Origin of the sequence: Burkholderia sp. 4M9327F10 (assembly GCF_005503145.1) — a bacterium.
Lineage (GTDB): Bacteria > Pseudomonadota > Gammaproteobacteria > Burkholderiales > Burkholderiaceae > Paraburkholderia.
Map to the genome: position 1 here is coordinate 57672 of NZ_SCNV01000018.1, position 55534 is coordinate 113205.

A 55534-nucleotide genomic window follows, 5' to 3' on the forward strand; every position below is an offset into this window, starting at 1 on the left:
AAACGCAGGTAGAGATGGGCCGCGTATGCGGTCCTGACATGGCGTAATGGGCCAATTGCCGGGCCAGGGAAGCCGAGCTTGTCCAGACGACTATCGAGCCGGTTGCGGCCGTGGAGCAAGCCGAGATAGAGCCCCTGTGGAGCATCGCTCATCGAGCCATAGAGTGGAAGTGCCCGGTCGTCGCGGCAGAGGAAATACGTTTGCTTCTCCGAAGGAGCACCGCCTTGTACGATCGACGTGCGCGGTGGCGTGGCAATCCCGCATTGTCGCGGCGCGGCATGTGCGTTGTCCGCTGCGTCTTGCTGGCTCGCACCGGCCTGCAATAAGTCGATAGTGCTCAAGAAGCCGAACAGGACTTCTTGGTGCCGGCGTTGCCTTGGAATGGCGGCAGCCATGGGGATTCTCGCGTAAGAGCCTCGTGCCGCGGTTAGTGCGGGTGGTCGCAACACCTGCAAGCACCTGCCTCAACCTGCTTCATATTCGGAATCCGGCGAAGGTAGCGCATGACGCCTCCCAATGCACCTGTCAGATCTGGCAGGGAGAGTAACCGCGGCTCGCGAAGTTTGCCCGGTGCTATTGCGCCGTTCCGGCGGACCCGGTAAGTTGGCTTTGGTTAGCGCCTACGATGCCGTTGGGCGGCGGCTTCGCAATGCTCCGCTCCAGACGGCTATCGGCGACTCAATCTTTCGACATTGCAGCTTAGGTATCCTCGAGTCATGTCCCACCATTCCATGCTTTTCTCGGTCCGCTCCGTTCCGGCTGAACGGGTGTATCCGCTGCGAACTGCAATTCTGTTGGACGGAAATCCGCAATCGTGCCGCTTCCACGGCGACGATGAAGCCTCGACCCTGCATCTCGCGGTCTACCTGAACGAACGGATCGTCGCCGTTTCGACCGTATGCCGTGAGGCACGACGCGGCGTCACCAGTGACACCCAGTGGCGCCTGCGCGGCGTTGCCGTCGAGTCGGAGCTCCGTGGACAAGGACTTGGCCGGCTTCTGGTGAAGATGTGCATCGACCACGCCCAAAAGCAAGGCGGGCAACTCATCTGGTGCATGGCTAGAGAATCTGCACGAGCCTTTTATGAATCGCTGGAGTTCGTCGCCTCCGCTCCGCCGTTCACGCTTGCCTCGCACGGTGACATCCGCTTTTACGAAATGCACCATGAATTGCGCCATGCATTGCCGGGCGGACACGGGACGCGAGCCATTTCATAAGCGCTACGCCAGTCCCGCATCCGTGCCGTGCCAGTTGTGCCCTTAACGCAGCGGGTCGATGCCGAACTTCTTCAGCAAGAGATTGGCTGTCTGCAGTGCGCCTTCAACCCAGCCTTGCGCATCCGAATAAGCCTCGCCGCAGATGAATAGCGGCCGGTTGGTGAGCGGCTGCACGATCTGCTCTTTGACCTCCCAGCTTTTGACGCCGATATTCCAGCTGTTCCATCCGCCGCCGTACGGATCGTCGCCCCAGTCCCGGAAGGCCGCATTGCGCACCTCCGGCGTATAGGACAAGCCGTGCACGGTGGCCAACTGCCGTGTGGCTTCGGCCACCATCCGGCGCGGCGCGCGATAGCGCGACCACTCCAGCTCGGCGTCGCTATCGACGCCAATGAACGGATCCGCCAGTAGCGGAACCTCGTGATTGCCCTGGCGCGGCTGGCGGCGCTGCGGCCGCAGTCCGTCCCAGAACCCGATGTTATTGCCGTCGTCATAACTGGCCAGCAACATCGAAGGCCCTGTGGTCGCCGGATTGCCGTCGGATTTCGGCCAGTAGTAAACTTGGCGCACGGGCAGGTCCGTAACCGAGCGTCCTGCTTCCACCGGGACGAACGCCGAGCTTCCGTCCGGATGGGTCTGGGTGTACCCCGAGGCGCGCCACCACGGGCTGTTGTAGGTTGTGAACAGCTTGAAGAGCGGTCGCGGTGTCACGCTGGACGTCAGTCCCTGGATCTCCTGCAGGAGCGGGCTGGTCTGCCCCAGCAGGTCGATTGAGCGCCGCGGCATCGCAAGGACGACCTGGCGCGCCCGGATCCGCTTGCCATGCGCCTCGAACTCGAATGCACCGTCGACCCATTCGAGGCCGGACACCGATGCCCCCAGCCGCACCTCGCCGCCCGCCTGCATAAACAGGTTGGCCACCGACTTCGGCACTTCCTGGAAGCCCTTCGAGAAACCCTTGTATCTCGCGTTGACGCCGAAGTCGGACAGGTACCAGGGGATCGCGTCGGCCGCGTTCCAGTTGGTCAGCGTCGAGTTGTAGCCGCCTGCGTCGACGCCGAGCTGGTAAGCCTCGCTGTTGATCACGCGCAGCAGCACGTTCCAGAAGCCCTGCTTGTACAGCGGCTCGCCCGCGAAGCTTGCCTGCTGCGCCATCTGCCGCCGTTCGTCTTCGCTCAGGTGCGGGGCGGTGATGCCGGGTACGATCTGTTCAATTGCGTTGATGATGATGCTGCCGGCGGTTTCGCCACGGTCGAGGAACGACAGCTGGTACGGCACCTTGTGCGGTTCTTTGGTGAAATCCGCCAGCCGTAAGTAGACACCGCGCAGGTAAGCCAGATTGATCGGCTCGTCGACCGGGAAATCGTATAGTTCGATCTGCTCGGCCGGCGGCAGCGTGTGATTGAGCGTCTCGATCAGTTGGGCGATCAACGGCTGCACGGCCGGCAAGATGCGCATCCCGCCGAGTTCCGCGACCATGTTCGGAATATCCGGCGGACGCACGGACAAGAGCCGTCCGCCGATCCGGTCGCTGGCTTCGAACACCACGACCTTGCTGCTGGTGTCGGCCTGCTTGAGGCGCCACGCACTATAGACGCCCGACACTCCGGCGCCGATGATGGCGATATCGATGTTTTCGTCAGCCATGATCTAAAGTCCTCCTACGGATTGTTTCCGGTGGTCTTGCGGGGATGCCCGTTATTCATCGCGCGCGGCACCAGGCTGCGCGCGTTGGCGTGCGATATCAGAAGATCACGCGCACGTTCGGCGTCGGACCGTCTTCGCGGTCCGCCGTCAATCTCACCAGCGCGTCGCGGTGGAACACATCGAGCGGCGGCTGTTCGAGGTAGCGGCGCAGCGATTCGGCGCGGGTTTCCTCGGTCGGCGGCGCGGGCGGCGGGTCGCCGGCCGTTCGCATGTCGAGGATGTACGGTTGACGCTGCTGCAGCACGTGATCGATGCCCCGTCGCACAGCCGCGCGAACGTTCTCCGGATGCCGCACGGTCTCGCCCTCGAGGCCGCCGAAGGCCTCGGCAATCGATATGAAATCAGGCGCGGGCCGCTGGATGCGCAGATAGTCGGGGTTGTCGGTTTTGGGCTTCCAGCCGTACCCGGGCGCCGAGCCATACGCGCCGATCACCTGCTGCAAGCCGAGCTGCAGGGTGTGGTACTCGTGATTGTTGGTGATGATGTAGAGGACACCGAGCTTATGGTGCCCGGCGGTCCACCACGTCTGCGGGTAGAACAGCGAGGAACCGTCGCCAACCGCGTTGACGACAAGGCTGATGTCGATGCCTTGCCAGCCGTTCTGCTCGAGCTTGATGCCGAGCGAGGCCGGCATCGACCAGCCGAGCGAGCCACCGCCGACGCAGTAGTAGCTGATCGGCGCAGCGCCCTCGGTACCCAAAGGCAGCAGGTACTGGAACGGCGCGGGATCGGACACAGCCTCGTGGACATACACGAACTTCCTGTCGAGGCCGCGAGCCTGGATCTCGTGGCGCAGTGCGTCGGCGATTACCACGGCCCAGATCTCTTCCTGCTTCATGGCCTGCGCGAGGTACTGATCCCACTGGACCCGGCGTTCGGCATCAAGCTCGCGCAGCCGCGCATTGCGCTCACTCGCACCGGCCGGCCGGTGCTGACGCACGAGGTCGTTGATGAGCGGCAGCGTGGCTTTGATGTCGCCGAACAGCGCGGCTTCGCCGTAGTAGTTCTTGCCGAGATCCCAGGTGTTGTTGCTCAGGTAGACCTGCTGGACCTGTGGCGGGATCAGCGGACCGTCCGAATACTTGAAAATGGTGACCTGCGCCTGGTTGCTGAAACCCACCAGAAATGCGACGTCATGCCTGGCGAAGGTTTGCTGCACGCCCGCCTGGGTGCCAGGCAGCTCGCCTTGCCAGTGATAGTCGTCGTTCGGAAAATTGGCGACGCTGCTGAAGGTCTGCAGCAGTACGGGCGCGCCGATCAGCTCGGCGAGCTGTTGCAGCTCCGGCCACGCGCTTGCATAGCCAACCGCGTCGCCGCAGACGATCAGCGGGTTTTTTGCCTGCGCGAGCAGCGTCGCGGCTTGACCGATCGCAGCGGCATCGGCCGTGAAGCGTGGCGCGATCCTTGTGATGCCCGGCAAGCGATCCGCAGCGCCGATCCTGCGCATCGTGAATTCCCACGGAATCGAAACGAACACGGGGCCGTTCGGCGGGGCGATCGCTTCCTTGAACGCGCGTTGCAGAACCAGTGGCAGTTCCTCGGCAGCACGGACTTCGTGCGCCCACTTCGTGTATTGCCTTGCGATCTCGACAAGATTCGAGGCAAGAATCGGCTCCTGGGTCACCAGTTCGTTCTGCTGCTGGCAGCAGAGGATGACGAGCGGCACCTGCGAGCGCCACGCATTGAACAGGTTGCCGATCGCATGCGCGATGCCGGGTGTGACGTGCACGACCACGACACCGGGTTTGTTGGTCATGCGTGCCGAGCCCATCGCGGCGCCCATCGCGATGTTCTCGTGCAGGCACTCGATGTACTCCACCTGGTTCTCGGGGTAGGACGTACCGTCGATGATCGGAATCTCATTGGTACCGGGCACCCCGAAGATGAAATGGATGCCGAGCTCGCGCAATGCGTCGAATACGTAGTCGCGTGCCCAGCGTTGTGGCTCGTCCTTGGTCTCGCTTGCCATGGCTTCTCCTTGAGAGGAAGCGCTGGCAGGCGTAGGGGACAGCCTCAGCGCCTCGTCATTACAGCTTGGCGGGGAGCACGCCGTAACTGGAAGACTTGACAGGTGGGGGCCGGTAAAGAGTGGCGCGAGCTGCGGGAGATTCGATGGTGCGACGTCTGCTAAAACAGGTCATGTGTCGGATATCACTGTCATCTCTGACAGTTATCTGCTCGATCGATGACCAGGATAATCGGGTTAGCTGACTAGGGGTTCCGACGGCGCGATGCTGTTGGGGGTATGTCTGCGACTCGTCAGCCGGAGTGATGTTCAGCGTGTAAAAAATAAGTATAACGAATTAATATATATGGAGGAGGCGACCATGAAAGCGGACTTGTCACCTACCGGACGTGCTTTCCGGTGCTGCGCTGAATCGCAGTCCTCCGCTTCGGCCAGAGCACTATCCCGGCTTGTCGTGCTCATTGCCGTGGCGCTTGCAGCATGCGCGCAAACGCCGTTTCAGAGCAATCCTGGCGCGACGTCGCAAACAGGTGAGGTGGCGTGTACGGGAAGCGTCGTCGTCCCGTATGGCCTTGTCGAAGTCAGCGATCCGGACATGTTGAAGACGGTACTGCAGCCCGCCGGCAAGGGCGGACTGTGCGAGGCGAAAGTCCTGCAGGTGCAGCAACCTTTGACGGTCTATCGGGTCTGGGATAGCCGTAATCTCAATTCGCAATATGGACGCTGGTGGTCCTTCACGCCGCCGGCCGGCCCCGTGAACACCTACCGCACCGACAACGCGATCTGCCCGGAATGGAGCGCGCTCAACCAGGTCACGCAATGTCATCTGAAAGTGGGCGCGAAAATCGCGGTCGGGCCTGGACAGAGCGCGCAATGTCCGAGCGGGAACGTTTATCCTCAGTCGCCCGCCAATCAGGTCTTCGTCCCGAACGACACGCGCGATCCCGGCAACATCAAGCTGGAAGTCGACGATTGCGTAGCCGGCGCGGTCTGGCCATAAGCGGCGCCGCTCAACCAAACCCTTCTACGCCGAGTCCGGCGTAGAAGCGGGCCATCTGGGCGGCGTCGTTGTCGAACCAGCCGCTTAACCAGTCGCGATAGACTTCGGTTGCCTCCCTCGGCGGAGCCGCTCCACTCAGGATTGCGCCAACCAGTTGTGCGGCCGTGCGGCCCGAAAGCAGTGCCTTGAGCACCCCATGCGATGAGGTCGGATCCAGCACGGCGGCGGCGTCGCCCACCATGAACCAGCCCGGACCCGCCACTTCGCCGGCCACGCGCCATGTGACATCCGCGCCTCGCGAGGGACCGTTGGGCGTGAGATGGCGCATTTCCGCCGGCATCCAGTCGGCGGGAATCGTCGTGCCGTCGAGTGCAACGCGTGTCCATTGATAGGTGCCGGGCCATACCTTGGCAGTCCATAGCCAGCCTGTCGCGTCACCGGTCATATGTGGGGCGTCGTCGCGCTCCGGCCATGCGCCGGCTGCATAGCCGTAGCGGGCGATCAATCGCGGCGAGGCAGTGGTCTTGCTGATTTGCTGGTGTCTGCAAAGCCATTGTGCACGGCCACTGGCGTCTATCACGGTACGTGCGGTGACCGGGCCTGCGGCGCTGAGAACACCGCGGACAGTATCGCCCTGTGTCAGCAATCCGGAAACCGCGCAAGGCTGGCTGACTGCCACGCCGAGTTCGCTTGCGCGCTCGAGCAGCAGCGCGTCGAATGCGGTTCGGCGCACCTGGAAGCCGCGCCAGGCGCCGTGCGTATCGCTGCCAAACGCATCGAACCGGCGAATCCCGTTCCACGCAACCCAGATGCCGGTGTGGCGCGCGCCGACTACCGTGGCGAGCCGCTCGCTGTCGATGCCGAGCTGTGTCAGCAGCGGCTCGATGCCGGGATGCAGCGTTTCGCCGGGGCGCTCGGCGGCGAAGCGCTCGCGCTCGAAGACGCGCACGCGCAGGCCTTGCGAAGCGCACCCGATCGCGGCTGCACTGCCCGCCGGGCCACCGCCGATGATCGCTACGTCGGTATCGTAGTGTCCAGTTTCCATGTGCCGCCACGCTTGAGGATGACCTGCCTGCCATCGGAATAAGCGGTGGCCTCTTCGATGATTTCCACCAGTACCGAGCGCAGCCTTGCGGGATCGGCAAGCTGCTTGCCCCAGCGATACAGCTCGAAACGGAAGTAGCGTCTGCCGGGATCGATCGTGGCGCCGGTCTGTGCCGCAATTCTGGCGAACTCGGCATCCCCCGTCGCCACCGGCCGGAACGACAGCACCGCCCAGGCAGCTTTCGCTCTAAGCGCTACGTTGATCGGGTTGTCCTTGCCGGTTGTCCCGGCGCCGAGTGCGATGCCCTGGATACCGAGACTCCAGTACACCGCTGCCATCGACAGCGTGCGGTCCTGGTATTCGTGCAGGTCGATGCGCGCGGTCAAGGCCGCGGTCATCGTGCCCTGGATGTCGATGTAGTCGACTCTTTTCTCGTCCTCGTATTCAATGACCTGCTTGCCGTCGAACGTCTTGCGGTGCGGTCCCGGCACGCCGTCCCATGGCAGCATGCGGCCTTTCAGTGGTCCGTCGGCCACCGGCACCATGCCGATCTCCTCGTCGGTGAACGGAACCGCCGTGGGCCACGGATAGGAAATCCCGCTGAGAATCTTGTCGGGCTGGTACTGGCGCGTGGCATCCGGTGCGACGCCGGGCCAATAGCTGCCGAGCGCGGCGCACAGCTTGGCATCTTCGATGAAGGGCGAACCGAGTCCATGGCTCACCAGAAAGCGCCGCACGGCGTCACCTTTGGCAGGATGGCCGACTACGCCCTGGCTGCTGTCCCAGCCTGGATCGAACAGGCCCGGCGAGCCATCCGGCATGCCGGTCTTGTCGAACCGGAGCGCGCCGTTGGGGGTTTGCGGCGCAGCGCTGGGCGCACCGCCGTCCATCTCCTGGGGCTGCGAGACAATCGCGCTGACGGTGTCGTCGCTGATGCTGAAGCCGATCGGCAATTCGATGTTCGGCGCGATCCGCGTCTGCGACAACGCGAAAGGCGGCGTGGCCCAGAGGGCAGGACGCAAGGCGGCGGGAACCTGCGTGTTCCACCATAGCATCAGATCACGCTGCGCGACCTTGGGAAGAAAGTCGGGCAGGCCAACCATGCAGAATGCCGGCACGGAAACGTTGATGCCTGCCTTGAGGAGTTCGGCACAGGATGCCGCGACCCAGCCGTCGCCGCTGAAATCGATGTAGTGCTGCGCAAAGTAGTTTCCTCTCGCGAGGATCGACATCAGGTCAGGCTTGTCGTTGAGGTTTTCAATCTTTCCTTCCACCACGCGATGGCGGATGTTGATGTACTCGGGCGCAGGCCGGCCGACGGACTGCTCGGCGTCGTCCAGATACCCTGGCTTGCTGGGAGCCTGACCATCCGGCAGCACGAACAGCGAGGACATTTGCAGGTTGGCGGGATCGCCGGAAAAGCGGGGGTCCACCGGGAAGGTGAGCCGCGCACCCTTGTAATGCGCTTCTTCGACCAGCGTATTGGGTCGCGGTACCAGCACGCCGGGACCAAACTCGGTTTCGCCGGAAAGCGACCCGATCCGCTCGTCGCGGATCGCAAACGGAAATTGTTCGAGATGCTCGCCGGACCAGTTGTTCTCCAGATGCTCGGCGTCGAGGAAGCGATGGAAGGCCGCGAGTTCGTCATTCAGCATGCCCCGGCCGAAGGAAATCTGCAGATTCATGCCGCTCAGGCATTCCGGTCCGCTGAACAGTTTGTGCACCGGCACCCAGAACTGCCTGGCGTCGTCGCCCGGTTGCGGGTCTTGCGGACCGAAGGCGCCGGTGGGCGCCGCGCCGGTCTTCGTACGGATCGCGAGATAGGGCGCAAAGCGGCGCGGCACGACGTGAAAGTCGAAGATCCGGGTCTCGTCGGTGCCGACAAAGGCGCGCAGGCGCTCGTCGTAGCGCGGCCCCAGATTGCCGATGCGGCCAATGCCGGCGCGCGAGAAGCATAGTTGCGCATGTTGTCCGCTCACCGCCATCGGCGCGTTGCGATATTGCGTGGCGAACATCACGATCCCCAGTTGCGCCGCGCCGGGTTGTGCGCGCAATGCGTCCAGCGATACCTGTCTGGTTGCGTAGATGTAGCTCTCAACCGCATCGAGTTCGGCGAGCGTTGCAAAGGCGCCGAGCGGTGCACCGTTGCGCCCGGTCAGCACCGAGGGCGCGGCGAGTGCGTGGTAGAGCAGACTGTAGTCAGGTTGTCCTGGTTCGATCGCTCTATGCCCCAGCATTGCGAAGTCGCCGAAACCCGGATAGCTGCGGTCGATCGAGCCTAGCGGTTTCGCCAGTTCGGATTGCAGGTCGGTGGCGAGAATATCGAGTTGACCGCCGGTCACGTCGAGCAGCATGGCGCGCCACCCGGCCGGCGCAAGACGCCGGCAAATCGTGCGAAGCGTATCGATCAGGGGTTCAGTAGGGGCTGCCAGCGCAAGGCTTGCATAGCCGCCGGCCAGGGTCATACCGAGGCCGGCTACACCGGCTTTGAGAAACGCTCGACGGGTACTCATAAGTGGTGACGCCCCCTTGGAATTGTTTTTCGTGAAGCATCCGAAAGAGATTCGGTACGTTGCTACCCCGCTGAAATTTCAAACACCAGTTTCCAACGGAAGCATCCCAGGATATTGGCATCGCGATCCGTGATGGTGGCGTCGATCAGCGCCTCGACCGAATCGTGTGCAACGACGTCTGCGTGCCAGAAGTGGTCCAGCGAATGGAGCCGCTCGGGCTGCATCAGATCCTGGCTGCGCGGCACGAAGATCTCGGCCTTGTCGTACACCACGAGTTGCGGCTCCGTCAGTGTTTTAAAATCGCTTAGCTGAACTGAGGTCAATAGAACAGACTGTTCGGCCCGCAGCGCCAGGGTCGCGGGCCGCAGTCGCAATTGCGCTCCAAGCGGGGCGCTGATGCGAAACAGTCCGTTGTTGCTGGCCACCAGCTCGCCGGCTTCGGGCGCGAGACAATAGCAGCATTCGGCATCGGCCAGAGACGGCGCATCGGGCGCGCGGCTCGCGCCGGGATAGCGCGACAGCAGCGTCGCCGCATCGAAGACGAGCAGTGCGTCGACGCCATGAAGCGTTGTGTCGTGGTGGTGCTGCGATTGCGGCTGGGACATCGTCGCTCCTGCAAGGATGGTGATGGGAAGCGCCCAGCCGCCGGCCGGCCGCCTTGCGCGCGTCGCGGCAGCGGGCATCCCTCGAAGATGCCGCGCTGCCGTAGCGCCTGCTTAGCTGTTGCGGATCGTGATGAACGGGTCCCATTGATAGCAGCCGCACAGATTGCCGCTGCGATCGAGGATCATGAACTGGAAGTGATACGTGACGCGCCCGGACTTGAGCGTCTCGCAGGACCAGAAATAGTTCGATACGGTCTGCTTGTTGGGCTTGGTCGGGTCTGAAGGATTCGGCACCGGGATGGTCACCTCGGCTGCGCGCGGCGACGGCGGCGAAATCAGGTCGTTGCCCTGATTGCCGATGAACTTGTAGAAAATGCAGGTCTGTTCGAAACCGAGCGACAACGAAGTTTCGCGCCAGCGGATCACGTCGCCGACAGTAGCCGCGACGTCGAGCTCTCCACCTGCCTGGCCGCTGACCACGTTATTTTGCGTCACGATCATGAAGATGTGCTTGAAGTCGATAAGCGGCGGATTGCTCAGGTTGTTGTTTTTGCCGTACCGGTTGAGAATCGTTGTGGTATCGATGCTGACTAACACGTCGGTGACTTGGGACATATGCGCTCCATGAGGGAAGAGTGAGACAACGTCAATGAACCAGACTGCGATACGTTTATAGTTCGCGCCGAATTGCGCCGATAGCTGTTAGAAATCGCAGGGTATGGATCGCAATTGCATGAGTGGTTGCGGCATCTTTGCGGCACTTTTGCGGCACCGTCCAGACCTGCTCGCGATTTGGCTAGCGGAGTAAAATTCCCGGATTGGCAACCCGCAACAAAACCCACTGGTGCAGCAATGAACACACCCCCCACCGGGCATCGTCCGCACAAGCGCCCGTCAAACCGGACGTTGACCATCCTGACGTGGCTGGTGGCGCTGCTCACCCTCGGCGCTGGCCTCGGCTGGCTCGTCTACAGCTACTTCGTCGACAGGGAAGTACCGTACTTCGCCATTCCGCTTGTCCTGTGCGTGCCGGTGATCGTGGCCGTCGCGTTCCGCAACATGTGGGACTAGCACTCCCAGGCCGCTCAACTGGCTTCGCGAGGCTTCAGCCGCCATCCTCTGTACAATTCCCTCATCGACGACCGTAGCAGGGGGCGCGTGCGAGCGCCCAGCGCTGTCTTGCCACCCTGCCGGTTTGCCTTTCCGCACACGAACGCGGGCGCTGCTGTAGCGCCTTGCATTCACGAACGAGTTCCGATTCCATGGCCATTACCTACAAGACTCCCGAGGACCTCGCCAGGCTGCGCATCGCCGGACGTCTCGCGGCCGACGTGCTCGCCATGATCGGTGAACACGTGCAGGCGGGCGTCTCGACGGACGACCTCGACGCGCTGTGCAACGACTACATCGTCAATACGCAGAAAGCGATTCCGGCCAATGTCGGCTACCTGGGTTTTCCGAAGACGGTCTGCACTTCGGTCAACCAGGTGGTGTGCCACGGCATTCCGAACCGCTCCGAAATCCTTAAAGACGGCGACATCGTGAATATCGACGTGGCCGTCATCAGGGACGGCTACTTCGGCGACACGAGCCGCATGTACTGCGTCGGCCAGCCGAGCACGGTGGCGCGCCAGCTGATCGATACCACCTATGAGGCGATGCTCGCCGGCATCCGCCAGGTGAAGCCCGGGGCGACACTTGGCGATGTCGGGTACGCGATCCAGAAGATCGCGCAGCGCGACGGCTTTTCGATCGTGCGCGATTACTGCGGGCATGGCATAGGCAAGGTTTATCACGAGGATCCGCAGGTGCTGCACTACGGCCAGCCGGGGCAGGGGGTGCGCCTGAGGCCGGGCATGGTGTTCACGATCGAGCCGATGATCAACGCCGGCCGGGCCGGGACCACGGTCCTGCGCGACGGCTGGACCGTGGTCACCAAAGACCGCTCGCTGTCCGCGCAATGGGAGCATATGGTGGCCGTAACGGACGACGGCTTCGAGCTGCTCACGCCGTGGCCGGACGGTACGGGCCGCTACGAGGCGCCGTAACGGACCCGTGATGGGTGGCGAGGTGGCTGCGGGGCGGCCGCCGAACCGCCACTGTCAAGCCTGCCCGCGCACAAATCGAAAAATAAGGATTTGACTCCCGCGCCGGTTCGGTTAAAGCTACGCCTTAGTGTTACAAGGGGTTTTCGTCTGCATGAGTCCGTCATTGACCGTTCGCCGCATCGCCGCCGATCAAGGCGCAGTTTTCCGCGAACTCCGTACTGCGTCGCTGCGCGAGGCACCTTATGCCTTCGGCGAGACGCTTGAGGACGCCCTGTCGGCCGATGCCGCAAGCTTCGATGTGACCGCTGCAGACCACGCAGCTTCCCTCGTGGCTACCTCGTTCATCCTCTATACCGAAGGCCATCCCGCCGGCCTGATCGAAGCGCATTTCGAAGATACCGTGGCGCGCCGCGCGTTTGTCGGCGAGCTTTGGGTGGCGCCGGCGGTGCGTCATCTGCGCGGCGGCGAGCTGCTCGTCAACACCGCCAGCGAGTGGCTGGCTGCCGAGGGCGCCGAGGAAATCTACGCGTGGGTGGCCGACGCCAACCGTACCGCCATTCGCTTTTACGAGCGCCTGGGCTTCGGTCCGACCGGCGAGCACGCCCGCACCGCCCGTTGGCCCGACCAGTCTGAAAGCCTGCTGGTGCGCCACGTGCAACGCGCTTCGCAAGCGTCCTCCCAGTGATCCTGCGAGCGGTCCCGCCCGGCACCGCTGCGTTCCTCCCTGTGCTGCTACAGCGTCCGTCGGCCCTGCCTCGTGCGCGGCCTTCTTTATTCTCTATCGCTGAAAATGCTGGCTCCCCGCGTGGACGCCTGTAAAATACGCAAAATTTTTTGCCGAACGCTATGTCGCCCAAGAAATCGCCATTTTTTGAACTCCGCAGTGGCACTGTCGACACGCTCCTGTTCGTGGTCAAGACGACCGACCTCGACGCCATGCGTGCCGAACTGACCCGGCGCTTCGAGGCGACCCCCGAATTCTTCGCTAACGATGTCGTCGCCATTGACGTGCGGCGCCTCGCCGACGACGAGCGCGTGCCGCTCGCCGAAATCGCCGCCTTGCTCGATAGCGTGCGCATGCGCCCGGTGGGCGTGGTGGCGAACCCGCAGCAAAGCTGGGCCACCGAGTCCGCCTTGCCCTTGCTCGAAGCGCGTGACCGGCGCGGCGCGAGTGCGAAGCCGGCGGCCGAAGAGGAGGCTGCGGTCGCTGAGAGCAGTGCAAGCGCTGAAGGCAACGCACCGGTGCAGGGCGAATTGCCGATGGACGCGCCGGCCGCGGCCGTCGAGGTGGTGGCGGCAGGGCCCGCCGCGGGAGCTCAGGCGGGAGCGGCGGGTGACGCCGCAAAGCTCGTTACCTCGCCGCAGACCACGGTGATCGACAAGCCGTTGCGCTCCGGCCAGCGCATCTACGCGAAGGGCGATCTGGTGGTGCTGGGCCTCGTCAGTTATGGCGCGGAAGTGATCGCCGAAGGCAATATCCACATTTATGCGCCGTTGCGCGGCCGGGCGCTGGCCGGCGTGCAAGGCAACCACGACGCGCGCATTTTCTGCACCTGTCTGGAGCCGGAACTGATCTCGATCGCCGGTATCTACCGGACCACCGAGACGCCGCTGCCGGCCGACGTGCTCGGCAAGCCGGTGCAGATCTGGCTCGATGAAGAAAAGTTGATGATTGAACCGCTGCGGCTTACCTGATTGCCGGTTGCGCGCGCCATGCGAGGCGCGTGCCCGGGACAGGTGGCTGCCGGACTTATTTGAACGAATTTGACGAACACAGGGTAAGGGTAATGGCAAAAATCATTGTGGTGACTTCGGGCAAGGGTGGCGTGGGCAAGACGACCACGAGCGCGAGTTTCTCATCGGCCCTCGCGCTGCGCGGCAGCAAGACGGCCGTGATCGACTTCGACGTCGGCCTGCGTAACCTCGACCTCATCATGGGCTGTGAGCGCCGTGTCGTGTACGACCTGATCAACGTGATCCAGGGCGAAGCGAACCTGAACCAGGCGCTGATCAAGGACAAGAAGTGCGAGAACCTGTTCATCCTGCCGGCCTCGCAGACGCGCGACAAAGACGCGCTGACGATGGAAGGCGTCGAAAAGGTCATCAACGACCTGATCGCGATGGACTTCGAATATATCGTCTGTGATTCGCCGGCCGGTATCGAATCGGGCGCGCTGCTGGCGATGCACTTCGCGGACGAGGCGCTGATCGTGACGAATCCGGAAGTCTCGTCCGTGCGCGACTCGGATCGCATTCTCGGCATCCTGTCGTCGAAGACCAAGCGCGCGATTGAAGGCAAGGAGCCGATCAAGGAGCACCTGTTGATCACGCGCTACAACCCGAAGCGTGTCAGCGAAGGCGAAATGCTCTCGCTCACCGACATCCAGGAAATCCTGCGTATCGACCTGATCGGCGTCATTCCGGAGTCGGAAGCGGTGCTGCACGCGTCGAACCAGGGCCTGCCGGCCGTGCATCTCGACGGCACCGATGTCGCGGAAGCCTACAAGGACGTCGTGTCGCGTTTCCTCGGCGAGCAGAAGTCGCTTCGCTTTACCGATTACCAGAAGCCAGGCCTCCTGCAGCGCCTCTTCGGCACCAAGTAAGGGGAGCGCACGTAATGTCGATTCTTTCGTTTTTGCTGGGCGAGAAGAAGAAGTCCGCGTCAATAGCGAAGGAACGCCTGCAGTTGATCATCGCGCATGAGCGCGCCGGCGGCCATGCGCCTGCCGATTACCTGCCTGCGTTGCAACGCGAACTCGTCGCTGTGATTTCCAAGTACGTGAAGATTTCCGATGAGGATATTCGCGTCAGTCTCGAGCGCCAGGACGACCTCGAAGTGCTCGAGGTCAAGATTGAAATTCCGCAGGCTTGATTGCCGACGGTCTGTTTGCATGGCGTGTGATGCTTGCCCCTTGCCGTTGCATTGACGGGGAGGGGCGGATCATCGTGTTGCGGCGCATCTGAGTTGGATGCCGCAATGCCGTCGTCGCCACGACCCTGCTGCACCTCCTCCTGCCTTCTTCCTGCGCTGCATGGCGAAATCTTTCGCCTGGCTGTCAGTTAGCGTATTTCTGCGGTTCCACCCCTGTCTTCTATTGATCGAAGTAAGCGCTTCAGCGCTTGCTCCGATCCCGTGCAGCATGGCTGTGGCCCGAGCACTTCGCGTCGCCTCGGCGCTTCGCGTGGCGTGCCTTGACACGGTCTTGCCTTTGTTCTTTAACAGACTAGGCGGATCGGAAATATTCGGTTGCACTTGAGGGCAGTGCGTAACGTCTACCGCGTCAGCGGAAATGCCCTCTCGCGCATTAAACGGATAACGCCTCCACCGGCGCTTTTACAACGAGGGGAATATGAACAAAACTTTTCGCTTGCTGCTGGCTCAGGCTGTGATGATCGCCGCGGGCGCCGCGGCTGTGGGTTCGGCGTCCGCTGCCGAAGTCGTCGTGATTGCTCCGTCTGCTCCACCGCCAGCGCGCTACGAAGTGGTGCCGGCGCCACGCCACGGCTATGTGTGGGATCAAGGCCACTGGCGTTGGGATCATGGCCGCTACGTGTGGGTGCCGGGCCACTGGCAGCCTGAGCGCGTCGGCTATCACTGGGTGCCGGGCCACTGGGTCGCACACGGTCCGAATTACCACTGGGTCGAAGGACACTGGGCTTGACACCTTCCGGCCGCGCGTTGCCTCGGTAATGCGTGAAAGCCGTCTGAGCCGCGCGACGGGTGGGCCTGAGCCCTCCGGCGCGTAGCGCGGCGGACCCGTCAGGGTCCGCACCCCATCCAATCATGAGCATGCCACCAGGGCCGCGCGGCCTCCGCGCGCCGGCTCGGTGCGCGCTCGCGGAGAGAAGCAAATGAAACGGAATCTTTTGGCGATTGCCTTGCTGGCGATCACGCTGGCAGGCTGCGTGGTGGTGCCGGCGCGACCGGTGTATGTGCGGCCGGCGCCGGTTGTCATTTATTGATCGGGTATTGACCGGGCGGGCCCCGGCCGGAGACTGCTGACCGGCAGTCCGGCAGTCCGGCAGTCCGGCAGTCCGGCAGTCCGGCAGTCCGGCAGACCGGCAGTCCGGCAGACCGGCAGACCGGCAGTCCAGCAGTCCGGCAGACCGGCCTTGACTGGCCCTGAGCCGGCCCCGAGCCGTGGCGAGCGGCCTGACGATCTAGCGGGGTGGCGTGTCGGCGCTGCCCGCTTCGTTTGCTTCGGGCTCGTCGCCGATCAGCGGCTCGGGTACTTCCGGAACCGGGGCCGGGGCCGGCTGCGGCAGGGGCGCCATATAGCGTTCCGACAGCGCCTCATAGAGCGGCGGTGCAAAGAAGCGCGACACGCGGCTGGCGATCAGCGCGGTCGCCATCAGTGAGATCACGAGGGCGTGACCGTTGATCATCTCCATCACGATCACGAACGACGTAATCGGCGCCTGCGTGACCGCGGCCAGATAGCCGACCATGGCGAGCGCGATCAGCATCTGCAGTTGCATGCTGCCGAATACCATGTGCAGCAGGTTGCCGAAGCCCGCGCCGATCGACAGCGACGGCGCGAAGATGCCGCCTGGAATGCCCGGCAGATATGAGCCGACCATCGAGATCATCTTCAGGAACGGATAGAACACCGACAACTGCTCGCGGCCGTCGAGCAGCCCGCGCGCTTCCGCATAGCCGCTGCCGAAGGTCACGCCGCCGGAGATCAGGCCGACGAACGCGATCACCAGCCCGCACAGCGCGGCAAACACAACCGGGCGCTCGCTATGCAGTTTGCGCAGCGGTTCGGGAATCCAGCGCGCCGTGTTGAGCAGCAGCCAGCAGAAAAAGCCACCGGCGATGCCGGTCACAATCGCCGTGAGCAATACGGCCACGGCGAGCAGATCCGGGAAACGGGTGCCGATCTGAATCGTGCCGAAATACGTGTAGTTGCCGTTCAACCCGAGCGCTATCACGCCCGCGATGATGATCGCGGTAATCAGCACGCCGCTGGCGCGCGCCTCGAAGCTGCGGGTGAGCTCCTCGATGGCAAAGACAATCCCGGCCAGCGGCGTGTTGAACGCCGCGGACAGACCCGCCGATGCGCCCGCCAGCACCAGTTGCCGCTCGATCAGCGCGTTCGAGCGCGGATAGAAGCGCCGCAGGTTGAACATCAGGGCCGCGCCGACCTGCACCGTCGGCCCTTCGCGGCCAATCGTGAAGCCGCCGAGGATGGCGAGGAACGAGACGGCGATCTTACCGAACAGGATGCGAAACGACAGCAGTCGTGAGCCGTATTCGCCCGGCTTGGCGTGCAGGGTGGCGATCACCTGCGGGATGCCGCTACCCTCCGCGCCGCGAAAGAATTTACGCGTGAGCCACACGGACAACGCGGCGACCGCCGGCGTGACGAACAGCGGCAGCCAGACATGCTGGTGCTGCATGGCGCGGAACTGCGCATAACCGAAATCGATAAGCCGCGCGTAGAGCACCGCGACAAGGCCGACGGCGATCGCGCCGAGCCAGAAAACACCATATTGGCGCCACAGACGGCGGGTGCGCCGGGCGACGTTGGAGGGAAGAGGTGGGAATGCCCGCATGAGATGAGCGCTCAGGCAAAGCGCAAATTATAACGGCCGATCTGCCGGTGCGGCCGAGTGAAAGCTAATTGGAATAAATATGACAGGTGGCGCTTTCGGCCCCTTCAGGGTCACCTGTCAGTCCTGTAGCGTGTCGGGTCGTGCCTGTGTCTGTATGCCGCCCGGCGTATAGGATAAAGGGAGGCTCGGCTATAATAACCGCCGCGATCGATACTGTGATGGGCTACTAATGAAGCGAATTCTTATCGTCAAGGTGACTTCCCTGGGCGATATTGTCGAAGCCCTTCCGGTTATTGCCGACATCAAACGTGCATTTCCGGGGGTGCAGGTCGACTGGGCAGCAGACGAGGCATTTGCTGAAGTGGTCCAATGGAGCCAGCGTGTGGACCGCATCCTGTTCGCGCCGCTGCGTCGCTTCAAGAAGACGCGCCGCTGGTCGGATCTCAAGGCTATCGCCGCGTCTATCGGTGAGTTGCGGGCCTACCGCTACGATTGCATCATCGACATCCAGGGTGTCTACAAAACCGCGATCATCGCCTTCCTGGCCCGGTCGTCGCGCCGTGTCGGCTACCGGAACCAGGATCTTGGCGAGCTGGGCGCCGCATTCGCCTATACGGAGCGGTTTGGCCCTCGCCCGGATGCCAGTGCTTGGGAAGGGATGCGCATCAGCGCCGGCGAGGCGCTGGGTTACCAGCCCGAAGGGCTGCCTGTCTTCGATCTGAAGCTGCCCGAGACGGGCGCCCAGCCCTTCGAGGCGGGGGACGCGCCCGTCGCAGCGTTGTTCCATGCCACCTCCAAGGACGACAAGAAATGGCCGGTGACGCATTGGGGCGAAGTGGGGCGTGAATTGACGCAGCGCGGGTTTCGCATCGTCTTGCCGTGGGGTTCGCCCGGCGAGCGTGAGGAAGCCGTTGCCATTGCGGCGGAGGTGCCGGGCGCGACCGTGTTGCCGCAGATGAGTGTTACCGATATCGCCCGGATGATCGACGCATGCTCACTCGTCGTTGGGACAGACACCGGCTTTGTGCATGTCGCGCATGCACTGCAAAAGCGCACGGTGATGATCTTTGTCTCCACCTCGCCTTCCCATTTCGGTATCGCCGCGCCGCACCGCTCCATTTCCATCGGCGACGGTGCGTCCATGCCGTCCGTCAGCGAAGCCCTGCGGGCGATCGACTATGTGCATAGCGACCCGCTTACCGCCGGCGAGCTCGGGCATCCCGCTAACGCGGCCTGATCTGCTGGCCAGCTAATGCTCACGCGTGCCGGTCGCAGCCGCCACCCTATCTATCACGCCGCCAAAAGAAAAAAGGCGCGACGCACAGTCCGCCCAAGTCGTTGAGCGCTGCCACGGCACGCCTCTGAAAGCGCCCGCGTCGGGGAACGGCGGGCGGAGAGGATCCAACAATGAACACAACAGGACTGCACCAGACAGACTGCGTGCCGCGCCTCAAGTTCAATCATTGGCGTGAATCGTGTCCGCTGGCGCATACCATCGGCGGTTTGCGGGCAATGCCCGGCGACGGTAGTGGCGCCTGAACCGGCGCCGAACCGGCGCATTACACGGCTGTTAAAAGTGTCGCTTTTCGTAGGTTGCCTACACGCAGCTTACGCGCCCGACGTGTTGCCGAAAGTTGCATGGCGCGCCCGAATACAGGGTGTACTTCAATGTGCGCTGCTGTACCCGCGGATGCCAATCCCCCGCCAGAGCGCCTTGCGCGGTGCGAGGCTGCTCCGCAGCGCCGTATCCCTGTTCGGCGGGCTGCGTTTGCGGAGCAAGTGCGATGGCTCGTGCCTTGTCCCGGACCTTCTTCGAGCGGCAAAACCTGTAACGCGGCGCACATCATCGCTTACAAAATGCAACGCTCGCGGGAGGCCGCTTCGTGTCCAATCGATAGCATTCGAGGCGCTTAACTCGGATACCACCGAAACGACGGGAGAAGAACGTGAAACGCTTGACGCTGACTTTGATTGCAGGCGCGCTGCTGGCTGCTGCGCTGGGAGGTTGTGTGATCGCACCGGCGCCGGGGTACTACGGCGGCGGCTATTACCACCACGGGTACTACTACTGATAAGCGGGGGAGTCACGCATGCGCTGCATGCAGTGGCATGGGAGGGAAGGGCTGAAAAGCCGACTGCAGGTCAAGCCGTCGCATGACCGGTACTTGCCGGCCATGCGGCGGTCGCCTGCAGAGCGAACTGGCGTTCAGTCGAGCCTTGGGTTGGGCTAACTCAGCATCATCTCGAAGGCGACCACCGCAACGATGGCGGCCGCATTCGCAGCGAGGGCTTCCAGCACGATGGCTTTCCAGCTCGCGGGGCGAAAGCGGATGGCCAGCAGCAGCGAGCACAGCAGTGCCAGCGCGATGATCATCACGACGTCTGAGTTCTGCAGATAAAGCCGCATGGTCGCCTCCAGGCTCATCGGGCAGCGGGCCGGGTATCCGGGTATCGGGTCTGACAGCGGACGGGTCTGACGAGTATCTGGTCTGAGTATATGCGCGCCAAAAAGGCGTGCAAGAGAGGATACGCACCAGGTGGGTGTGGGCTCGGAGACGGGGCAAGCAGGGGCAAGCAGAGGGCAAGCAGGAGGTGCGCGAGAAAATTTACCGCGCTCGCTGCCCACACGCGGCGGGAAGCGAGCGCTGGAACTGTCCTTACATCAGGTGCGTGTCACGCGTCTCGCGCATGCACAGCACACCGAACAGACTGACTGCCGCGGCAATCGACACATACGCGCCGACCCACGTCAGCCCGCCGTGCGCGGCCAGCACCTGAGCGATATACGGCGCCACCGACGCACCGAGAATGCCGCCCAGGTTGTACGACACGCCTGCCCCGGTATAGCGCACATGAGTCGGGAACAGTTCGGGCAACAGCGCGCCCATCGGCGCAAAGGTCACGCCCATCAGGAACAGTTCGATCACAAGGAACAGCAGCACGAGCGGCATTGAACCGCTGCCGAGCAGCGGCGCCATGGTGAAGCCCGAGAGGATCGCCGCGATGATGCCCACGATCAGCACCGGCTTGCGGCCGAAGCGGTCGCTGGCCCAGGCGGACAGCGGCGTGGCGAGCGCCATGAACAGCACCGCGATGCACAGCAGACCGAGGAAGCTTTGCCGCGGAATGTGCAGCACCGAGACGCCATACGAGAGCGAAAACGTCGTCGCGTTATAGAACAGCGTGTAGCACACCACCATCGCGAGCGCGCCGAGCAGCGTCGGCCAGCCATGTTGTGCGAGCAGCGTAGCGATCGGCACGGCCACACGCTCCTTGCGTTCGATGGCCGCGCGGAATGCCGGCGTCTCAGCGATCTTCAAACGGACGTATAAACCGAGTGCCACCAGCACGGCGCTGACGATGAACGGCACGCGCCAGCCCCAGCTGCGGAACTGTTCGTCGGAGAGCGACACTGCAAGGCCGAAGAAGAGGCCGTTGGAGGCGAGAAAACCGATCGACGGTCCGAGTTGCGGGAACATGCCGAACCAGCCGCGCTTACCTGCCGGGGCGTTTTCGGTGGCGAGCAGCGCGGCGCCGCCCCACTCGCCGCCAAGGCCGATCCCCTGGCCGAAGCGCAGAACGCACAGCAGGATGGGAGCCAGGCTGCCAATCGCGTTGTAGCCTGGTACGAAACCGATCAGCGTGGTCGAGAGCCCCATCACCAGCAACGAGGCTACGAGAGTCGATTTGCGCCCGATACGGTCGCCGAAATGTCCGAACAGGAACGAGCCGATTGGCCGCGCGACGAACGCGATGCCGAAAGTGACGAACGCGGATAGCGCCTGCGCGGTCGCCGAGCCGTGCGGGAAGAACACCGGGCCGATCACGAGCGCCGCGGCGGTCGCATAGACATAGAAATCGTAGAACTCGATTGCGGTGCCGATGAAGCTGGCAAAGATGATCCGTCTGCTGCTGTTCTGACCGGCCGCGTCAGGCTGGGTCGCGGAAATCGGCGAAGTGGACATGCAAGGTCTCCAGTTTCATGATGCCGCGTGGCGCGCCTCGCGGGCGGCGCGTGAACACGGCGTCATCTGTTTAAGTTCGCATGCACCGCGGCTGGACGGCCTGCGCCGGCAGGACGTTGCGCGGGCAACGATGCGACAGCTTACAACGACGGACGATTGCCGGCGTGCTGGACTACGGCTGTACCTGGAAGAGACCGGGGTGGAGCGCAGCGGCAGCGCCGGCGCGAACGGCCGGACAGCGCGGTGCACGGCGCGTGGATGGCGCGGCGACGCGAGAGACAGGCGGTGCGCCGCCAGCGGATGGGCAGGCGGCGACAGCCTTGCCGGACGCAACCGGCGAGGGATCGCAAAATTATAGCGTGCGCTGCTTCAATCGATGTTCTGCGCCTGCGGCGAGGCGAACTCGCGGAGCTGGAACTTGCCGTTGTCGTTGAACAGCCAGTCTTCGAACAGTTCGACCTGGCCGCGCGTGTTGAGCAGCCTGGCAGGCGGCAGCGGCAGCGGCGCGGCACGACGCAGCGTGGCGAGCGCAGTGCTCTCGGCTTCGTCGTCGCCATTGGTGCGATATACCGCGGACTGGATCACCTGGCCATCCCGGTCGACGGTGAACGACACCACCACCAGCGAGCGCAGCATCGGTTGCAGCGTGCCTTGCAGCACATAGGACGGGTTGCGATCCAGGATGCGCCGCGCGACTGCCACACGGTATTGATCCAGCGTGGCGCTGTTCACTGCGGCGGCCGGTGTGACGAGCAACGGTCGCTCAGGAGGCGCGATGGTACAAGCGGCAGCCGCTATGGCCATGGCGAGCGCAACACCTGCGCCGCGTGCGAGCGACGGCCACGAACCGTCGCGTGAGGTGATGCTGCGAACGTGGCGTGTAGGGCTGGACATCGCAGGCTCCGCTCGGTAGCAGGATGTGATTTCATGGTAGTCAAATCCCGCCAGGTTTCAATGCGCGTTGGCCCTGATTTGACTTGTTCCAATGTGCGCGACTTCACACTCGACGCTTCCGCCTGGCTGCATGTGTCATGCGGATGAACCGCGTTGATCGAGGTGCGGTGTGCAGCATGGATACGATGGCGGGTCTCTGTCAGAATCGTGAGGAGCATAGCTGTGTGCGACCCACTCTGCGAGCGACGCCATGACTGCCCCCATCTCACTCGTCCTGTTCGATCTTGACGACGTGCTATGCCGCTATGATCGTTCGGCGCGTATTGCCCATCTGGCGGCCGCGGTTGGCCGCGATGCGCAGACGGTTCGCCAGGCGATCTGGGACTCGGGTCTCGAAGGGCGTGCCGACGCAGGTCAGGTGAGCGACGCCGACTATCTCGACGAACTCGGCGCGCTGCTCGGCTATCCGCTCACGCTCAACGACTGGCTCGACGCACGGCGCGCGGCAATGACCCCGGACCACGAGGTGATTGCACTGGCGCAGGCGGTGGCCGCGCGCCATCGGGTCGCGGTGCTCACCAACAACTGCCGCCTGCTTGCCGATCACATTCGTTACCTGTGTCCGCCGGTTGCCGAGGTGTTTGGCGCGCAGGTGTATGCCTCGGCGTCCTTCGGTGTTGCGAAGCCGTCGCCCGAGTTGTACCGGCGTTGTGTCGCGCATCTGGGCACCGCGCCCGGCAAGACCTTCTTTATCGACGACGTCGAGGCGAATGTCGCGGGTGCGCTCGAAGCGGGGTTGCATGGGCACCGCTTCGTCGGGACGGAAACGCTCGCGAGCGAACTCGCTTACTATCGGCTGCTTTGACCTTTCCCGGATTCCTGATGCCCGGTCCGCGTGGACCGTTGGCGAGAAAGCTGGCCCCCTTTCGCACGCTTTCGTATCGCGCCGTTTTTCCGCACTGCGGCCCCGTCAAAATGCGGCGCACGGCGCAGCAAACAGATGCCTCGCGGGCATGGCGCGACATGCGGCCATCTAGGTTCGTGTGCTTGCATCGCACGCACATGTAACCGCGTAACCTTGCGAAACAAGGCAGTAGCCAAAATAGCATCGTGGCTCACTAGGATGTCGACATCGCCCATGCATTGACCAATGGAGGTGTCAGATGTTGAGCCATCACGAACTCGCGACGCTCATGGTGCTCCGGAATCCCGGGCGGCATCTCGAGGAATTCGATCCCGACGTGCTTGCCTTGCGCCACTATGAACTCGTCGAAGTGCGCTCGCATGACCGGCAGGGCTCGACGTTGCAATTGACCCGGCGCGGCCGCGAATTGTTACAGCGCCTCCATCTGGATGGCGGCCCCTTGCAATAGAAACGCTCGGGGCGTTTTGCAGCAGGCTCATCCGAGCCCGTCCTTGCTGCTATTCATGACAGAAATCTTTCAGTGTAACGAGCGGAAAAAATCCCGCGCTCTTAAGTAATTGTATTGCGGCCTGGAGTAGCATAGCGTTCAGTAGTACTGTGGGACACCATGTAGGTGCCACTTTTGGGTGCCAGTTAACGTCGTGGAGAATAGTTGTGAAAAGGGTGACGATTTTGCTCGGCTTGTCCGCTGCAGCGATGGTTTGCGCGAGCGGCGTGGCGCATGCAGCACGCGTTGGGGTGTACATCGGGGGCGGGGGCTATTACTACCCGTGGGGTCCGGTGCCGTATTACTACCCGTATCCGCCGGCGGTTGCCGTGCCGGTGCCGGTTCCGGTGCAGCCGCAGGAGTACGTGGAGCAGGGCCAGCCTGATGCGGCCCCGGTAGCGCAGGCGTCCGGGCAACAGGGCGGCACCTGGTACTACTGCGACGACTCGAAAACCTACTACCCGTATGTGAAGTCGTGCTCGTCAGGTTGGCGCCCGGTCCCGGCGCAGCAGGCGCAGTCGCCGTCAAACTAAAAACGCTTTACCGCAAAGAGAAGGAAATGAAATATTCAAGGTTTGCTCTTATCGCTTCATTGAGCTTTCTCGGTGCCTGCTCGGTCATGCCAAGCGGTCCTAGCGTGATGGCGCTACCCGGCACCGGCAAAAGCTTCGATCAGTTTCGTGCTGACGACAATTCGTGCCGGCAGTTCGCGTTCCAGCAGGTGGGCGGGGTGTCGACCAACCAGGCGGCGACTGCCAGCGCGCTGGGTAGCGCGGCTGTCGGTACGGCGCTCGGTGCGGCGGCTGGCGCGGCGTTTAACGGCGGCCGTGGCGCTGCGGTCGGCGCGGGTGCGGGCTTGCTGGCCGGCAGCGTGTTTGGTGCAGGAGCCGCGCAAAATTCGGCGTATGACGTCCAGCGCCACTACGATCAAGCCTACATGCAATGCATGTATGCATCGGGCGAGCGGATTCCGGTGCAGGGCCGCATGCGGACCATACAACCCTCCGACGGTGGCGGCTATGTGACCGCTCCCCCGCCGCCGCCCCCGGGTTTCCCGCCGCCTCCGCCGCCGGGCGCGTATTGATCCTCACGAAGCTGCTTCCTTGAAGCTGCTTCCACGAAGTTGCTTCTCCTGGCGAGGCTGCCGTTTGCAACGGCAGCCTCGTTGCTTTTGGGCAGCCGGTTCTAGATAGCCGCGTGGCGTTGGCCCCTCGCGCGCAGCCACGACTGCAGACGGTCGATGTACAGATACACAACGGGCGTCGTATAGAGCGTCAGCATCTGGCTGACGATCAGTCCACCGACAATCGAGATGCCCAGCGGGCGGCGCAGATCCGCACCCTCGCCGTGACCGAAGGCGAGCGGCAGCGCACCGAGCAGCGCGGCGCAGGTCGTCATCATGATCGGGCGGAAGCGCATCAGGCTGGCGCGATAGATCGCCTCGCGCGGCGACACGCCCTCACGCGCGGCATCGATCGCGAAGTCCACCATCATGATCGCGTTCTTCTTGACGATGCCGATCAGCAGGATCACGCCGATCAGCGACATGACCGTAAACTCGACGTGAAACGCCATTAGCGCGAGTAGCGCTCCGACGCCCGCCGACGGCAGCGTCGAGAGTATCGTCAAAGGGTGGGCGTAGCTCTCGTAGAGGATGCCGAGCACGATATATACCGCCGCGAGCGCCGCCAGAATCAGCAGCGGTTCGTCCGAAAGCGATTGCTGGAAAGTGCGCGCCGTGCCCTGAAAACCGCCGTGTATCGTACCCGGCATGCGGATCTCGGCCATGGTCCGGTCGATCGCGGCGATGGCGGTGGAGAGCGGTTCGCCAGGCGGCAGGTTGAACGAGATCGTGGTGGCGACGAAATTGCCCTGGTGATTGACGCCAAGCGGCGTGTGACCTGGATCCCAGCGCGCAAAGGCGCTGAACGGAATCATGGTCTCCTGGGCGGTGCTGACCGAGGTGCCTGCCGACGCGCTGGAATGTCCGCTTGCCGCCAGTGAGTTGATCGCGAGGTTGCGCGCGGAGTCGGCGGCGATGGCCGCTGCGCTGGTTGCGCTGCCCGAAGTGCTCGAAGCGCTGGAGCCGCCCGAACTGCCCGAACCGCTCGAACTCGTGCCCGCTGCGCCGGCGGCTCCCGCGAGCGCGAATGGCGTAGCGGCGGGGGTGGCAGGCGAACCGCTGATCGCGTTCGACGGGCTAGCGCTGCTGGTCGCCGCCGCAGCAACGGCCGCTGTCGACTGAATGCCGACTGTGGGCGTGCTGGACGGCGCGGGAGGCTGGGTCGGCGTGGCGGTGCCGCCGGCGGTCGCTATCGCGCCCACACCGGGGGCTGGCATAGCTGTATTGGAGCTGCCGCCTCCTGAAGTGGAACCGGCCGCATTCGCGGCCGTCGTCACGGTGCCCGCCACCGCATTGGTCGATTGCGTGCCGCTCGGTGAGCCGCCCGAAGTGCTCACATACAGTTCGTCGAGAGTTTCCGGGTATTGCCAGTAGCGCGGCGCGACTTCCATCACGACATAGTATTGATTCAACGGGTTATAGATCGTCGAGACGAGCCGCTGGCCGTATGCATCGTAGAGTGTGTTGTCGATCTGCGAGGGCGTGATGCCCAGGCGCGCCGCGGTGCCGCGGTCGATATCCACGTTCGCTTCGAGGCCGCCTTGTTGCTGGTCCGAGTTGACGTCTTCCAGTTCGGGTACGTTTTGTAGCGCCTGCGTGAGGCGCGGCGCCCATGTGTAGAGCTCGGCAGTCGAATCGCCAAGCAGCGTGAACTGATATTGCGCGTTGCTTTGCCGTCCGCCGACACGGATGTCCTGCACCGATTGCAGATAGAGCCTGCCACCCGGCACGGCGTTGAGTCTCGGCCGCAGCCGCGCGATGACTTCGTCGGCCGTTTCGGCGCGTTGCGAGAGCGGCTTGAGCGCCACATAGACCGAACCGGTGTTGGTTTGCCTGCCACCCGTAAAGCCGACCACGCTTTCCACTGCCGGATCGTCGCCGATAATCTTCATGAGCTGCTTGAGCTTCGGCCCCATCGCCTGGAACGAGGTGCTCTGGTCGGCCTGGATGCCGCCGGTCAGACGTCCGGTGTCTTCCTGCGGAAAGAAACCCTTGGGAATTGCCGCGTAGAGATAGATGTTCAGCGCGATCGTCGCCACCAGCGTCATGAGCAGCAGAAACGGATGACGCAGCGACCATTCGAGCGAACGCGCGTAGCCGTCGTGCAGGCGCTGCAGCGGCGCCGCAAACAGGCGCGCGATGCGGCCCGGCTGGCTGGTCCCGTTCGTCGCATTTGCTCTATTTGCCCCGGCAGTGCGCAGCAGCCGCGAGCACATCATCGGTGTGGTGGTGAGCGATACCAGCAGCGAAACGCCGATGGCGAGCGACAGCGTCACCGCGAACTCGCGGAACAGGCGCCCGATAATGCCGCTCATCAGCAGGATCGGGATGAACACCGCGACGAGCGAGATTGAAATCGACAGCACGGTAAAACCCACTTCGCGAGCACCGACCAGCGCAGCCTGCATGCGCGGCATGCCGTCTTCCATGTGACGCGCGATGTTTTCGAGCACGACGATCGCGTCGTCGACGACGAAGCCGGTTGCAATCGTCAACGCCATCAGCGAGAGGTTGTCGATCGAATAGCCGAGCAGATACATGAAGCCGAACGTCCCGATGATCGACACCGGCACTGCCGCGCTCGGAATCAGCGCAGCGCGCCCGCTGCCGAGAAAGATGAACACGACGAGGATCACGAGGCCCACCGCGATGATCAGGGTCGCTTCGGTGTCGTGCAGCGACGCGCGGATCGTGGTGGAACGGTCGGAAGCTTCAATGACGTCGACGTCGGCGGGCAGTGCCGGCTTCAACTCCTCGATCTGCTTGCGCACGCTGTCGACGGTACTGATGATGTTGGCGCCGGGCTGGCGGTACAGCATCACCAGCACCGCGGGCTGATTGTCGCGGGCGAGGCCCAGATTGCGCAGGTCCTCGACCGAATCGACGATCTCGCCGACATCGGACAGCTTGACTCCCGCGCCATTGCGATACGCGATCACCAGATCCTTGTACTGGTCCGCGACGCGCGCCTGGTCATTGGCGTAGAGCTGATAGCGTTCGCCGTAACTTTCGATGATGCCTTTGGGGCTGTTGGCGTTGGCCGAGGCGAGCGCGGCCCGCACGTCTTCCAGGCCGATGCCGTAGTGATACAGCGCAGTCGGATTCAGTTCGACGCGTACCGCTGGATTGGCCGAGCCGTTGACGTCGACTTCACCGATGCCGGGCAGTTGCGAGAGCGATTGCGCGAGGATCGTCGAGGCCAGGTCGTAGAGCTTTGCGCGCGGCAGCGTGTGCGAGGTGAGTGCGAGGATCAGGATAGGCGCGTCGGCCGGGTTGACCTTGTGATAGGTCGGGTTGCTGCGCAGGCTGGCCGGCAGATCGGCGCGCGCCGCATTGATGGCCGCCTGCACATCGCGCGCCGCGCCGTTGATGTCGCGGTCGAGCCCGAACTGCAGGGTCACGCGCGACGAACCGACGGTGCTCTGCGAGGTCATCTCGGTGACGTCGGCAATCTGCCCGAGATGACGCTCGAGCGGACTGGCGACGCTATTGGCGACCGTGTCGGGACTCGCACCGGGCAGGCTCGCCTGCACGGAAATGGTCGGAAAGTCGACTTGCGGCAGAGGTGCGACCGGCAGCCTGATAAACGCAAAGATGCCGGCGAGCGCCACGCCTACCGAAAGCAGCGTGGTTGCGACGGGGCGTTCGATAAAGGGACGTGAGAGGTTCATCGGCAGGGCGCGGGCGGCTCGAAAGGCAGCGTCTGACGATGCTAGAAGATGGACAGCGGGCGGGCGTTACCTATGTTTTTCCGCGAGTTACGCGGTAATCGACGGGAAACAATTGTCAGGTTGGGAGCCGTTGTGTGCTGGCGGCGCGCCCCGTGAATCGCGCGCATGTAATTGAACGAAACATTGCGGCAACCCCACGGCGCTCAAATCGCTCTACACTGCAATTGCCTCTCCCAAAGGAGGCATCGGTGGAAGGTCTTAATTTGCCCGCTTCGTGCGGGCATTCTTTTGTGCGCATCAAGCGTTTCCACTGGCCGGCAGCAGCCACATCGCACGTGCCCGGGTGCTGCACGATGCCCGCCGCGCTTAACGGTGCCAGCCGCCGCCCCAGCCGCCGCCAACCCCAACTCCCACGCTCACCGCTGGGGCTGCATAGTACCCATAGGCCGGATACGGTGCGTAGCCGTACGGCGTCGGGGCGACGACGCAGCCACCCAGCGTGGCCGCAAGCGCGATCAAGGCGAGAAGTCTGAGCATGATGGATTGTCCTCCTGTTCTAGAGCTTGGAGGCGTGCGGGACCGTGTGCGTTCGACCCGTCGTGTGACGATGCATTACTTGCCGAATCAGGCATATTCGCTGCGCGCCAGGCTGCGCTGCGTGCGCCGCGACAATGGGGGCGAGCCCCATTTACAGATGCTTACGTTCGTCGTATGTCTGATGAATGCTGCCACGCGCGCGCACTCGCCGAACTGGCGAAGGCATAGCGGAAAATCCCAGGTGTTGCGCGCACGCTACCTTGCAACGCAGACAGCGTTGCTATGATGGTCACACTGTTCCTTGGGAGCGGCAATCATGGCGATCAGAGATTTGACCAAAAGCGAGCGGCTGCACGCCGCCATCGCCGAAGCACGCAAGCTGGCAGACAGCGGCGCGTATCACGATTACACCGACATCGAATACGTATTGCGTTTCGACCAGGGACTGTCCGATGCGTCGGCCCTGCTCGACAGTCAGGCCATGCATCGCGATCTGAATCGACGCTGTGCAGATGCGCGAGAAAAGCAGGGGGTTTTCGCTGTGTGACCTGGCCGGTGCAGTTGTGGCGTGGCGCAGTAAAAGGGCCCGCCGGGTCGGGGCGGGCCAAGCTGAGGAGATTCACACAAAACACCTCACGGGAATGAGGCAGTTCCAGTGTAGGCGCGACTGCGGCATGTTGGGTTTCAGTCGCTCTTACAGCTATTACAGGCTGTGACGAGAATCTCGCGTGGGCTCGCCGTGCTGAATCCGCGTGCTGCCATCCACCAGACCAGCGCCGCGATGAGCGCAACCGTTGCAGCGGTTCCGAGTGCCACGTGCATGGCCATTTCGAAGGGATGTACGGCGCTCATGAAGCCGCCGAAGATCGCCACACCCAACGCGGCGCCTGTCTGGCGCGCTGAATTGAGGACCGCCGCGGCGACTGCTCCGCGCTGCTTCTCGACGGTACCCATGGCCGGAGCGGTAGCCGCCGGCGAGATAAAGCCCGATGCCAACCCAATCGCCAGCATCGGCGCCACCGCCAGCCAGTACGGTGCATGTGGCGTCGCCGCCAGCATGCCGAGCGAGCCGGCCGCGTAAAACGCGAACGCCGCGCACATCGAGAAGCGGGTGCCGTAGCGCTTTGCGAGACGATGCGACGCGAGCCCGCCGATGGCGACCATCGCTGTCATCGGCAAAAACGCGAGCCCGGTTTCGAGCGCCGAGAATCCCCGGATGGTCTGATAGCTGATGCTGAACGTAAACAGCAACCCGTAGAATACAAACGCGGACGCCATCGAAACGGCCGTCGACGCCGAAAATAGCGGACTCCTGAAGAATGAAAGCGGTAGCATCGGCTCGGCGCGGTGTTGTTCGATAACCAGAAAAAGCATCCACGCGGCGCCGCACAGGGCGATTCCAAGGAGGATCGGCGCCGACCGCCAGCCAAGCCTCGAGCCTTCGATCAGCACGGCGATCAGCGTGCCGAGCGCGGCAATCGCGGCGGCCTGGCCGGCGAGATCGAAATGACGGTGTGGCGCGCAGCCGTCACGCTCGATCGAACGCGTCAGCCAGATGCCAAGCAGCGCAATGGGAACGTTGACGGCGAAGATGCTGCGCCAGCCGAACGCGTGGATCAGGATGCCGCCCACCAGCGGCCCGGACGCCATCGCGATGCCGCCGCAGCCCATCCACACGCCCACCGCGGAAGCCCGCCGGGCTGGATCGGGAAAGGCGCGATTGATCAGAGCCAGCGAACACGGCACGAGCATCGCGCTACCCATGCCCTGGAGGGCGCGTGCGCCGGCGAGCGTCGCGAGGCTGGGCGCCATGCCGCACAGCGCGGAGGCCAGCGCAAACAGCGCGAGGCCCGCAAGGTAGACGTTTTTCGCGCCGAGCCGGTCGCCTAGCGTGCCGCCGCTCAGCAGCAGACTCGCGAAGCTCAACGTGTAGGCATTGACGACCCACTGCAGGCCCGTGACGCCGCTGCGCAGCGTGGTGCCGATCTGTTCGAGTGCGACGTTGACGATCGAAGCGTCGAGCAGAACGATCGTGTAGCTGATGCTGGTCGCGGCCAGCACCCGGCGCGCGGTGGCCGAGTTGTTTGCGAGCGGTGTCATCTCAGGACTGCTTCGTCGCGAGCGTAGCGGCGAGCGATCTGAAGCCGACCCAGCCCCAGTAGACCCGGTGATGCACGATCAGGCCGCCGGCAATATCCATCATCTCGATCAGATCCACCTGGTCGCCATCCGGCGTGTGCCGCGGATACTCCCAGGTGAGCTGCTTGCCGTTGGCGAAGAAGGTGCCGGTGCGGTACCAGCGGCCGAGGTCGCTGGGCGGGGCGCGCAGGCCGGCCTCAAAGAATGGCGTGATTTCAGCCTTGCCGCGCAGAATGCCGCTTTGTCTGTCACGCCAGGTGGCGAGAATCAGCGGGCTTTCGAGAATCGCAGAGTCGTCATACAGCGCGATCAGCCCTGCGAGATCGCGCCGCACGACAGTCTCGTGCCACTGCTCGTAGATGTGGCGAATCTCGGCTTGCGTGGCTTCGGTCATGGTCGGCTCCCGTCGTCGTGTCAGGACTTCGAGTCTAGGGTGTCCGCTGACCGAATGTTTCGACGCGTGCCGAACGATGCGGGCGCCCCGCGCTGCCAGACCTGGCTCAGTGGACGACGAGCGCGTTCGACTGCACGTTACCCGCGCCCGAAACGATATTCACACCGACATTGCCGCTCACGTGAGCCAGCGCGCCCGCACCGAGGCTCGCCGTGCTGCTGCCGCTGACCGACGCCGCGGCGTGAGCGTCCTGCAGCGTATTGACGTCTGCGGCCGGTGAACTGATGAGCGCGATCTGATTGGCTTGTGCATTCAGCGCGCCCGCCGCGATATTCACGCCGACATTGCCGCTGGCGCCGCGCAGCACGTCCGCTCCGACCGAGGCCGTTGTAACAGCGGCCGTCGCTGTACCGCCGGTCTGTTGGATAGTCGTAAGCTTCGTGCCGAACAGCGTTGCGGCATCCGGGTCCGTGGATGCCCAGGCGTTGACGAGTGCCGGCGATGCGCCGATAGCGAGGGAAACGAGCAGAGCGAGCAAAGGGCGAAGTTTCATGTGTGACTCCCACACGAGTTCTGATGAGACTCGTATCCGTGGTATCGGCCCGGCACAGGGAAAATTGAGTCGGGGAAGTACGTAGGCCTGAGACGTTGCGCGTAACGTGCGGGCGTTTTAAACGGCACTGCGTTTTGCGCGCCGTTAAATTCCACCGTTAAATCCCACCGTGTACGAACCGCCGCTGGCCTTATCCGGTGTCTACGAGGGATTCCCCTGGGAAGTGGTCAAGCACGCGTTTTCCCGTCCGCGGATGCTGCGATTCGCTTCTCTGGGCGGGCTTTCCGTCTATTGAACTGGATTATTTGTGTTTCACGAATATCGCGTTCGCCAGTTCTTCGATACCGGAATGTCGAGCCTTGCATCAATCTCTGTCCCGTCGGCCCGGTGAATTCGAGCCGCCACACGCCGCACAGGCGGCTGATCACTTCTTCGCGACTGCGGTCGCATAAAAAATCCAAGCGGGTCCTTGCGCGGACATGCTGGCGTGCGCAGGAGAACCCGCATCAACGGAGACGGAAATGAATGCAAAGGAATGGGATACCTCCTACGAATGGAAAGCGGTGACGTTGCTCGCGCTCGGGTTCGGGCTTGTCGGGCTGGACCGCTGGCTGATCGCGCCGCTGTTTCCTTCAATCATGAAGGACCTCAACCTGACTGCGCAGGACGTCGGTAACTGCATCGGCGTGCTCGGATTATCGTGGGGCGTCTTCGCCGCTCTGATGGGCGGTATCTCGGACAAGGTCGGCCGCCGGAAAGTGCTCATTCCGGCCATCCTGGCTTTCTCGCTCCTCTCCGGGTTCTCGGGTCTTGCCGGCGGACTCTTCAGCCTGATTGCCATTCGCGGTTTGATGGGCGTGGCCGAGGGTTCGTTCTGTCCCACGAGCTTCGCGGCCACCGCTGACGCATCGCATCCACGCAGACGCGGCCTGAACCTTGGTCTCCAGCAAAGCGGTTTTGCGCTCTTCGGGCTGGCGCTTTCGCCCATCATCGCCACGCAACTGCTGAGTTTCGTCACGTGGCGGTGGGTATTCGGCCTGGTGGCCATCCCGGGCCTGATTCTCGGTCTTATCATGTTCCGCGTCATCCGCGAGCCGAAGGTGGTGAAGCAGGTTGCGGCTGAGCACACGCCGGTATCGCTCGGCCACGTACTGAAAAGCCGGAACATCATTGTCGCGATGGCGGCGCTTTGCTGCGCGATGACGGGTGTGTTCGTCCTCGGCGCGTTGCTGCCGCTGTATCTCACCAGCTACCTGTCGCTCGACACGCAGCGCATGGGTCTGGTTGTTTCCGCTATCGGCTTTGGTGGCTTTCTCGGGCAATTCGGCTTGCCTGGACTGTCCGACATCACCGGCCGCCGGGTGGCGAGCATCGTTGGCTTCGCAAGCACGGCGGCGCTGCTCTACCTCTTCCGCGGCCTTGGGCCACAACCGCTCCCGCTCTTCGTGGTGCTCTTCGTTGCGTCGTTTTTCACGCTCGGTCTGGTCTCGCTGCTTTCCGGTCCGGTGGCCACCGAAGCTGCTCCCATTGGGCTTGTCTCGACGTCGATCGGCGTTGTGGTGGGCGCAGGCGAAATCTTCGGCGGAGGCATTGCACCGGCCATGGGCGGCTATGTGGCCGCGCACTTCGGGATTCAGAACATCCTCTGGCTGCCGATGATCGCCGTCGTGCTCGGCATTGTCGTCAGCCTCCTGCTCAAGGAGACGGCGCCCGCCGTGCTGCTGCGTCGCCGGGGCGTCGGCGCCGAACTGGCTGCAGGAGAGCAGCCGCGGTAAATCCCGGGGTGGAGACCCGTGTTGGGGCCCGCGGTTCTATCGCGGGCCTTGTTGCATGTGTGGCGCTCATGTTGTCGACGTGCGCGTTGAAGGCATGACTACTGGTGCTCTGCCGCAAGCCGATCCCGGTGAAAGGGTCGTATAAACTGGCGTTTTGGCTGACGAACAAGGGCGCGGTATGGACCGGTTTCTAAGCATCGAGGCCTTCGTGCGGGTCGCGGAGGCAAGTAGTTTTGTCGAGGCAGCCCGGCAACTGGGAGTGACAAGCTCGGTGGTGACGAACCGGATTCAGCAATTGGAAAAGTTCGTCAACGCACCGCTTTTTCATCGCAGTACGCGCCACGTGCGCTTGTCGGAGGTGGGTGAGGCGTTCTACCGCGAGTGTGCGGACGTGGTTGGTCGGGTGAACGAACTGACGGACCAGATGCGCGAGCTTCGCGCCACACCCACGGGCCGGCTGCGCATCCAGATGCTGCCGGGTTTCGCTCTCGGCCATTTCGGTGCACCCCTCGCAGCGTTCAACCGCCGCTATCCCGGCATCCAGCTGGATGTCATCGTCAATGACCGTGTTGTCGATCCGGTCGAAGAAGGCTTTGACATCGCATTTCAGATATTTCCACCCATTTCCGAGTCGCTCATCGAGCGCAGGCTCTTCACCGTTCGCCGGCTCTTTTGCGCGTCGCGCAAATACATCGAAGAGCAGGGTGCGCCGCAGCATCCGCGCGACTTGCTGCATCACACAACGGCGCTTTATTCGGGATATCCGTCGCGTAATCGCTGGACGATGAGGCACGGCGATGAAGTGGTCGAGATGGAACTGCCAGGCATGATTCGCTCGAACTCCGTGCACCTGCTGCGCGACTATGCGCTCACGGGCGGCGGGGTGGTGTGCCTGCCGACACTCGTTGCCAGTGACGCGCTCGTAGAGGGAACGCTGGTGCCCATTCTGACAGAGTACGAGCTTTCCTCTTTGAGCTTCGCTGCCGTCTATCCCGCGACGCAGCGTCAGGCGCTGAAGGTCAAGGCGCTGGTCGAGTTTCTTGCTGAATATATTGGACCTGAGCCGGCGTGGGACGTGCCTTTGCTGCAGCGCGGCTGGGTCAGCTGACACGGCGCTGACACGGCGATTATTCGGAAAACGCAAATGCCGTAGTCGCCTTGCCGCTAGTTGTCCCTGCCGGTGCTTGCTCCTAGAGTTGAACCTGACAGCAGTTCAACAACAGGAGACAGCAATGACCGACACAGCATTTCATACCGTCTTCGGCTCGCTCGAAAAATACAAAAAAGGCGAGATCGAAATCACGAGCGGAAGCGCTCATCACTATGCCTTCTCGAATGTCTTCGAGGTGGCGTCACAATCCGCCCCTTACGAGAAAGTCGTAGCGGGCAAGAACCTCGAATACGTCATCGAAGTGCTGCGCACCGAGGGCCAGTCGGCATGGTTCGCTTGCGCGCATGACGAGTTCACCATCCAGATGGATGGCGAAGTCCGGATCGATTTCATCAAGCTGGATGCGCCGCCCGCAGCGGGTCGTGGAACTGTCCATGCCGGCGATAAGCCCGCAGGCCGCCCGATGGGCCATGTCGTGCTGCGCAAGGGCCACCAGGCATTGCTGCCGGCTGGCTGTGCATACCGCTTCACGGCAAGCCAGCCCGGTGTCGCTCTCGTGCAGACGATTCTCGGCGAATTGTCGGTGCAGAAGTGGGCAGACATCTGCGTGCACTGACGCCACTGCCAGGCACTAACTGAACATCCCAGGAGACACACTATGGCTACCCTCGAGAACCTTGACCACTCTGCTGGCTTCGCGGCAGACACGGTACGTGCAACGGAACCGGATGCCGTGACGGGCTACCGGCGCTTTCAACTCGGCGAATTCGAGTTTCAGCGCGACGAGTATTTCGTGAAAATCAGCTGGCCGGCGAAAGGTCAGGTGCGCACGCACGCGATCCCCGCGGACGCGTTTCTGCGCGCAATGATGCGCGATATCGCGTGGGGCTTTTTCTACGGCTGGGTCAACTTCGACCACGTATTCGGCACGCGCAATCACTACGGCAAGGTCGACGTCTATGCCGGTACGTTCAACGGCATCCTGAAGGAAGCCGGCGTCGATTACACCGAGACCTTTGAAACGCCGACCATCATGGCGACCTTCAAGGCCATCCTCCATGACTGGACCAACGAAGGCTTCGACCCGTTCGCGGCGCCGGAAGAGACCGGCACTGCATTTGGCCGCAAGCACGGCGAGAACGACGCAGCCATCGAGCGTACGCGTATTGCCACACGCAGGATGCCGGGCCTCGAAGGCGACTCGCCGCTGCGCGACGAACTGCCCGTCAATCGCGCGTTCCTCGATGTCGTTCAGGACGAGCCGGAACTGCACGTCGAGCCGGGCTTCGAGGGGCAGCTCCACGCCTTCAACCTCTTCAAGTATCTGTCGCGCTCGGACGTGACGTGGAATCCGTCGGTCACCTCCGTCTGCGAGCGCAGCCTGTTCTGCCCGACGACCGAGGAGTTCATCCTGCCGGTGTTCCATGGCAACGACCGTGTCGAGTGGTTCCTGCAACTTTCCGACGAAATCGTCTGGGACATCGGCGACAAGAACACCGGCGCGCCGCGCGCGCGTATCACGATGCGGGCCGGCGACATCTGCGCGATGCCGGCCGACATTCGCCATCAAGGGTATTCGACCAAGCGCTCCATGCTGCTCGTCTGGGAAAACGCCACGCCGAACCTGCCGCAGCGCTACGAGAGCGGAGAGCTGGCGCCGTACCCGATTGAATTTTAAGTAGCGAACCCGCAACACACCGAGGACGATTCATGCAAACCCAACTTTTCATCGACGGCCGCTTCGTTGACGCTGTCGAGCGCGGCACTATCGATGTGCTCAATCCTCACGACGGTTCGCTTATCACGAAGATCGCCGCGGCAACTGCGGTTGACGTGGACCTCGCAGTCGAGGCGGCAACGCGTGCATTCCCGAAATGGTCGGCCATGGCGGCGGCCGAACGCGGCCGGCTGTTGCTGCGTCTCGCCGATGCGATCGAGGCGAATGGCGAGGAGCTGGCACGGCTGGAGTCGCTGGACACCGGCCACCCGATTCGCGATTCGCTGGCACTCGACGTGCCGCGCACGGCGGCGTGCTTTCGCTATTTCGGCGGCATGGCCGACAAGCTGCAAGGTTCGGTGATTCCAGTCGAGACGGGTTTCCTGAACTATGTGCAGCGTGCGCCTATCGGCGTCGTTGGCCAGATTGTTCCGTGGAACTTCCCGCTCATGTTCACAAGCTGGAAGATGGGCCCGGCGCTCGCAGCAGGCAACACGGTCGTTCTCAAACCGTCGGAAATCACGCCGCTTTCGACGCTGCGCATCGTCGAGCTGATGGCCGAGGTAGGCTTTCCGGCGGGTGTGGTGAATATCGTCCCCGGCTATGGACACACGGCGGGTCAACGCCTTGCCGAACATCCCGGTGTCGGCAAGATTGCGTTCACGGGTTCGACTGCCACCGGCCGCCGTATCGTCGAAGCATCGCAGGGCAATCTGAAGCGCGTTCAACTGGAGCTGGGCGGCAAGGGCGCCAACATTGTGTTCGACGATGCTGACCTGGATGCAGCAATCAATGGCGCTGCGTGGGCCATCTTCCATAACCAGGGGCAGGCGTGTATCGCGGGTTCGCGTCTCGTGTTGCATGAGCGCATCGCCGATGCATTCCTCGAGCGTTTTGTTGCGCTGGCGTCTTCGATCCGCGTTGGCAACCCACTCGATCCGGATACCGAAATGGGGCCGCTGACGTCGAAACAACACCTGGACCGCGTCCTGACGTTCGTCGACGTGGCGCGGGAGCAGGGAGGCCGCGTGCTCGCAGGCGGCAGCGCTCCGCAGGACCCGGCGCTCGCAAACGGCTACTACGTCCGCCCTACGGTGATCGAGGCGAAGACACCGGCCGACCGCATCGCGCAGGAAGAGGTCTTCGGTCCGTTCGTCACGGTATTGCGCTTTAGCAGCGACGAAGAAGCGCTGTCCATCGCAAACGCGACGGAATACGGCCTGGGCAGCGGCCTCTGGACCAGGGACCTTTCGCGCGCTCACAAGCTGGCTTCGCAAATCCATGCGGGGATGTGCTGGATCAATTGCTACAAGCGCGTCAATCCCGGCAGTCCGTTTGGTGGGGTGGGCCAGTCGGGCTACGGCCGCGAGATGGGCTTCGAAGCGATGCATGACTACACGGAGGCGCGTTCGGTATGGGTCAACGTCGACGCTAACGTGCCGCCGCACTTCAAGCGCTGAGGCTTTCATGCAGCGCTTCGTTTATCAAGGCACACCGTCGCGCGTGGTTTTCGGATGGGGCGCCCTTGGAAAGCTACCGGATGAGCTGACCCGGCTCGGTGCCCGCCGGGCGCTCATCCTGTCCACGCCGGAGCAGCGGCATCTCGCTGAGCAGGTGAAGGATGCGTTGGCGGCGCGAGCGGCTGGCGTGTTTGCGCAGGCGGTCATGCATGTCCCGGTCGAGGTCGCGCGTGCGGCGCGCCAGAGGGCGAGCGAACTGGACGCAGACGGTTGCATTGCGATTGGCGGCGGTTCAACGATCGGGCTGGGCAAGGCAATTGCGCTCGAGTCGTCTCTGCCCATCCTCGCGGTTCCGACGACCTACGCCGGCTCCGAAATGACGCCGATTTTCGGAATAACGGAAGGCCGTCTGAAGCGCACCGGACGCGATGCGCGCGTGCTGCCTCGTACTGTGCTGTACGACCCGTCCTTGACGCTGTCGTTGCCGCCGGCGATCTCGGCGGCATCCGGGATCAACGCGATGGCGCATGCGGTCGAGGCGCTCTATGCCGAAGACGCGAACCCGGTGATCAGCCTCATGGCGGAGGAGTCGATTCGCGCGCTCGGCGAGGCGCTGCCTGTTGTCGTACGCACACCTGACGACGCGGATATGCGTAGCCGGGCGCTCTACGGCGCGTGGCTCGCGGGAACTTGCCTGGGAGCGGTAGGGATGGCGTTGCATCATAAGCTTTGCCATACCCTGGGCGGAACGTTCAACCTGCCTCACGCCCAGACGCACGCTGCGATGCTGCCGCACACGGCTCACTACAACCATGCCTCGGCTCCCGAGGCTCTGCGCCGCGTCGCGCGTGCATTGGGCGGTGACGACGCGGGCGACGCCGGGCCGCTGCTGTTCAGGCTGAACGGGCAGCTTGGTGTCCCGGCGGCGCTTGCGGACATCGGCATGCCAGAGGATGGCCTCGACGAGGCGGCGGAGGTCGCCTGCCAGAACCCTTATGCGAACCCGCGGCCGATAGAGCGCGCAGCGATTCGCTCGCTGCTGCAGGATGCGTGGGAAGGACGCGCGCCGGGCTGAGCAGCGGGAGGCGTGGATGGAGACAGATAGAGACAGGTGGAGACAGACGTGACCAATGACCCACGAGATGTCGAGGAGGAGCGGATGTCGGCAATTCGCTTCCTCGCCGGGACCGGAAAAATATGCGACGGCCTGGTTTGCCGGTTCAGGCTGAGCGGACGGTACCGCACATCGCGCCATGACCTGGTTCTCGACCGGAGCTGACACCATGCGCCGCTATTACGCAGTCTTTGCTACCGACAGGCCGGGCATGCGGGAAGTCCGGGAGCGCGTTCGAGCGAGCCATCGGACCTATTTGCGCAGCGCCGCGCAGCACGGTGTGTTTGTGCGCCTCGGCGGCCCGACACTGGCACCGCTGTGCAACACGATGAACGGTACGCTGCTGGTCGTCGAGGCGGAAGATATCGATACCGTCATGCAGTTCATCGGCAACGACCCGTACATGAAAGAAGGGCTGTTCTCACGCGTGGAAGTGCGCCCGTGGGACTGGAGCCTCGGAAATCCTGAGCAGCGGGTGTGAGAAATGAGCGCAAGACAGCTATGCCGCTTGGCCGATGTTCCCGATGGCGGGGCACGGGTGATTGACGAAGCATGTATCGGGCGACCGGTGGTCGTGGTGCGGCGCGGCGAGCAGGTGTGGGCGTATGTGAATCGTTGCCCGCATTTTTCAGTGCCGCTCGATTTTGTACCCGGAAGTGTCTCTTGCTATCGGTCTCAGGTCCTGATGTGCGCTCACCATAGTGCGCTATTCAGGTTCGACGACGGTTTTTGTATCGACGGTCCGTGTACGGGCGCTGCTTTGGAGGCTGTGCCTGTCGAGGTTGACTCGGATGCGTGGGTCGTTTCGGTAGTGGTTTGAACCAATCACGGGTTCCGCGGCGTTAGCGAAGAAGTTGGGTTGCCGCTCCTGCTGCAGCTGCTGGGGTGCGGGTCCGGCACACATGACTGGCACACTTTCCTTTCCTAATTAATTTAGAGAGCAGGACTATACAGAAAATCAAGCCTGTTAATGGCTGTGGCGGAGGCCGTGTCCGCCTGGAACGAAGCCACCGGAATCCGCAAAGCGCCAATACTGGCGCTGGCGAACGATGTCGTATTTCAGCTTTTCCGCGAAACGCGCGACGTGTGGCTCGCGTGGCCGTCGAAGTTCGTGCCGTTCAATGCCGCCACGCTCGGCGCGGCAAGTGGCCGCGCTACTCAGCGAACACATCTACGAACAGCTCCGCGAGCCTCAGGTGGTTTCTTTGGCCTGACAATTGTTTGCATATTTTCAGACTCCAGCTAATTGACCCTGACAGCTCATCCGTCATAGCGTGGTGCGACCCCGTCCACTGAGGAGCGCACCGAACCCATGACGAACAAACCGGCACCACATAAGCCGCAGACGCCACAACCACCCCAGCCGCCAGCCCTCACGCAACTGGCCTTTGCCTTCCCCTTCCAGCGCAAGGTGCAGAGCAATGCCGGGGCATCGGCCCAGTTCACCGACGAGCACGACATTTACCGGCTTCTCGCCGCGAGCGAGCCGTCCGGCGCGTATCTCGTCAGCCGCAGGGGCATGTGGCACGGCGGGATTCACATCACGGAAGGCGGCGCTGGACAGGCGCTCGACCTCGACGCGGGACTCCGCTGCATTGCGGACGGTGTACTGATCGCATATCGCGCCAACAACGACTACCCGGTGAGCGATGTGGCGCTGGCCGGTAGCGACGCGCCGTTTCAGGCTCCCTACAGTACGGGTTTCGCCCTGGTGCGGCACGAGATGGAATTCCCGCGTGGCACGAAGCTGACGTTCTACAGCCTGTACATGCATCTGATGTCCAGCGCCGACTACGACAACTATCCGAAGCGGCAGAAACCGGCGTACTGGTCGCGGGAATGGCAGATTACGCAGTATGCCCAGGACAAGCCGCAACCGGGTCGCGGTGGACAGGCGGCGGACCCGGCGCAAACGGGTTTGCATGTGCGCAAGACGCCTGGCGGTTCTATCCTCGGTATCTTGCCGCAGGGCGCAAGCGTCAGTATCGGCAAGACAGAGACAGTGCATGGTGGAATGTGGGGCCAGCTAACGGACCTGGGCGGCGCAACGCTCTATGCGCCCGAGGCCGGCGGTTACGTCGCGCCCGCCGTGGCCGTCAACAGCTGGATTTTTCTGGGCGCGCAGAATGGCGGGCCGGTCGCGAAAGAGAGCATCCCGGAATCGATGTTCGACCGGGTAATCGTCACGACGGACCGGGCATGCACGGCGAGCGATCCGAAGGGCGCAGGCGGCGGCATCCCGGTCAAGGCGGGCGACCCGATCGGCCACCTGGGCCGTTATGACTCGCTCACCGAGTGTTCGGGCGGAACCCGGATGGCACACATCGAGGTGTTCTGCGGCGAGGGCATCCAGCAGTTCATCAATGCCGGAAACATCTGGGTTGACGCCAACGTTGGGAACGCGGACCCGTGGAGCGAGCTTGGCCTGTCGCCGGAGCCAGCCATTCTGCGCGTGGACCGTGGAACGACGCTCTATCACGACCATGCCAACGGGCAATCCGGCAAGAATCCGAAACAGACCGATGTGATTCAGGTTTGTCAGTTCGCCGCGCTGCCCCAGGATGACGCGCACATGTTCATGGAAAAGGACAACGGTAACGACGGGTACAAACGGCGTTGGTGGAAGGTGGATAGCGCAGATGTGCAACGCAATCCCATTAGCGGATGGGTGCGTGAGCAGAGCTTCGAGGGCGGTGTGGTCACCCGCGAGAATGCGCAAAGCTGGATCGACTTCGAGTGTCACAACGAGGACCACGACCCAACGCACACCATCTTCGCGACCACTGCCGATTACGTCGACTATGCGCTCGGCGGTGATACGCCCGGTGCGGGGTCTCTTGGCAAGCTCAGCCCGCTTATGGTCGCGCTCTACCGTGCGCTCTATCCGACCGGCGACGGCATGCGCGCGGCGGACGACCTTTGTAACCTCGGACAAGGCGCCCTGGGTTCAGGATTCCCTTGGGCCGCTTTTCGTGCGTCGCGCCTCATTCCGAAGCACGAAAGCGAGTGGGCCAACCCGGCGAAGTGGCAGGCGCTGGTGAGCGCAATCGAAGAGCGCACTGGGCCGAAAGCCGAGCATGAAGAGGAAAAAAAGCGCATCGCGAAACTTGTGTGGTGGGACGAGGTGGCGGCTGGCGTCCCCGGTTTCCCCGGTTCCGATGTGTATCACATCAATCCAATTGGGCTGGTGGGGAACTTCATTGAAAGTTGTGACTGCGCTGCCCGATTCAAGAAAATATCAAAAATTATCCTTCGACATGAAGGCGGATACGTGAACAGGAGCGACGATAAGGGCGGTCCGACCAATCACGGTATTGCATGGGCCACATGGCAGAAATACGCAGAGGAGGACGTGGGTGTTGCACCTACGCTGGATAACTTGAAAAATTTGACGGAGCAGCAAGCCGAGGTTATTTATCTTAAGCGCTATTGGCAACCCAAAGGTTTTTGTGGATTTAAAGATGAGCGTGTGGCATTAATGTCTTACGATTGGAGTATAACTTCTGGCGGGGCGGCATTACAAATCCAAAAACTTCTAAACCAGAAATATCATTCAAACCTTGTGGAGGATGGCGGTATGGGGAAGCAAACAGTCGATGCCATGAATGCAATTTCCGATCAGGAGACGTTACTTCAGGATATAACGTCGATTAGGCGTCAATATTATACGAATCTCACAATAAAGGACTCCCGCCAGATTGGCAATCTTAAGGGATGGTTAAACAGGGTAAATGATTGCCTGCAGGTGAAAGTATGAGCAAACGTAGATACGTGACGTTTTTGATGTTCGTCGCAAGCGCCCTGCTCATTCACTCAACGGCATGGACAGCGGAGGGCGTATTTTCGGGCGATTGGGAATATGTGGAGCATGTGGCAGGAGCAAGTAAGCCATATTCGACATTCGAAATAAAGCTGCATGAAACGCGTGATGGCGCGGTCACGGGTTCTTACTGCTTTATCACGCAAAATGGGAACCGAATTGATTGTGATGCCGACGGGGCGGAAAATATCTTTGGACATGTGCGCGAAGGCGGTCAACAAGCGGAAGTTCGCTTTTACTCGTTTTTTGGCGCAAAAGATGGTGTTGTAGATTTAGTTAGTCACGGCGACACATTGTCGTGGGAAATTACGAAGAAACCGATAGGCGATTTTTTTTATGGCCCTTACTCGGTGACTCTCACGCGGAAGCAATCCGATGTCCATCAGGGTGAGCGCCAGGTAGTTGTAGGCAAAGCCTATTTGTATCCAATGCCTTCAGCGACGGAAGTTAAAACGTATATCGTTAAAGGAGAGTATGTCAAATTGATAAGTATTTCGGATGATTTGAGATTCTGGAAAATTTCATATTTCGAGAAAAATGGAATCACCATAGAGCGCTGGATTGATTGCCGTGCCATCAATTCCTGCCCTTGAGCCGACCTGGTAGGTCGTGTCAGACAACCCGGCACACATGCGGCGGCGTCCACGTTTCCATCATCGGGCGGCGCTGGCAGCCGGATGTAGCATCCGACACTCAAGAATAAGGGGAGAACGCAACCATACGCGCGAGGCCAAGGCCGCCGATCGCAACGTGGGTCATTTTGTGGGTTGAAAAAACAAAAGCCCCGTAATTCATCAAACTTACGGGGCCTCTCTGGTGTTCCTGGCGGAGGCGGTGAGATTCGAACTCACGGAAGGATTGCTCCTTCGCCGGTTTTCAAGACCGGTGCCTTAAACCGCTCGGCCACACCTCCAAGCCCGAAATTGTAACCTGAAATCTCTCCACCACGGCAAATTCGCGTGAAGATTGACGCAGAATCACTCACTGCGGGTCTTTCAGGAACAGCGCCTGCAGGTCATTGAGGAAGGCTTGCCCAAGCGGCGTTGGTGCAATCCTCTCGTGATCGCGTACGATCAGGCCGCGTTGCTCCGCTTCCTGCAATGCCGGTTCGATCGACGTCATCGACAAGCCTGTGCGCTCGATGAAGCGGTGCACCGGAAACCCCTCCACTAGGCGCAACGCGTTCAACATGAACTCGAACGGCAGGTCGCGTGTCGCGACCTCGTGCTCTTCGTGCACCGGCGCCCCCGCTTTCGCCTGCTCGATAAACGTGCCCGGATGCTTGTAGCGCATCTGCCGCAGGATGCGATTCGGAAACGACAGCTTGGTGTGCGCGCCGGCGCCGATACCCAGGTAGTCGCCAAAGCGCCAATAGTTGAGATTGTGCTGGCTCTGACGATGCGGCTGGGCATACGCCGAGACCTCATAGCGCCCATAACCGGCCGCCGCGGTGCGGGCGTGAATCCAGTCCTGCATGTCGGCGGACGCATCGTCGTCCGGCAGCGCCGGCGGGAATTTCGCAAACAGCGTGTTCGGCTCGAGCGTCAGGTGGTACAGCGACAAATGCGGCGGTGCAAATGACAAGGCCGTTTCGATATCCGCCTGGCACTGTGCAAGGGTCTGCTGAGGCAGCGCGAACATCAGGTCGAGATTGAAGTTGTCGAAGGTGGTGGCGGCCACTTCCACCGCATGGCGTGCCTGCGCCGAGTCGTGAATCCGGCCGAGCGCCTTCAGATGTGCTTCATTGAAACTCTGGATGCCCACCGACAGCCGGTTCACGCCGCTGGCCCGAAACTGCGCGAACTTCTCCGCTTCGAACGTGCCGGGGTTGGCCTCTAGGGTGATCTCCGCGTCGGCGTCGAGCGGCAGGAGCGCGCGGACGTCCGACAGCAGCCGGTCGAGCCCCGCCGCCGACAGCAGGCTCGGCGTGCCGCCGCCGATAAACACCGTATGGACCTGACGGCCCCAGACGAGCGGCAACGCGAGTTCGAGGTCGGTGCGCAAGGCGTCGAGATACTCGTTCTCGGGGAATGCGTCGCCTTTCCACTCGTGCGAGTTGAAGTCGCAGTAGGGGCACTTGCGCACGCACCATGGAAAGTGCACATACAGCGCCAGCGGCGGCAGCGAGGTCAGGTGAATGCTGCCCGGCGCGGTGAACGCCTGGACCACCGCGGCACCGCTTTGGCCGGCGGGTTTGATCGGAATCACGCTTCCTCCGTCAGACGCGCCAGCAGTTGCCGCAACGCGATCGCGCGATGGCTGCTGGTGTTCTTCACCGCCGGATCGAGCTCGGCGGCCGTCGCGTTCAGTTCGGGCAGGAAGAAGTGCGGATCGTAGCCAAAGCCGTGCGCACCGCGCGGCACGTCGATGATCTCGCCTGGCCAGCGGCCTTCGGCAATCAGCGGCTCCGGGTCTTCGGCGTGGCGCACGAGTGCCAGGACGCAGAAGTAATACGCGCGCCGGTCGGTTTCGCCATGCAGTTGCTCGACGAGGCGCGCATTGTTCGCAGCATCGCTTTTCTGGCCGCCGGCAAGTTGCGCGTAGCGCGCCGAGTAGACACCGGGCGCGCCGCGCAGCGTGCGCACACAGAGTCCGGAATCGTCGGCCAGCGCCGGCAAGCCGGTCAGCCTGGCCGCATGACGGGCCTTCGTCAGCGCGTTTTCGACGAAGGTCGGATACGGTTCGTCGGCTTCAGGCACGTTGAGCGCGCCTTGCGGAATCAGTTCGATACCGGCCGCGCCCAGCAACGCCGCGAACTCGCGCAGCTTGCCGGCGTTGTTCGAGGCCAGCACGACCTTGCCGAGCGACGCTTTGGCCGCGCTCGCAGCCTCTGACGCAAACTGGGCAGCGCCGCTGGCATGTTGACGATCACTCACTTCAACCCCAGCGCTTCTTTCTGTTTTGCCACCAGCGTGCTGATGCCGTCGCGTGCCAGATTGAGCAGCGAATTCATTTCGTCGCGCGAGAACGGCGTGCCTTCGGCCGTGCCCTGGATTTCGACGAAGCCGCCTGCGCCCGTCATCACGACGTTCATGTCGGTGTCGCACTTCGAGTCTTCGTCGTAGTCCAGATCGAGCACCGGCAAGCCGTTGTACACGCCCACCGAAATCGCCGCCACGAAATCCGTAATCGGCGAGGTTTCGATCCGGCCGCTGGCGAGCAGCTTCGACACCGCATCATGGGCCGCGACGAAGGCGCCGGTGATGCTCGCCGTGCGGGTGCCGCCGTCGGCCTGGATCACGTCGCAATCGAGATTCATGGTGCGCTGGCCGAGCTTCTCGAGATCGAACACCGAGCGCAGGGCCCGGCCGATCAGACGCTGGATTTCCTGAGTGCGGCCGGTCTGCTTGCCGCGCGCCGCCTCGCGGTCGTTGCGGGTATTGGTGGCGCGCGGCAGCATGCCGTACTCAGCCGTGAGCCAGCCCTGACCGCGATCGCGCAGGAAGCCGGGCACCGTCTCGGAGACGCTCGCCGTGCAGATCACCTTGGTGTCGCCGAACTCGACCAGCACCGAGCCCTCCGCGTGCTTCGTGTAGTGGCGCGTGATGCGCACATCGCGCAACTGGTCGGCGCGGCGGCCGCTGGGGCGGCCTTTGGAAAATGCGGTGGTGTCGTTCATCGTTCGGGGTCTTGGTGGAGAGAAGGGGGAAGGCGGGGCAAACGCTAATTTTACCGCTGATCGTGCGGGGCGGCTTAACGTCGAGCCGGTGCGTGGCCCGGTGCCTTGCGCGCTCCGGTGTGCGCGGTGGAGCGGCCAGGCCTCGTATGGCGGGGCGCTCCGTCAAAAATGGGATAATGCCGGTTCCACGCCCCGCGCCTCGTACACGCCGGGCGATTCGACTCTTCCGGCCATCCCTTCAGCGGCATGGCCCCTATCGCGAGACAAATGATGATCTACAGCATGACTGGCTATGCGAGCGCCACGCGTGAACTCGCGGCGACCACGGGCAACGGCGGCGTCAGCGTGTCGGTCGAACTGCGCACGGTGAATTCGCGCTTTCTCGATCTGAACTTCCGCATGCCCGAAGACGTGCGCGTCTGCGAGCCGACGCTGCGCGAAATGCTGATGAACAAGCTCTCGCGCGGCAAGGTGGATATTCGTATCAACCTGCAACGCAGCGAACAGGCGGCCAACGCCGGAGCCATCAATCACGATGCGTTGTCGCAACTCGCGCTGCTCGAACGCGCGGTGGTGGGTGTTTTCCCGGAGGCGGGCCGTCTGCGCACCGGCGAAATCCTGCGCTGGCCGGGCGTGCTTGCCGAAAGCGGTGTCGCGGCGGAAACGCTGCGCGACGCGGTGCTCGCGTGCGGCAAGCAGGCGATTGGCGATTTGATCGACGTGCGCGCTCGTGAAGGCGCGCAACTGGCGACGATGCTGCTCGCCAACGTCACCGAGATGGAAACGATTGTTGCCAGGATCACGCCGCTGGTGCCGGAGCTGATCGCCAAGCATCAGCAGAAGATTGTCGAGCGGCTCCAGGAAGCGCTTGGCATTGCTGCGCCGGATACGGTGACGACCAGCATCTCGCGCGAGGAAATCGCCGAGCGCATCCGTCAGGAAGTGACCATGTACGGGATTCGCATCGACATCGCCGAAGAGCTCTCGCGCCTTACCGCGCACCTGAACGAAACGCGTCACGTGATCGAGAAGGGCGGCAAGGTCGGCAAGCGCCTCGACTTCATGATGCAGGAACTCAATCGCGAAGCGAACACGCTCGGCTCGAAGGCTGCCGCAAAGGAACTCGCCGATTCGTCGATGACCCTCAAGCTGCTCATCGAACAGATGCGCGAGCAGGTACAGAATCTGGAGTAATCTTCGAGCCCACTTTCGGATAACGAATGCAATGACCGACCACACACGCGAAAGCAGCGCACCGCGCAACCCCTACGCCGGCGCTTATCCCGGCAACCTGTTCATGGTGGTCGCGCCTTCGGGCGCGGGCAAGTCGACGCTCGTCAACGCGCTGCTTGCACGCGACCAGGCGATCCGCCTGTCGATCTCCTACACGACGCGCCCGCCGCGTCCAAAGGAGAAGGACGGCGAGCATTACCACTTCACGACGGTCGACGACTTTCTGAAGCGCCACGCCGAGGGCGAGTTCCTGGAAAGCGCGGAAGTGCACGGCAACTACTATGCAACCTCGCGCCTGTGGATCGAGGAGCAGATGAAAAGCGGCCACGACGTGCTGCTCGAAATCGACTGGCAGGGCGCACAACAGGTGAAAAAACAGTTTCGCAACGCCGTCGAAATCTTCATCCTGCCGCCTTCGCTCGAAGCGCTCGAAGAGCGTCTGAAGAAGCGTGGCCAGGACGAGCCGAACGTGATCACGCGCCGTCTGCTCGCGGCCGGCAGCGAGATCGCGCACGCGGCGGAAGCCGAGTACGTGGTGATCAACGAGAACTTCGACCGCGCGCTTGCGGAACTGCAATGCCTCGTCGCCGCCACGCGCCTGCGCTTCGCCTCGCAATACGCACGCCACACGGACCTTTTTGTGCAGCTCGGCATCCACCTCCCGCACGCGTGATCGCGGCGAGGTATCGAGCACATAAGGTAGAATAAGCAACATACTGAGAAGGAACCCAACATGGCCCGCATTACCGTCGAAGACTGTCTGAAACAGATCCCGAATCGTTTCGAACTGGCACTTGCCGCAACCTATCGCGCACGCCAGCTCGCACAAGGCCACACGCCGAAGATCGAAAGCCGCGACAAGCCTACCGTTGTTGCGCTGCGTGAAATCGCGGCTGGCCAGGTCGGCGTCGAAATGCTGAAGAAGGTGCCGGTCTAAGGCACGCTTCAGTTGTTCTCGATAGCCATGTAATTCACACACGCGTGCAGACCGGCGTCCAACCTGATACGGAGGCGAACATGAGCACCAATCCCTCGCCCCCTGTCACGGAAGTGGAGCACGAAGCTCACGAAGGCGATACCCCGGCTTCTGCACGCAAGTACATCGACGCGGTCCTCGAACAGTCGTTTCGCCATCTGTTCGGGCCGACCGCCACACCGGAGCAGCCGCGCCGGCATGACGTCGTTTCAATCGCCAAGCTGACTTCCTCGCTCTCCGGCTACCTCTCGCCGGAAGAGATCAAGGAAGTCAAGGCGGCGTTCCACTTCAGCGACGAAGCCCACCTCGGGCAGTACCGCCAAAGCGGCGAACCCTACATCACGCACCCGGTTGCTGTCGCAGAGATCTGCGCCAGCTGGAAACTCGACGACCAGTCGATCATGGCAGCGCTGCTGCATGACGTGATGGAAGACCAGGGCGTGACCAAGGCCGAACTCGCCGAGCGGTTCGGCGCCAAGGTCGCGGAACTGGTCGACGGCCTGTCGAAGCTGGACAAAATGGAGTTTCGCAATCGCGAGGAAGCGCAGGCGGAGAATTTCCGCAAGATGCTGCTCGCGATGGCGCGCGACGTGCGCGTGATTCTGGTGAAGCTTGCCGACCGCCTGCACAACATGCGCACCCTCGGTGCGGTGCCGCCGGAAAAGCGCCGCCGCGTGGCACGCGAAACGCTCGATATCTACGCGCCGATCGCTCACCGCTTAGGTCTGAACAATACCTATCGCGAGCTGCAGGACCTGAGCTTCGCCAACTTCAACCCGCACCGTTATGCCACGCTCGAAAAAGCCGTCAAGGCGGCGCGCGGCAACCGGCGGGAAGTGGTCGGCAAGATTCTGGAGTCGGTGCAGCGCGCGATTGCCGATGCCAAGCTCGACGCCGAAGTCACCGGCCGCGAAAAGACCATCTTCAGCATCTACAAGAAGATGCGCGACAAGCAGTTGTCGTTCTCGCAGGTGCTCGACGTGTACGGGTTCCGCGTGGTCGTGGAAAGCGCGCTGGAGTGCTACACCTGTATCGGCGCGCTGCATGCGCTCTACAAGCCGGTGCCGGGCAAGTTCAAGGACTACATCGCCATTCCGAAGGTGAACGGCTACCAGTCGCTGCATACCACGCTGGTGGGTCCGTTCGGCGCGCCGATCGAGTTCCAGGTGCGCACCCGCAAGATGCACGAGATCGCCGAAGCGGGCGTGGCGGCGCACTGGCTCTACAAGAACGGTGGCGCCGACCTGAACGACGTGCAAAAGCGCGCGCATCAGTGGCTCAAGTCGCTGCTCGATATCCAGAGCGAAGCAGGCGATTCAAGCGAATTCCTCGAGCATGTGAAGATCGATCTGTTTCCGGATGCGGTCTACGTGTTCACGCCAAAGTCGAAGATCATGGCGCTGCCGCGCGGCGCCACCGCCCTCGACTTTGCGTATTCGATCCACAGCGATCTGGGCAACCAGTGTGTCGCGGTGAAGATCAACAATGAACTGTTGCCGTTGCGCACCGAGCTGAAGAGCGGCGATATCGTCGAAGTCATCACGGCGCCGTACTCGAAGCCGAACCCGGCCTGGCTCGGATTTGTGCGAAGCGGCAAGGCGCGTTCGGCGATTCGTCACTATCTGAAGACGATGCGGCTGAACGAGTCGGTGCAGTTGGGCGAGCGGCTCGTCGATCAGGCTTTGAAGGGCTATGACCTCGCACTTTCCGAGGTAACGCCGGAAGCCTGGGAAAAGCTCGTCCAGTGGACCGGCAACAAGAGCCGCCAGGAAATTTTCGCGGACATCGGCCTCGGCCGGCGCGTGGCCGCGGTGATGGCCAAGCGCATCGAGGTGCTGATGAGCGGCCACGATGCCGACGATGACAGCCCGCGCTCCGAGTCGGGCCACACCTCGCACGCGCCGCCGGTCGTGATCACCGGTACCGAAGGGATGTCCGTGCAGCTATCGGCCTGCTGCCGGCCGATTCCTGGCGACGACATCATGGGTTACATCGGTATCGGCCTCGGCATGGCCATCCACACCACCGACTGCCGGGTCGCCCAGCGTATCCACAAGCGCGATCCGGGCCGCTGGATCGACGTGGCGTGGGCGCCGCAACCGGGACGTCTGTTCGACGTAGCGGTGAAGGTGCTCGTCAAGAACACCAAGGGTGTGTTTGCCCGCGTGGCCGCGGATATTACGTCCGCAGACGCCAATATCGTCCACATTGCGATGGACGAAGACCTGTCGCAGGAATCCACGGTTTTGCGTTTCGTGATCCAGGTGAGCGACCGGGTGCATCTCGCCAATGTCATGCGCCGGGTTCGCACGAATCCGGACGTGATGCGCATTGCGCGCGAGCGGCCGAGCGAAGAAGGGCATCACCGGCACGACGGCGGGATGCGCATCGACCGCGAACGGGCTGATTACTGAGCGTTGCGGCCGGCAGGCCGGAGCGCGAGCCTGACTACACCACCGGTGCGATCGGGGTTTCACTCCGCTCTTGAGGGGAACGCGATGAATGTTGCTGACCTGACCGGCATGGCGCTCGACTACTGGGTCGCCCGTAGCCTGCACGACTTCGTGCGCGAAATCTACTTTACCGATAGCGGAGAAACCGTCGCGATACGCGGCGAGGATCGCGGCCGTCCGTGGGATGGGCGCTTCACGCCGTCCACCTCGTGGGAGGCTGCCGCGACCGTGCTGGAGCGTGCCCAGCGGCTCGAGGTGCGCGAGCACGTGGACCGGCAGCAGGCGCACTGTATTGCGGACTTCGAGGGGGCCCACAAAACGGTGGAGGGGCGCGGCGATACATTACGCGAGGCGCTGCTGCGCGCGTTCGTGGCGAGCCGCTTCGGCGATACGGTGGAAGACGTGTTGCATCAATCCCAAGGACTGTCCGGCGTGAGGGCGGCGCCGGTTAGCGAGCAAATGTGGACGTTCGCAGCCGAAGAGAGTCCGAATCCTGACGGAGAGGTTGGCGATATCCAGTCGGAGCCGCGGTGAGAGAAGCGGTGGCTTTGGCAGGGTGATAGCGGCGCGGTGCGCACGCCACTTCACATCTGCGCTTTCTGCGGGACCAAAAATAAAGGGCCTTCCCTGAGGAAGGCCCTTTATGGGTGGTGCGGCTGGCAGGATTCGAACCCACGACCCCTTGGTTCGTAGCCAAGTACTCTATCCAACTGAGCTACAGCCGCACGCTAAACGGGTACAACGGTAAAACCGGGTGAAACAGAAGGGCCTCCCCGGAGGGAGGCCCTCGAATAAGTGGTGCGGCTGGCAGGATTCGAACCCACGACCCCTTGGTTCGTAGCCAAGTACTCTATCCAACTGAGCTACAGCCGCACGCAGAAACGGGATTATAGCAAAGCTCCAAGAAAAGGGAAGCCTCAAACTGTGATTTGTCCCATTATCCTGATCGTGTAACCTTGATAGGCAGGGTTTGCTGCAGTCAATGGAAGATCATGAACAAGGCCTTTGTTAAAGAGTCGAGCGAAGAGAATGACGACGATCTCGACGCCGCGCAGCCCGCGATTCCCGCGGGCGCGAAAAACTACATCACCCCGGCGGGCTATCGCCGCTTGCGCGATGAACTGCTGCATCTGATCGATGAGGAACGTCCGGAGGTCGTCAAACTGGTGTCGTGGGCGGCGTCGAATGGCGACCGCTCGGAGAATGGCGACTACATCTACGGGAAACGGCGTCTGCGCGAAATCGACCGGCGGATTCGTTTTCTGACCAAGCGTCTTGATCTCGCGGAGGTCGTCGATAGCAGCAAGCAGGAAAACGTCGATCAGGTGTTTTTCGGTGCGACGGTCGACTATGCGGCCGAGGATGGCGAGGTGCGCACGGTGACGATTGTCGGTGTCGATGAGGTCGATCTGGACCACGGCAGGGTCAGCTGGATCTCGCCTGTTGCGCGGGCGCTGGTGAAGGCCAGGATCGGCGATCAGGTGACGCTGCATACCCCTGCAGGGCCGGAGCCGATCGATGTGATCGACGTGAGGTATCCACCGCCGGATGCGGGCGGTTAGAGGGTGCTTGGGGGCGGCTGCGCGTTGCTCGTGCGCGTACCGGATACGTGTTCTGAGCGCGTTCAAGCCGCTTCAGGACAAAAAAAAGGCGCCGCAAGCGGCGCCTTTTTCAACTGCAGTTACGCAGTGACAAGCAGACAGCTTAGAAGCGGTGACGCAGACCTGCGGTCACAGCGACTTGGTTGTTGTTGCCCGAAGCCGACAGACCGTTGATCGTCGCATCCAGACCCGTGCCGTCCTGGCTCACGTGCTGGTATTCGCCTTGCAGGTACACGTCCGTGCGCTTCGACAGCGAGTACGCCGTTTGCAGGCTGAACTGGTTCCACTTCGGGTTCGCGCCTTCGATGCTCGATTGCGTGTACGTGTACGCGCCAGCAACGCTGATAGCCGGCGTGATCTGGTAACGGCCGTTCACTTCGAAGTTCTGGAAGTGACCGCTCGTCACGTTGTTCAACGTGAAGCCGTCGCCGCCGTAAGCACCCGAGCTGATACCCGAGAAGTTGTTCAGGTTCGTTTGCGTGTAAACGAAGCCTGCCGTTGCCGGGCCGAACGTGTAGTTCAGGCCAGCACCGAACGTGCGCTGACGGCCTGCCAGCAGCGTGTTGTCGCCGCTAACTGCACCGCTCGTGTTGGCATTTGCTGCGCCGACGCTGTTGTTCAGTTGCAGGTAGCCAGCAGCAACGTTCAGGCCGGCGTAGGTGTACGACGCGCCCACGCTGTATGCGCGGTTGTTCGCGAATTCACCTGCTTCGTTCGAGAAGCCATACAACGCGCCGAACTTGAAGCCGCTGTAGTTTGCGCTCTGGAACTTGATCGAGTTGTTAACGCGGAACGAGTTGTCCAGGTTGTCGTTGTCGAACGGGTGCGCGAACTGCGTGCCACCGTAGCCCGTACCCGTCAGTGCCAAGGGGCCCAGGTAGTCAACAACGCTGTCGTACTGGCGACCGAGGGTCACTGCACCAAACTGGTCGCTTGCCAGACCGACGAAAGCTTGACGGCCGAATTCGCGGCTGTTTTGACCCAGCTTGCCGTTAGAGATGTTGAAGCCGTTTTCCAACGTGAAAATCGCCTTCAGACCGCCACCGAGGTCTTCCGAGCCACGCAGGCCCCAACGGCTGCCGTTCACCGAGCCGCTGGTTTCTTGCCAGTTGGAGTGACCGCCTTGGTTGTTCGTGTAGGTGATGCCGGCATCGATCAGGCCGTACAGCGTGACGCTGCTTTGTGCGTGCGCTGCCGTAGCAAAAACGCCCGTCAGGGCGGCGACCATGAGTGTCTTTTTCATCTTTGTAACTCCGAGAACAGGATGGGCTTTGGAAACCCAGGCTTCAAGGAAACGTCACGCTTGCGCTGCGAGAGGCGAAGACCTGCGTGAAAACGCGCGGGACATCAAGCGCGCTCGTTTCCGGACAGGCAGAGTGTAGGGATGTGGTTGCCCGGCGGACGTTCCGATTTGCGCAATAAAGTATTACTTGACGCGCAATTATTGGCGATGTCGATGGAAGCCTTGCTGGGAAAGGCTTTGCGAGCATCAGTCGGGTAGGGTGAAGCGGTGTCAATCACGACGCGTTGTTCAATTGCTACATCAAACGATGTAAAAAAACAACGCGAAAAGAACGAGAAAATCGATTGTTGTTGTAAACGCAATAGATGATTGCCGATTGCGCCGCCAATCATCTGATGCTTCGCCTGTATACTGAAATCTCTGCTTTCCGAAGCAGACTTTTTCGTTGACGAAAAAGATCTCCAAACCTTTGTCGGCGCGACTTCCCAGTCGCGCTTTTTTTTTGCCCCTGATTTCCCGAGGCCGTTCTAGCGGATCTGAGTAGCCAGACCGGCTGGCTCCAAATCCACCTCGTTCACAATGCTCCAATCTTCCATTACATAGTGGCGAGCGTCCATTGGGGAAGACAGCAGGTTCTGCCAGTGATCTCCATGCCACATTGGATCGAAGTCGAACACGGACGGTGTAGCCTGCGCGGCCCCGTCCGTAGGCCTCTGGCGGAATGCACCGGTAAGCCAGACGGCGAGACGGTGAAATCCATTCACTAGCATGGCAATCTCCTTACTCATCCATACTGCCAATATCCATCTTGAAGCCGGGGATTTACTGCAGCAACTCGGACAAACACTTACGAATGACATGATTTGTTACATATGACGGGAAAAATTCCCTGTTTATGCATAGTGAGATTCGACTCAGTAAAAGTGACTTGCTGATTATTCGGTCGTTACTTAAATGTGCTGTATCGTGCTCACCTATTGCGTTGAGTCAGACTCTATCCGTTATGGTTTAAGCAGATAAGCGATTGTTAAAAATTTGCTTGACGCCCGATCTTTCTTCCCCGT

The 55534-nt window shown here is 62.4% G+C and carries 55 protein-coding genes and 3 tRNA genes (1 of these 58 running past the window's edge); 33 read left to right on the top strand and 25 right to left on the bottom strand.

Annotated elements, in window-relative coordinates:
- Positions 1 to 395 carry the 5' portion of a hypothetical protein gene (locus FFS45_RS18125; RefSeq protein WP_137956006.1) on the bottom strand. The gene continues 208 nt to the left of window position 1, outside the view, so 395 of the gene's 603 nt are visible here — the first part of the coding sequence; it begins with the start codon at positions 393 to 395; its stop codon lies beyond the left edge, outside the window.
- Between the two features lie 321 nt (positions 396 to 716).
- On the opposite strand from FFS45_RS18125, the gene FFS45_RS18130 reads away from it, so the two are divergent.
- Positions 717 to 1217, top strand: coding sequence for a GNAT family N-acetyltransferase (locus tag FFS45_RS18130; protein WP_137956007.1), 501 nt, complete (start codon positions 717 to 719; stop codon positions 1215 to 1217).
- A gap of 42 nt (positions 1218 to 1259) precedes the next feature.
- On the opposite strand, the gene FFS45_RS18135 is transcribed toward FFS45_RS18130, so the two are convergent.
- Both FFS45_RS18135 and FFS45_RS18140 read right to left on the bottom strand, forming a co-directional pair.
- Positions 1260 to 2864, bottom strand: coding sequence for an FAD-dependent oxidoreductase (locus tag FFS45_RS18135; RefSeq protein WP_137956008.1), 1605 nt, complete (start codon positions 2862 to 2864; stop codon positions 1260 to 1262).
- 97 nt (positions 2865 to 2961) lie between these two features.
- On the bottom strand, positions 2962 to 4893 hold the full coding sequence (locus FFS45_RS18140) for a thiamine pyrophosphate-binding protein (protein ID WP_137956009.1): 1932 nt from the start codon (positions 4891 to 4893) through the stop codon (positions 2962 to 2964).
- A 358-nt stretch (positions 4894 to 5251) separates the two neighbouring features.
- Between FFS45_RS18140 and FFS45_RS18145 the strand changes: the two genes are divergently transcribed.
- Positions 5252 to 5890, top strand: coding sequence for a hypothetical protein (locus FFS45_RS18145; RefSeq protein WP_137956010.1), 639 nt, complete (start codon positions 5252 to 5254; stop codon positions 5888 to 5890).
- Positions 5891 to 5900: 10 nt separating this feature from the next.
- Here FFS45_RS18145 and FFS45_RS18150 read toward each other — a convergent pair whose 3' ends face one another.
- The 4 genes from FFS45_RS18150 to FFS45_RS18165 all read right to left on the bottom strand — a co-directional run bounded on the left by FFS45_RS18150 (position 5901) and on the right by FFS45_RS18165 (position 10668).
- Entirely contained in the window at positions 5901 to 6935 is a 1035-nt protein-coding gene (locus FFS45_RS18150; protein WP_137956011.1) for a tryptophan 7-halogenase, read from the bottom strand.
- On the bottom strand, positions 6905 to 9448 hold the full coding sequence (locus FFS45_RS18155; RefSeq protein WP_137956012.1) for a hypothetical protein: 2544 nt from the start codon (positions 9446 to 9448) through the stop codon (positions 6905 to 6907). Before FFS45_RS18155 ends, FFS45_RS18150 begins: the two co-directional genes overlap by 31 nt.
- Before the next feature lie 62 nt (positions 9449 to 9510).
- Positions 9511 to 10053: an AidA/PixA family protein gene (locus FFS45_RS18160; protein ID WP_137956013.1), complete on the bottom strand. Its 543-nt coding sequence runs from the start codon at positions 10051 to 10053 to the stop codon at positions 9511 to 9513.
- A 111-nt stretch (positions 10054 to 10164) separates the two neighbouring features.
- On the bottom strand, positions 10165 to 10668 hold the full coding sequence (locus tag FFS45_RS18165) for an inclusion body family protein (protein ID WP_137956014.1): 504 nt from the start codon (positions 10666 to 10668) through the stop codon (positions 10165 to 10167).
- Positions 10669 to 10905: 237 nt separating this feature from the next.
- Between FFS45_RS18165 and FFS45_RS18170 the strand changes: the two genes are divergently transcribed.
- The 7 genes from FFS45_RS18170 to FFS45_RS18200 all read left to right on the top strand — a co-directional run bounded on the left by FFS45_RS18170 (position 10906) and on the right by FFS45_RS18200 (position 15763).
- The gene (locus FFS45_RS18170; RefSeq protein WP_137956015.1) at positions 10906 to 11124 is read left to right on the top strand and encodes a hypothetical protein; all 219 of its coding nucleotides are present in this window, start codon (positions 10906 to 10908) and stop codon (positions 11122 to 11124) included.
- Positions 11125 to 11315: 191 nt separating this feature from the next.
- The gene (map, locus tag FFS45_RS18175) at positions 11316 to 12101 is read left to right on the top strand and encodes a type I methionyl aminopeptidase (protein ID WP_137956016.1); all 786 of its coding nucleotides are present in this window, start codon (positions 11316 to 11318) and stop codon (positions 12099 to 12101) included.
- Positions 12102 to 12252: 151 nt separating this feature from the next.
- Positions 12253 to 12786 carry a GNAT family N-acetyltransferase gene (locus FFS45_RS18180; RefSeq protein WP_137956017.1) on the top strand — a complete coding sequence of 178 codons (534 nt, stop codon included), beginning with the start codon at positions 12253 to 12255 and terminating at the stop codon, positions 12784 to 12786.
- A gap of 161 nt (positions 12787 to 12947) precedes the next feature.
- On the top strand, positions 12948 to 13796 hold the full coding sequence (gene minC / locus FFS45_RS18185) for a septum site-determining protein MinC (protein WP_137956018.1): 849 nt from the start codon (positions 12948 to 12950) through the stop codon (positions 13794 to 13796).
- A 92-nt stretch (positions 13797 to 13888) separates the two neighbouring features.
- Entirely contained in the window at positions 13889 to 14704 is an 816-nt protein-coding gene (gene minD, locus FFS45_RS18190; RefSeq protein ID WP_137956019.1) for a septum site-determining protein MinD, read from the top strand.
- A gap of 14 nt (positions 14705 to 14718) precedes the next feature.
- Entirely contained in the window at positions 14719 to 14973 is a 255-nt protein-coding gene (gene minE / locus FFS45_RS18195) for a cell division topological specificity factor MinE (RefSeq protein WP_074263652.1), read from the top strand.
- A 478-nt stretch (positions 14974 to 15451) separates the two neighbouring features.
- Positions 15452 to 15763 carry a YXWGXW repeat-containing protein gene (locus tag FFS45_RS18200; protein WP_137956020.1) on the top strand — a complete coding sequence of 104 codons (312 nt, stop codon included), beginning with the start codon at positions 15452 to 15454 and terminating at the stop codon, positions 15761 to 15763.
- A gap of 499 nt (positions 15764 to 16262) precedes the next feature.
- On the opposite strand, the gene FFS45_RS18205 is transcribed toward FFS45_RS18200, so the two are convergent.
- Positions 16263 to 17660, bottom strand: a complete 1398-nt coding sequence (locus tag FFS45_RS18205) for a chloride channel protein (RefSeq protein ID WP_249362837.1) — start codon at positions 17658 to 17660, stop codon at positions 16263 to 16265.
- A 229-nt stretch (positions 17661 to 17889) separates the two neighbouring features.
- Between FFS45_RS18205 and waaC the strand changes: the two genes are divergently transcribed.
- Both waaC and FFS45_RS42745 read left to right on the top strand, forming a co-directional pair.
- A complete protein-coding gene (gene waaC / locus FFS45_RS18210) occupies positions 17890 to 18897 on the top strand; it encodes a lipopolysaccharide heptosyltransferase I (protein WP_137956021.1) in 1008 nt (335 codons plus the stop codon).
- 709 nt (positions 18898 to 19606) lie between these two features.
- The gene (locus FFS45_RS42745) at positions 19607 to 19732 is read left to right on the top strand and encodes a hypothetical protein (RefSeq protein ID WP_283204759.1); all 126 of its coding nucleotides are present in this window, start codon (positions 19607 to 19609) and stop codon (positions 19730 to 19732) included.
- A 155-nt stretch (positions 19733 to 19887) separates the two neighbouring features.
- Here the strand turns inward: FFS45_RS42745 and FFS45_RS18215 are convergent, their stop codons facing one another.
- The 3 genes from FFS45_RS18215 to FFS45_RS18225 all read right to left on the bottom strand — a co-directional run bounded on the left by FFS45_RS18215 (position 19888) and on the right by FFS45_RS18225 (position 22519).
- Positions 19888 to 20067: a hypothetical protein gene (locus FFS45_RS18215; RefSeq protein WP_090684681.1), complete on the bottom strand. Its 180-nt coding sequence runs from the start codon at positions 20065 to 20067 to the stop codon at positions 19888 to 19890.
- Positions 20068 to 20317: 250 nt separating this feature from the next.
- Positions 20318 to 21625 carry an MFS transporter gene (locus tag FFS45_RS18220; RefSeq protein WP_137956022.1) on the bottom strand — a complete coding sequence of 436 codons (1308 nt, stop codon included), beginning with the start codon at positions 21623 to 21625 and terminating at the stop codon, positions 20318 to 20320.
- A gap of 369 nt (positions 21626 to 21994) precedes the next feature.
- A complete protein-coding gene (locus tag FFS45_RS18225) occupies positions 21995 to 22519 on the bottom strand; it encodes a TonB family protein (RefSeq protein WP_137956023.1) in 525 nt (174 codons plus the stop codon).
- Positions 22520 to 22769: 250 nt separating this feature from the next.
- Here FFS45_RS18225 and FFS45_RS18230 point away from each other — a divergent pair, with 250 nt between their 5' ends.
- From FFS45_RS18230 to FFS45_RS18245, 4 genes are all read left to right on the top strand, one after another.
- Positions 22770 to 23384: an HAD family phosphatase gene (locus tag FFS45_RS18230; protein ID WP_137956024.1), complete on the top strand. Its 615-nt coding sequence runs from the start codon at positions 22770 to 22772 to the stop codon at positions 23382 to 23384.
- Between the two features lie 298 nt (positions 23385 to 23682).
- Positions 23683 to 23892: a hypothetical protein gene (locus tag FFS45_RS18235; RefSeq protein ID WP_137956025.1), complete on the top strand. Its 210-nt coding sequence runs from the start codon at positions 23683 to 23685 to the stop codon at positions 23890 to 23892.
- Positions 23893 to 24098: 206 nt separating this feature from the next.
- Positions 24099 to 24464: a hypothetical protein gene (locus tag FFS45_RS18240; RefSeq protein ID WP_137956026.1), complete on the top strand. Its 366-nt coding sequence runs from the start codon at positions 24099 to 24101 to the stop codon at positions 24462 to 24464.
- Positions 24465 to 24490: 26 nt separating this feature from the next.
- Complete coding sequence (locus FFS45_RS18245; protein WP_137956027.1) at positions 24491 to 25015, top strand: glycine zipper family protein; 525 nt, start codon at positions 24491 to 24493, stop codon at positions 25013 to 25015.
- A 101-nt stretch (positions 25016 to 25116) separates the two neighbouring features.
- Here FFS45_RS18245 and FFS45_RS18250 read toward each other — a convergent pair whose 3' ends face one another.
- Positions 25117 to 28725 (bottom strand): efflux RND transporter permease subunit, encoded by a 3609-nt coding sequence (locus FFS45_RS18250; protein ID WP_137956028.1) that lies wholly within the window; start codon positions 28723 to 28725, stop codon positions 25117 to 25119.
- Positions 28726 to 29091: 366 nt separating this feature from the next.
- A complete protein-coding gene (locus tag FFS45_RS41760) occupies positions 29092 to 29262 on the bottom strand; it encodes a hypothetical protein (RefSeq protein WP_171029682.1) in 171 nt (56 codons plus the stop codon).
- A gap of 316 nt (positions 29263 to 29578) precedes the next feature.
- Between FFS45_RS41760 and FFS45_RS18255 the strand changes: the two genes are divergently transcribed.
- Positions 29579 to 29809: a hypothetical protein gene (locus FFS45_RS18255; protein WP_137956029.1), complete on the top strand. Its 231-nt coding sequence runs from the start codon at positions 29579 to 29581 to the stop codon at positions 29807 to 29809.
- 137 nt (positions 29810 to 29946) lie between these two features.
- Here the strand turns inward: FFS45_RS18255 and FFS45_RS18260 are convergent, their stop codons facing one another.
- The 3 genes from FFS45_RS18260 to FFS45_RS18270 all read right to left on the bottom strand — a co-directional run bounded on the left by FFS45_RS18260 (position 29947) and on the right by FFS45_RS18270 (position 32348).
- The gene (locus tag FFS45_RS18260) at positions 29947 to 31362 is read right to left on the bottom strand and encodes an MFS transporter (protein WP_137956030.1); all 1416 of its coding nucleotides are present in this window, start codon (positions 31360 to 31362) and stop codon (positions 29947 to 29949) included.
- Between the two features lies 1 nt (position 31363).
- Complete coding sequence (locus tag FFS45_RS18265) at positions 31364 to 31795, bottom strand: nuclear transport factor 2 family protein (protein WP_137956031.1); 432 nt, start codon at positions 31793 to 31795, stop codon at positions 31364 to 31366.
- A gap of 106 nt (positions 31796 to 31901) precedes the next feature.
- Positions 31902 to 32348: a hypothetical protein gene (locus FFS45_RS18270; protein ID WP_137956032.1), complete on the bottom strand. Its 447-nt coding sequence runs from the start codon at positions 32346 to 32348 to the stop codon at positions 31902 to 31904.
- A 521-nt stretch (positions 32349 to 32869) separates the two neighbouring features.
- On the opposite strand from FFS45_RS18270, the gene FFS45_RS18275 reads away from it, so the two are divergent.
- The 11 genes from FFS45_RS18275 (at position 32870) to FFS45_RS18325 (ending at position 43938) form a co-directional block, all read left to right on the top strand.
- A complete protein-coding gene (locus FFS45_RS18275; protein WP_137956033.1) occupies positions 32870 to 34123 on the top strand; it encodes an MFS transporter in 1254 nt (417 codons plus the stop codon).
- Positions 34124 to 34301: 178 nt separating this feature from the next.
- Entirely contained in the window at positions 34302 to 35231 is a 930-nt protein-coding gene (locus FFS45_RS18280; RefSeq protein ID WP_137956034.1) for a LysR family transcriptional regulator, read from the top strand.
- A 124-nt stretch (positions 35232 to 35355) separates the two neighbouring features.
- Positions 35356 to 35850, top strand: a complete 495-nt coding sequence (locus tag FFS45_RS18285) for a hydroxyquinol 1,2-dioxygenase (protein WP_137956035.1) — start codon at positions 35356 to 35358, stop codon at positions 35848 to 35850.
- Between the two features lie 42 nt (positions 35851 to 35892).
- Positions 35893 to 36912: a hydroxyquinol 1,2-dioxygenase gene (locus FFS45_RS18290; protein WP_137956036.1), complete on the top strand. Its 1020-nt coding sequence runs from the start codon at positions 35893 to 35895 to the stop codon at positions 36910 to 36912.
- 32 nt (positions 36913 to 36944) lie between these two features.
- Positions 36945 to 38411, top strand: a complete 1467-nt coding sequence (locus tag FFS45_RS18295) for an aldehyde dehydrogenase family protein (RefSeq protein ID WP_137956037.1) — start codon at positions 36945 to 36947, stop codon at positions 38409 to 38411.
- A gap of 7 nt (positions 38412 to 38418) precedes the next feature.
- Positions 38419 to 39486, top strand: a complete 1068-nt coding sequence (locus tag FFS45_RS18300) for a maleylacetate reductase (protein ID WP_137956038.1) — start codon at positions 38419 to 38421, stop codon at positions 39484 to 39486.
- A gap of 208 nt (positions 39487 to 39694) precedes the next feature.
- The gene (locus FFS45_RS18305) at positions 39695 to 40006 is read left to right on the top strand and encodes a YciI family protein (RefSeq protein WP_137956039.1); all 312 of its coding nucleotides are present in this window, start codon (positions 39695 to 39697) and stop codon (positions 40004 to 40006) included.
- A 3-nt stretch (positions 40007 to 40009) separates the two neighbouring features.
- The gene (locus FFS45_RS18310) at positions 40010 to 40345 is read left to right on the top strand and encodes a Rieske 2Fe-2S domain-containing protein (RefSeq protein ID WP_137956040.1); all 336 of its coding nucleotides are present in this window, start codon (positions 40010 to 40012) and stop codon (positions 40343 to 40345) included.
- Between the two features lie 168 nt (positions 40346 to 40513).
- Positions 40514 to 40771, top strand: coding sequence for a hypothetical protein (locus tag FFS45_RS18315; RefSeq protein WP_137956041.1), 258 nt, complete (start codon positions 40514 to 40516; stop codon positions 40769 to 40771).
- Positions 40772 to 40837: 66 nt separating this feature from the next.
- Positions 40838 to 43282, top strand: a complete 2445-nt coding sequence (locus tag FFS45_RS18320) for a glycosyl hydrolase 108 family protein (protein ID WP_137956042.1) — start codon at positions 40838 to 40840, stop codon at positions 43280 to 43282.
- On the top strand, positions 43279 to 43938 hold the full coding sequence (locus tag FFS45_RS18325; protein WP_137956043.1) for a hypothetical protein: 660 nt from the start codon (positions 43279 to 43281) through the stop codon (positions 43936 to 43938). The genes FFS45_RS18320 and FFS45_RS18325 overlap by 4 nt, the downstream gene beginning before the upstream one ends.
- Positions 43939 to 44168: 230 nt before the next feature.
- Here the strand turns inward: FFS45_RS18325 and FFS45_RS18330 are convergent.
- The 4 genes from FFS45_RS18330 to rph all read right to left on the bottom strand — a co-directional run bounded on the left by FFS45_RS18330 (position 44169) and on the right by rph (position 46964).
- A tRNA-Ser gene (locus tag FFS45_RS18330) sits at positions 44169 to 44258 on the bottom strand.
- A gap of 68 nt (positions 44259 to 44326) precedes the next feature.
- Positions 44327 to 45544 carry a radical SAM family heme chaperone HemW gene (gene hemW / locus FFS45_RS18335; protein ID WP_137956078.1) on the bottom strand — a complete coding sequence of 406 codons (1218 nt, stop codon included), beginning with the start codon at positions 45542 to 45544 and terminating at the stop codon, positions 44327 to 44329.
- Between the two features lie 5 nt (positions 45545 to 45549).
- On the bottom strand, positions 45550 to 46137 hold the full coding sequence (gene rdgB, locus FFS45_RS18340) for an RdgB/HAM1 family non-canonical purine NTP pyrophosphatase (RefSeq protein ID WP_249362840.1): 588 nt from the start codon (positions 46135 to 46137) through the stop codon (positions 45550 to 45552).
- Between the two features lie 80 nt (positions 46138 to 46217).
- The gene (gene rph, locus FFS45_RS18345; RefSeq protein WP_137956045.1) at positions 46218 to 46964 is read right to left on the bottom strand and encodes a ribonuclease PH; all 747 of its coding nucleotides are present in this window, start codon (positions 46962 to 46964) and stop codon (positions 46218 to 46220) included.
- Positions 46965 to 47234: 270 nt separating this feature from the next.
- On the opposite strand from rph, the gene FFS45_RS18350 reads away from it, so the two are divergent.
- The 5 genes from FFS45_RS18350 (at position 47235) to FFS45_RS18370 (ending at position 52160) form a co-directional block, all read left to right on the top strand.
- Entirely contained in the window at positions 47235 to 48158 is a 924-nt protein-coding gene (locus tag FFS45_RS18350; protein WP_137956079.1) for a YicC/YloC family endoribonuclease, read from the top strand.
- A 31-nt stretch (positions 48159 to 48189) separates the two neighbouring features.
- Entirely contained in the window at positions 48190 to 48870 is a 681-nt protein-coding gene (gene gmk, locus FFS45_RS18355) for a guanylate kinase (RefSeq protein ID WP_137956046.1), read from the top strand.
- Between the two features lie 60 nt (positions 48871 to 48930).
- Complete coding sequence (rpoZ, locus tag FFS45_RS18360) at positions 48931 to 49134, top strand: DNA-directed RNA polymerase subunit omega (protein ID WP_006025620.1); 204 nt, start codon at positions 48931 to 48933, stop codon at positions 49132 to 49134.
- An 80-nt stretch (positions 49135 to 49214) separates the two neighbouring features.
- A complete protein-coding gene (locus FFS45_RS18365; protein WP_137956047.1) occupies positions 49215 to 51587 on the top strand; it encodes a bifunctional (p)ppGpp synthetase/guanosine-3',5'-bis(diphosphate) 3'-pyrophosphohydrolase in 2373 nt (790 codons plus the stop codon).
- 84 nt (positions 51588 to 51671) lie between these two features.
- Positions 51672 to 52160 carry a phage protein NinX family protein gene (locus FFS45_RS18370; RefSeq protein WP_137956048.1) on the top strand — a complete coding sequence of 163 codons (489 nt, stop codon included), beginning with the start codon at positions 51672 to 51674 and terminating at the stop codon, positions 52158 to 52160.
- Positions 52161 to 52274: 114 nt separating this feature from the next.
- Here the strand turns inward: FFS45_RS18370 and FFS45_RS18375 are convergent.
- Together FFS45_RS18375 and FFS45_RS18380 are read right to left on the bottom strand one after the other, a co-directional pair.
- A tRNA-Arg gene (locus FFS45_RS18375) sits at positions 52275 to 52351 on the bottom strand.
- A 71-nt stretch (positions 52352 to 52422) separates the two neighbouring features.
- Positions 52423 to 52499, bottom strand: a tRNA-Arg gene (locus FFS45_RS18380).
- 119 nt (positions 52500 to 52618) lie between these two features.
- On the opposite strand from FFS45_RS18380, the gene greB reads away from it, so the two are divergent.
- Complete coding sequence (gene greB / locus FFS45_RS18385; RefSeq protein ID WP_137956049.1) at positions 52619 to 53188, top strand: transcription elongation factor GreB; 570 nt, start codon at positions 52619 to 52621, stop codon at positions 53186 to 53188.
- Positions 53189 to 53330: 142 nt separating this feature from the next.
- On the opposite strand, the gene FFS45_RS18390 is transcribed toward greB, so the two are convergent.
- The 3 genes from FFS45_RS18390 to FFS45_RS42395 all read right to left on the bottom strand — a co-directional run bounded on the left by FFS45_RS18390 (position 53331) and on the right by FFS45_RS42395 (position 55240).
- Positions 53331 to 54470: a porin gene (locus FFS45_RS18390; protein ID WP_137956050.1), complete on the bottom strand. Its 1140-nt coding sequence runs from the start codon at positions 54468 to 54470 to the stop codon at positions 53331 to 53333.
- A gap of 104 nt (positions 54471 to 54574) precedes the next feature.
- A complete protein-coding gene (locus FFS45_RS18395; protein WP_137956051.1) occupies positions 54575 to 54862 on the bottom strand; it encodes a hypothetical protein in 288 nt (95 codons plus the stop codon).
- Positions 54863 to 54997: 135 nt separating this feature from the next.
- A complete protein-coding gene (locus FFS45_RS42395; RefSeq protein WP_137956052.1) occupies positions 54998 to 55240 on the bottom strand; it encodes a hypothetical protein in 243 nt (80 codons plus the stop codon).
- Positions 55241 to 55534: the final 294 nt, after the last annotated feature.

Coding starts and splice junctions, on each gene's coding strand:
- FFS45_RS18130 (WP_137956007.1), top strand. CDS start 717: ATGTCCCACCATTCCATGCTTTTCTCGGTCCGCTCCGTTCCGGCTGAA.
- FFS45_RS18135 (WP_137956008.1), bottom strand. CDS start 2,864: ATGGCTGACGAAAACATCGATATCGCCATCATCGGCGCCGGAGTGTCG.
- FFS45_RS18140 (WP_137956009.1), bottom strand. CDS start 4,893: ATGGCAAGCGAGACCAAGGACGAGCCACAACGCTGGGCACGCGACTAC.
- FFS45_RS18145 (WP_137956010.1), top strand. CDS start 5,252: ATGAAAGCGGACTTGTCACCTACCGGACGTGCTTTCCGGTGCTGCGCT.
- FFS45_RS18150 (WP_137956011.1), bottom strand. CDS start 6,935: ATGGAAACTGGACACTACGATACCGACGTAGCGATCATCGGCGGTGGC.
- FFS45_RS18155 (WP_137956012.1), bottom strand. CDS start 9,448: ATGAGTACCCGTCGAGCGTTTCTCAAAGCCGGTGTAGCCGGCCTCGGT.
- FFS45_RS18160 (WP_137956013.1), bottom strand. CDS start 10,053: ATGTCCCAGCCGCAATCGCAGCACCACCACGACACAACGCTTCATGGC.
- FFS45_RS18165 (WP_137956014.1), bottom strand. CDS start 10,668: ATGTCCCAAGTCACCGACGTGTTAGTCAGCATCGATACCACAACGATT.
- FFS45_RS18170 (WP_137956015.1), top strand. CDS start 10,906: ATGAACACACCCCCCACCGGGCATCGTCCGCACAAGCGCCCGTCAAAC.
- map (WP_137956016.1), top strand. CDS start 11,316: ATGGCCATTACCTACAAGACTCCCGAGGACCTCGCCAGGCTGCGCATC.
- FFS45_RS18180 (WP_137956017.1), top strand. CDS start 12,253: ATGAGTCCGTCATTGACCGTTCGCCGCATCGCCGCCGATCAAGGCGCA.
- minC (WP_137956018.1), top strand. CDS start 12,948: ATGTCGCCCAAGAAATCGCCATTTTTTGAACTCCGCAGTGGCACTGTC.
- minD (WP_137956019.1), top strand. CDS start 13,889: ATGGCAAAAATCATTGTGGTGACTTCGGGCAAGGGTGGCGTGGGCAAG.
- minE (WP_074263652.1), top strand. CDS start 14,719: ATGTCGATTCTTTCGTTTTTGCTGGGCGAGAAGAAGAAGTCCGCGTCA.
- FFS45_RS18200 (WP_137956020.1), top strand. CDS start 15,452: ATGAACAAAACTTTTCGCTTGCTGCTGGCTCAGGCTGTGATGATCGCC.
- FFS45_RS18205 (WP_249362837.1), bottom strand. CDS start 17,660: ATGCGGGCATTCCCACCTCTTCCCTCCAACGTCGCCCGGCGCACCCGC.
- waaC (WP_137956021.1), top strand. CDS start 17,890: ATGAAGCGAATTCTTATCGTCAAGGTGACTTCCCTGGGCGATATTGTC.
- FFS45_RS18215 (WP_090684681.1), bottom strand. CDS start 20,067: ATGCGGCTTTATCTGCAGAACTCAGACGTCGTGATGATCATCGCGCTG.
- FFS45_RS18220 (WP_137956022.1), bottom strand. CDS start 21,625: ATGTCCACTTCGCCGATTTCCGCGACCCAGCCTGACGCGGCCGGTCAG.
- FFS45_RS18225 (WP_137956023.1), bottom strand. CDS start 22,519: ATGTCCAGCCCTACACGCCACGTTCGCAGCATCACCTCACGCGACGGT.
- FFS45_RS18230 (WP_137956024.1), top strand. CDS start 22,770: ATGACTGCCCCCATCTCACTCGTCCTGTTCGATCTTGACGACGTGCTA.
- FFS45_RS18235 (WP_137956025.1), top strand. CDS start 23,683: ATGTTGAGCCATCACGAACTCGCGACGCTCATGGTGCTCCGGAATCCC.
- FFS45_RS18245 (WP_137956027.1), top strand. CDS start 24,491: ATGAAATATTCAAGGTTTGCTCTTATCGCTTCATTGAGCTTTCTCGGT.
- FFS45_RS18250 (WP_137956028.1), bottom strand. CDS start 28,725: ATGAACCTCTCACGTCCCTTTATCGAACGCCCCGTCGCAACCACGCTG.
- FFS45_RS41760 (WP_171029682.1), bottom strand. CDS start 29,262: ATGCTCAGACTTCTCGCCTTGATCGCGCTTGCGGCCACGCTGGGTGGC.
- FFS45_RS18255 (WP_137956029.1), top strand. CDS start 29,579: ATGGCGATCAGAGATTTGACCAAAAGCGAGCGGCTGCACGCCGCCATC.
- FFS45_RS18260 (WP_137956030.1), bottom strand. CDS start 31,362: ATGACACCGCTCGCAAACAACTCGGCCACCGCGCGCCGGGTGCTGGCC.
- FFS45_RS18265 (WP_137956031.1), bottom strand. CDS start 31,795: ATGACCGAAGCCACGCAAGCCGAGATTCGCCACATCTACGAGCAGTGG.
- FFS45_RS18270 (WP_137956032.1), bottom strand. CDS start 32,348: ATGAAACTTCGCCCTTTGCTCGCTCTGCTCGTTTCCCTCGCTATCGGC.
- FFS45_RS18275 (WP_137956033.1), top strand. CDS start 32,870: ATGAATGCAAAGGAATGGGATACCTCCTACGAATGGAAAGCGGTGACG.
- FFS45_RS18280 (WP_137956034.1), top strand. CDS start 34,302: ATGGACCGGTTTCTAAGCATCGAGGCCTTCGTGCGGGTCGCGGAGGCA.
- FFS45_RS18285 (WP_137956035.1), top strand. CDS start 35,356: ATGACCGACACAGCATTTCATACCGTCTTCGGCTCGCTCGAAAAATAC.
- FFS45_RS18290 (WP_137956036.1), top strand. CDS start 35,893: ATGGCTACCCTCGAGAACCTTGACCACTCTGCTGGCTTCGCGGCAGAC.
- FFS45_RS18295 (WP_137956037.1), top strand. CDS start 36,945: ATGCAAACCCAACTTTTCATCGACGGCCGCTTCGTTGACGCTGTCGAG.
- FFS45_RS18300 (WP_137956038.1), top strand. CDS start 38,419: ATGCAGCGCTTCGTTTATCAAGGCACACCGTCGCGCGTGGTTTTCGGA.
- FFS45_RS18305 (WP_137956039.1), top strand. CDS start 39,695: ATGCGCCGCTATTACGCAGTCTTTGCTACCGACAGGCCGGGCATGCGG.
- FFS45_RS18310 (WP_137956040.1), top strand. CDS start 40,010: ATGAGCGCAAGACAGCTATGCCGCTTGGCCGATGTTCCCGATGGCGGG.
- FFS45_RS18320 (WP_137956042.1), top strand. CDS start 40,838: ATGACGAACAAACCGGCACCACATAAGCCGCAGACGCCACAACCACCC.
- FFS45_RS18325 (WP_137956043.1), top strand. CDS start 43,279: ATGAGCAAACGTAGATACGTGACGTTTTTGATGTTCGTCGCAAGCGCC.
- rph (WP_137956045.1), bottom strand. CDS start 46,964: ATGAACGACACCACCGCATTTTCCAAAGGCCGCCCCAGCGGCCGCCGC.
- FFS45_RS18350 (WP_137956079.1), top strand. CDS start 47,235: ATGATCTACAGCATGACTGGCTATGCGAGCGCCACGCGTGAACTCGCG.
- gmk (WP_137956046.1), top strand. CDS start 48,190: ATGACCGACCACACACGCGAAAGCAGCGCACCGCGCAACCCCTACGCC.
- rpoZ (WP_006025620.1), top strand. CDS start 48,931: ATGGCCCGCATTACCGTCGAAGACTGTCTGAAACAGATCCCGAATCGT.
- FFS45_RS18365 (WP_137956047.1), top strand. CDS start 49,215: ATGAGCACCAATCCCTCGCCCCCTGTCACGGAAGTGGAGCACGAAGCT.
- FFS45_RS18370 (WP_137956048.1), top strand. CDS start 51,672: ATGAATGTTGCTGACCTGACCGGCATGGCGCTCGACTACTGGGTCGCC.
- greB (WP_137956049.1), top strand. CDS start 52,619: ATGAACAAGGCCTTTGTTAAAGAGTCGAGCGAAGAGAATGACGACGAT.
- FFS45_RS18390 (WP_137956050.1), bottom strand. CDS start 54,470: ATGAAAAAGACACTCATGGTCGCCGCCCTGACGGGCGTTTTTGCTACG.
- FFS45_RS18395 (WP_137956051.1), bottom strand. CDS start 54,862: ATGATTGGCGGCGCAATCGGCAATCATCTATTGCGTTTACAACAACAA.
- FFS45_RS42395 (WP_137956052.1), bottom strand. CDS start 55,240: ATGCTAGTGAATGGATTTCACCGTCTCGCCGTCTGGCTTACCGGTGCA.